Below are 43,588 nucleotides of genomic sequence, written 5' to 3'. Positions count from 1 at the left end.
CCGTCCGAAGACGCACGATTCGCTTTGATCTGCGCAATGCTGATCAGTAAGTTTTGCGCGGGCCGTTTTGCGCGACCGTTGCTATTTGTTGACGTTTTGCTGTTCAGTTTTCAAGGTTCAAGTTGTTGTGTTTTTATTTGCCGCGCTCATTGGCGACTCAACTAATATACCATGCTGTTATATAAGAGTCAACAGTTTATGCAAAAAAACTTTAACTTTATGAAATACACTGCTTTGAAACGAAATCCTTGTCCCAATTTTTCTAATCTAAAAGAGCAACTTTTGCTTACCATGTTGTTGTATTCTAGCTGTAATAGGTTTTGTTTTGTTATACATCTGGTTTATTTCTTTAGGTAATGAAAAGCTCTTCCAACTAGTCACACCCTGTTATATGAAGAGAACGCCCTAGTAATGGGTTCACTTCCAGATATAACATAGCTTCACACCTCCGGAATCACCACCTTGCATCACTAGAAAAATAATCCTCTCTTTAAGTTAGGACAATGCTTGAAAATTCTATCCAAACAAAAAATCAGAGATGCTATTTTGAGTTGCTAAAACAAGATTTCTACCATCTATTTCGTCAAATAGAATTTTAGATATTGTTTCGAAACTGCTTAAACAATAATATTAAAATGCATAACTAACAGCGTTAACATTTTCAAAAAATATTGAAAGCGTTGTGGTTCACTCACTGCTCCGACTTTAGCAAGCTCCAGGAAGATTCTCTAAATCAGAATGAACTGGACGTTATCCGTTGAAAATCTAGCAAACTTTCATGCAGTCTGTTGCTTTGTAAAATTTCCTCGCCACTTCGGGCAGCTTCAATAGTAGTACGTCTTAAATCTTCGCACAAAAAAACCCGCTGAATTTGATCAGCGAGCTTTTTATTACTTCTTATCCTTCGTCTTCTTCTGGAGTTTCTTCTATAACATCAATCTTTTCATCAGCAACGACATCGTCTGCTTCATAGACATCTGCTTCAGCACTTTCTTCGATCAAGGTTTCATCAACATCTCCATTGATTTCTTCCAGATCTTCAGGTAACTCAATATCTTTTTTAACTTTAGCTACAGTAGCAACAATTTCATCTTCGCCCAATCGAATCAAACGGACGCCTTGCGTACTTCTACCTGTAGTCGAAATATCTTCAACATCCATACGGATCAAAACACCGTTAACAGTGATTAACATAATGTCTTCTGTGCCATTAACAGTTCGCACCGCAACAAGTGGTCCATTTTTATCTGTAATCTGGCACGTCTTGATGCCCATACCACCACGAGATTGGACGCGGTACTCAGATTCTTTTGTCTGTTTCCCGTATCCTTTCTCCGTGATAACCAATACATTGTCGTTAGGATCCAAAATCTCCATGCCGACCACTGCATCGCCTTCACGAAGACGAATGCCACGAACTCCACTAGCTGTTCGACCCATGCTGCGGATATCTGTTTCTGGGAATCGAATCAAAGCACCGTTTCGAGTACCGATGATTATTTCTTTCGTACCATCTGTCAATTTCACAGAAATTAACTCATCTTCTTCACGAAGACTAATAGCAATCAAGCCGTTTTGTCGAATATTAGCGTAATTCGTGACAGGTGTCCGTTTACTAACACCTTCACGTGTTGTAAAGAAGAAGAACGCATCTTCTTTGAATTCATCGACGCGTATAACAGCTGTTACTTTTTCTTCCTTGCTAATTTCAAGAAGGTTGACTAAAGGTAAGCCTTTGGCAGTTCTGCCGTATTCAGGAATCTGGTACCCTTTTTTACGATAAACTTTACCTTTGTTTGTAAAGAACAGAATCGTATCGTGTGTTGACGTGTACAGTAAATGTTCCACAAAATCATCTTCATTCGTGCCCATTCCTTGTACGCCGCGCCCACCACGTTTTTGGCTGCGGTATGTGTTAGCAGGCAAACGTTTGATATAGCCGTTATGAGTCAGTGTCAACACTGTTGCTTCCACTGGAATCAAATCTTCATCTTCAAACATTTCTGCTCCGCCAGTTGTGATTTCCGTTCTACGCTTATCGCTAAAGCGTTCTTTAATTTCAAGCATTTCTTCCTTAATAATTTCAAGAATACGATAATCATTCGCAAGAATATCTCTCAATTCTTCGATTAGTTTCACCAATGCTTGATACTCTTCTTCGATTTTATCTCTTTCCAACCCAGTTAAACGTTGCAAACGCATATCTAAAATCGCTTGAGATTGACGCTCAGTTAAATTGAAATCAGTCATTAAGCCGTTGCGTGCTTGTTCTGCTGTTTGTGAGCCACGAATCAATGCAATAATCGCATCAATATGATCTAACGCAATGCGCAAACCTTCTAGAATATGAGCGCGATCTTCTGCTTTTGTCAATTCGAATTGCGTACGACGACGAATGATTACTTTCTGGTGCTCAAGGTAATGGAAAAGAATTTCTTTTAAGCTAAGAACTTTTGGGTGACCGTCCACAAGTGCTAGCATATTAAGACCGAAGCTGGTTTGCATCGCTGTTTGTTTGTACAAATTATTCAAGAGAACACTGGCGCTAGCATCTCGACGTACTTCAATCACGATGCGCATACCGTTACGGTCAGATTCGTCTCGGAGATCCGTAATTCCATCGATTTTTTTATCACGGACAAGTTCCGCGATTTTTTCAATCAATCGCGCTTTGTTTACTTGGAAAGGAATTTCGTTAACAATAATAACTTCTTTGCCATTCGCTTTTGTTTCGATATCAACAACCGAACGAATTAACACAGAACCTTTGCCTGTTTCATAGGCGCGACGAATTCCGCTCCGACCAAGGATAATACCACCAGTCGGGAAATCAGGTCCTTCAATATGCTCCATTAATTCTTCGGTTGTAATTGCAGGATTATCAGCGAGTGCTAAAACAGCATCGATTGTTTCACCCAAATGGTGCGGTGGAATATTGGTAGCCATACCAACCGCAATCCCTGACGTACCGTTTACTAAAAGATTTGGAAAACGACTTGGTAACACAATTGGTTCTTTTTCTTGTCCATCATAGTTATCGCGGTAATCAACCGTGTTTTTATTTAAATCGCGTAATAATTCCATCGAAATTTTAGACATTTTGGATTCTGTATAACGCATTGCCGCAGCTGAGTCCCCATCGACAGACCCGAAGTTTCCGTGCCCGTCTACAAGCATATAGCGGTAACTAAAATCTTGCGCCATACGAACCATGGTTTCATAAACAGCTGAGTCACCGTGCGGATGGTATTTACCAATAACATCCCCAACGATACGCGCTGATTTTTTATACCCTTTATCTGCCGTAATTCCCAAATCATGCATTGCATAAAGAATACGGCGGTGGACAGGCTTTAATCCATCACGCACATCAGGTAAGGCACGCGACACAATAACGCTCATCGCATAATCTAAAAATGAAGTCCGCATTTCCGTACTTATATTTATTTCTTCAACACCACTGCTCGGCCGTTCAGCCATATCCGCAGCCTCCTCTCAACTCTATACCTGTTAAACGTCTAAGTTTCTAACGTATTTCGCATTTTCTTCGATAAAGTTACGGCGTGGTTCAACGTCGTCTCCCATCAAAATATGAAAAGTTTCGTCTGCTACCATGGCATCGTTTAATGTGACCTGCAGCAAAGTCCGCACATCCGGATCCATTGTTGTGTCCCACAGTTGTGTCGCATTCATCTCTCCTAATCCTTTATACCGCTGAATATTCGGTTTTGGCGTTGGAGACAATTTTTCAAGTGCTAATTTTAATTGTTCATCTGAGTAAACATAATCCACATGCTTGCCTTGTTTGATTTGGAACAACGGCGGCTGGGCAATGTAAATGTAACCAGCTTCAAGCAATGGACGCATGTAACGGAAAAGGAAAGTTAATAACAGCGTACGAATATGAGCGCCGTCAACATCCGCATCGGTCATAATAACAACTTTGTGATAACGTGCTTTTTCAAGATTAAACTCTTCACCGATACCGGTACCTAGTGCTGTAATAATATTGCGAATTTCCTCGTTCGTGAGAATTCGGTCAAGACGAGCTTTCTCAACGTTCAAGATCTTTCCGCGCAATGGCAAAATCGCTTGAAAATGACGATCTCGGCCTGATTTTGCAGATCCACCAGCTGAATCACCCTCAACGATATAAATTTCACTAATTTTAGGATCACGAGATGAACAATCGGCCAGTTTACCTGGCAGACTTGATACTTCAAGAACTGATTTACGACGCGTAAACTCACGAGCTTTTTTAGCCGCCATACGTGCATGGGAAGCCATAATCCCTTTTTCAACAATTTTCTTTGCAACGGTAGGATTCTCTAGCAAGAATCGATCAAACCCGCCAGAAAATAAATTATTAACGATAGTACTGACTTCCGTATTGCCAAGTTTAGTTTTTGTTTGGCCTTCAAACTGTGGATCTGGGTGTTTGATGGAAATGATTGCAGTCAATCCTTCGCGCACGTCATCTCCGGTTAAATTTAGATCTTGTTCTTTCAACATGCTCTTTTTACGAGCATAGTCATTAACTACACGTGTCAAAGCAGTTTTAAAGCCGGATTCGTGTGTTCCGCCTTCATGGGTATTGATATTGTTAGCAAAAGAGAAAATATTGGCTGCGTAGCCAGCATTGTATTGCATCGCTACTTCAACAGTAATGCCTTCTTTTTCAGCCTCAACAAAAATAGCCTCGTCGTGGAGTGGGTCTTTGGATTTGTTTAAATGTTCGACATACGACTTAATGCCGCCTTCAAAATGATAAACTTTCTCTTTTTCTTCGCCTTCGCGCTCATCTTTCATGACAATTCTTAAGCCACGATTCAAATAAGCTAGTTCACGTAAGCGATGATCTAGAAGATCGAATTCATATACAGTCGTTTCTGTAAAAATTTCTGGATCCGCTTTAAAACGGATTGTCGTGCCTGTGTGTTCTGAATCTCCAATTACTTTTAGTTCTTCTTTTACCGCACCACGTTCAAATTTAATATAGTGTCTTTTTTCATCGCGATTAACGAATACTTCTGTCGTTTCTGACAAAGCATTTACTACAGAAGCACCTACGCCGTGAAGACCACCAGATACTTTGTAACCTCCGCCGCCAAATTTACCTCCTGCGTGCAAAACAGTCATAATAACTTCTACTGCTGGACGTCCCATTTTTTTCTGCATACCAACAGGAATTCCACGCCCGTTATCTTCTACGCGAATCCAATTATCGGGTTCAATGGAAACTTTAATTTCGGTACAATGACCCGCTAGTGCCTCATCAATACTATTATCTACGATCTCCCAAACTAAATGGTGTAGACCTCTTGAACCTGTAGAACCGATATACATACCTGGTCTTTTACGAACAGCTTCTAATCCTTCTAATACCTGAATTTGACTCGCTTCATATGATTCTTGCAAACCTTTTTCTTCCATAGCCATTCCATTCACCTGCTCTTTCTTACGCATTTCATAATCCCGAATTCCATTTATCAACATAACCTGTGGACGATAAGGACAATATTTCATAATAATTTAGACATTCACAGGTGTAAGTACCTAAAAACCTATAATTTTCAGCTGTAAAAATACCAATAGCATTATTCTTTAACTTTTCCATTAGAAACTTCGAAAAGACGTGCACTTTGGATGGTTTCGTGTTGGATTCCTTCAACACTTGTCGTCGTAACAAAAGTTTGAACAGACCCTTTAATTGTATTCAGTAAGTGAGATTGTCTGTAATCATCCAATTCAGAGAGCACATCATCAAGTAATAACACAGGCGCTTCTCCAACTTCCTGTTTAATCAGTTCGATTTCAGCGAGTTTTAACGATAAAGCGGTAGTGCGCTGTTGCCCCTGCGAACCGTAAGTTTGAACATCGTAGCCATTAACAAAAAATTGAAGTTCGTCACGGTGAGGACCGACAAGCGTCACTCCCCGTTCAATTTCTCGTTTTCGCACTTCTATCAGTTTCTGCTCTAAAAAAGACGCCATTTCTTCCGGCGTCCATTCAGGCTTTAAACCGCTGATCGGTTGATAGCGGATTTGAAGTTGTTCCAATCCACGGGAAATACCGTGATGGATTGGTTCAGCCCATTTTTGCAAAAGCTCCATGAACTGATATCGCTTACGAATGATTTTGACAGCCGCTTCTATGAATTGTTCTGTATAGACATCGAACATTACGTCATTAATCGTTTGTTTTCCGTAATGCTGTTTCAATATATGATTTCTTTGTTTGAGGAGTTTTTGGTAAGTTACTAAATCATGCAAATAAACTGGAGAAATTTGTCCGATTTCCATGTCAATGAAACGCCTGCGTACTTGTGGACTTCCTTTTACAAGGTGTAAGTCTTCTGGAGCAAACATAACAACATTTAATTGGCCAATATAATCACTCAGTCTACGTTGTTCTAAATGATTGACTTTTGCTTTCTTACCTTTTTTTGACAAGGTGATTTCGAGGGGCAGTTTACCATATTTACGGTAAACATCAGCTTTAATTTTACCATATTCGGCTTCCCAGCGTATCAATTCCTTGTCATTTGATGTGCGATGCGATTTAGCCATGGATAAAACGTAAAGTGATTCCATGATATTCGTTTTGCCTTGTGCATTTTCTCCTATAAAGACGTTAATCTCTGGAGAAAAATTTAGTTCTAGTGATTCGTAGTTTCGATAATTGACAAGCTCGAGGCGGTCAATCCGCATCGAAGCTCATGCCTTCAGCAGTCACGATACGAAATTCTCCAAACCCTGGAATATTGATAAGGTCATTCGGACGTAATTTACGTCCTCTACGGCTTTCAGCTTCACCGTTTACAAAAACTTCGTGTTCCCCTAAAAACCATTTAGCCATTCCACCTGAACTTATTGTATCCGTCATTTTTAATAATTGTCCCAATGTTATATATTCAGTCTCAATCCCGATTTCTCTCAAAATGCACTCATCCTTCGATTCATAGTCTATCCCTCTATTTTACCCTATTTTAGCTAAAAAGTAAAAAGGATAGCCTATATGGCTATCCTGAGGGTGTGATTTAATTTTAATATGTTCGGACAGGAAGAATTAGCTGCAAAATCGAATCATCTAAAGCTGATTTTAAAATGAAAGGACGCATTGCCCCAGTAAACTGAATAATAACATCTTGTCCATCAATTGCTTTTAGCGCATCCATCATAAATTTCGCGCTGAAAGAGATTTTTAATTCTTCTCCTTCGATGCTTTGTGCTTGTAGCTGTTCTTCTACTTTACCTACTTCTGGTGAATTAGAAGAAACTTCTACTTCATTTCCTGCTTTCGCAGAGAAACGCACGACATTATTGCGTTCTTCTCTTGCTAACAAAGACGCACGATCGATTGCTTGTAAAAGGGAACGTCCGTTAACAGTTACAGTCGTTTTGTATTCTGCTGGGATTAAGCGAGTTGTGTCAGGATAATTTCCTTCTAATAGACGAGAGAAGAAAAGAATGTGTTTTGATTTAAATAAAACTTGTTGATTTGTCATGACGATTTCTACTGCTTCAGAAGTGTCATCAAGAATTTTATTTAATTCAGTCAAACTTTTTCCGGGGATAACAACGCTATACTCCCCTTCTGGTAGTGTTTCTAACTTTGTTTTTCGACGTGCCAGACGATGGCTGTCGGTTGCCACACAAATAAGTTCGCCATCTTTTACTTCCCAATGAACACCTGTGAGTACAGGTCGTGTTTCTGAACTAGATACAGCAAAGACTGTTTCACGGTTGATTGTTTTTAGTAAATCGGCTGGAATTGTAAACAAACGATCGTCTTGAATGTCTGGTAATTGTGGATAATCCATTGCGTCCAAGCCGATTAAATGAAATTCAGATTTTCCTGAACGAATATGCGTTTGGAAATTTCCTGTGATTTCAATTTCAACTTCGTTAGTTGGCAATTTACGAATGATTTCTCCGAAAACCTTCGCTTGAAGAACAATGCTTCCTCCTTCAGTTACCTGAATGATTTGCTCTCCATCTTCTTCTGCTGGAATAAATGTTTGGATCGTGATATCAGAGTCACTACCAGTTAATCTCATTCCTTCTGAAGATACATCCATTTTAATTCCTGTTAAGATCGGAATCGTTGTTTTTGAACTTACTGCTTTCATTACATCGTTTAATCCTTCAACTAGTCGTTCACGTTTTATCTCGAATTTCATTCTCGAACCTCGCTTATATATATATTTTATTTAAAGGCTTTTAAAGTAATAGTAGTAGTAGGGGCTGTGAATATGTGGATAAGCCTTAAAAAGTCAACAAAAGCAGTTTATCCACATGTAGATAAACTGTGCATAAACTGCTTGCTAATTTATCGGGTTATCCACAAGGTATTTACTTGCCCAATGCGCTTTTGATGTCCTTAATATCTTGTTGAAGTTGCTGATTGTCTTTTAACATTTTTGAAATTTTATCGTGAGCGTGAATAACGGTTGTATGATCACGTCCACCAAATTCTTCTCCAATTTTAGGCAAAGAGAAATCAGTCATCTCACGTGACAAATACATCGCAACTTGACGCGGATATGCGATATCTTTTGTGCGACGTTTTGTTTTAAAATCTTCTAATTTAACGTTGAATTGATCACCAACAGCATGTTGAATGTCTAAAATTGTAATAACTTTTGGCTTTGAGTTTGGCATGATATCTTTTAAAGCTTCAGCAGCGAGCTCAGCGCTCATATCGCGATTAATCAAAGAAGAGTAAGCCACAACGCGGATTAATGCTCCTTCAAGCTCACGAATATTCGAATCTATAGAATTCGCAATATACGTCATGACGTCATTTGGAATATCCAGTCCATCCGCTTTTGCTTTTTTGCGCAAAATAGCGATACGGGTTTCCAAATCAGGTGGTGTAATGTCTGTAATCAATCCCCATTCAAAACGAGAACGCAATCGATCTTCTAGTGTAGGAATCTCTTTTGGCGGTCGGTCACTTGAGATAATTATTTGCTTGGACTCTTCGTGCAGCGTGTTAAACGTATGGAAAAACTCTTCCTGTGTTTGTTCTTTCCCCGCTAAAAACTGAATATCGTCAATTAAAAGAATGTCGACACCTCTGTATTTATCGCGGAACTCGCCCGTTTTATTGTCACGTATTGAGTTAATAAATTCGTTTGTAAATTTTTCCGAAGACAAATAAACCACTTTCGCATTCGGATTGTGTTCGAGGACGTAATGTCCAATAGCATGCATTAAATGTGTCTTACCAAGTCCAACTCCCCCATAGATAAACAGCGGGTTATAAGCTTTTGCGGGTGCTTCGGCCACGGCCAAAGAGGCGGCATGCGCAAAGCGGTTGCCTGAACCAATTACAAACGTATCGAAAGTATATTTAGGATTCAGCATGCCAGGCAAAAACTCTTGCTGCTGGTCATGACCCGGTTTAACGCGAGGCGCAGGGAGTTGAAAATCATCCATATCCTGATCTTTGGGCACAACAAACTTAATCATCATATCATCGCCAGTGGAATCTGATAAAATTCCGGTGATCAAGTGTACATAATGGTTTTCCAACCAATCACGTGCAAAAGAATTGGGCGCTGAAATGGTGACTGTATCATCCTGGTAGGATAAAAGTTTTGTTGATTTTAACCACGTTTCAAAACTTGGTTTGGAGATTTTAGTTTCAACTTGGGCTAAGACACTCGACCAAAGTTCGTCTAAGTGTTCCAATAGCTCTTCTCCTTTATATTTAAACTATATTTTAAAGTATATCATACACAAAATCACAGCTTGTGGATAACATTCATAAACAAGGTGGGGAATAACTGTCCACACCTTACCCACAATTTGTGGATAACTTATTTAGAGTAAAAACTATTAACAAGTGAAAACAAGTTAATGTTACCAAAAAAGAAGAGACAATACAAGAAGTTCTTTAAGTTATCCACATAACTTTTTTTCTGCACATACAAACTATCCACAAGAGGTTCGTATGTTAAAAAACTGTAGATAAGGCTTGTGGATAATTATTTTCATCGTAAAAATAGTAAACAGGAGGCTAAGAGATACGGTTAGAAATTGTGTATAACTTAATCAATAAAGAAGAAGAGGTTTTTGAGTTGTTTTTTAATGAGACATTGACATTTATAGCCTTGCGCCTTTATAATAGTCGAGACTGTCTTTAGATAAATAGTTAACTCTCAATATAGGAGGTGTCATATATGACATTACGCACATACCAACCAAATACACGTAAGCATAGCAAAGTACACGGCTTTAGAGCACGTATGAGCACGAAGAACGGACGTCGCATTATCGCAGCTCGTCGCCGTAAAGGAAGAAAAGTATTATCAGCTTAAGTCCACTGACCGCATCAGTGGTCTTTTTTTTCTTTTCTGCTTGATTTTGGCGAAAAGGTATTAAAATAAGCAGGTGAAAGAATGAACAAGGATCAACGGATCAAGAAGAATAAAGAATTTCAGCAAATCTTTAAAAAAGGAAAATCCTTTGCGAATCGGCAGTTTATTGTTTATGTGCTAAAGAGTGAGCAGCCAGAGTTTCGCATAGGACTATCTGTCAGTAAAAAAGTAGGAAATGCGGTAGTACGTAACCGGGTGAAACGTTATATCCGGCAAACTTTCTTGGAATTGAAAGACGAACTATTGCCGAATGCAGACTACATTATCATCGCCCGACCACAGGCGGCCACATTGGATTTTCATGAAAGCAAGAAAAGTCTCGAACATGTATTGAAGATTGCTCGTACATTGCCGAAGAAGTAGAAGACTAGTCAGAATAGATGTTATTATAGAAGTAATTGAAATTAGTTTGGGGGAAGAAGGGTGAATAAGAAATTAGTTCTGCTTATTTCATTGATCGCGGTAGCCTTGCTGCTTTCGGGTTGTACAGAGTTCGATCAGCCGATTAGTGATCAAAGTGAAGGATTTTGGAATGAATTTATTGTCTGGCCACTGGTATCAACTATTAAATTCTTTAAAGGTTTACTAGGAACTTACGGCTTCGGGATTATTGCTGTTACGATCATCATTCGATTGGTCATGCTGCCATTAATGATCAAACAGACAAAGAGTTCGAAACGTATGCAAGAAGTACAGCCTGAACTTGTTAAATTAAAAGAAAAATACAAGTCAAAAGATGCTGTCACACAACAGAAATATCAAAAAGAAATGATGGCTTTGTTCCAAGAAAGAGGCGTCAATCCAATGGCGGGTTGTTTGCCTGTTTTGATTCAAATGCCGGTACTGATCGGTTTTTATCACGCAATTAGTCGTATGAATAATACGCCTGAAATCGATTTAGGATCATTCCTTATTTTTCCATTAGCAGAACCGAGTATTATTTTAGCGGTAATTGCTGGATTGATGCAATTTGTCGTATTGCGTACTGGACCAGCAATGGATAATCCTCAAATGAAAATTATGATGTATTTCATGCCGGTAATGATTATCGGATTTGGTATCGTGTTGCCATCTGCATTGACATTGTACTGGGTAATTGGGAATGTTATTTCCCTTATTCAAAACTTGGTTATTTATCGTCCATGGGAGAAAAAAGAGACACAACAGCCTGTTAAAACGAAAGCAGGAGGGGCTAAAAAGTGAAACAGATTACGCAAACGGGTTTAACTGTTGAAAACGCGATATCTGAAGCATTAGAAAAACTCCAAGTTCCACGTGAAGAAGTTACAATCCAGATCATTCAGCAAGAAAAGAAAGGATTTTTCAGTTTTGGTGCTAAAAAAGCAGAAGTTGAAGTTACCGTAATTGAAAAAACAGCTGCTCCTGAAAATAGTGACACACTCGAACAAACGACTGAAATTTTTGAAATACCTGGAGAATTGCTTGAAAAAGAAGAAGTTCCTGCGCTCTCTAACGAACAAGCCATTGAAGAAACAAAAAACTATATTCAATCGATTGCTAAAGGCATGAAAATTGAAGATTTATCGATTACACATGAACAGCTTGGCAAAAAAGTCAGCTTTTATCTTGAAAGTGAAAAAGTAGCGATGCTGATCGGCAAACGAGGACAAACCTTAAATTCCCTTCAGCAACTAGCTCAATTGGTTGCGAATAAATATTCAAATCAATTTATGATGATTCAACTAGATGCTGAGAATTATCGTGAACGTCGCCAAGAGACGCTAGAACAATTAGCAGATCGAATGGCAGACAAGGCAATTCGGACCGGTGGGCGTGTTCAGTTTGAACCAATGCCATCCTCTGAACGAAAAGTCATCCATCAGACATTATCAAGACGTTTAGACATCGATACGCATTCGGAAGGCAAAGATCCAAACCGCTACCTAGTCATCGAACCTCATAAATAACAAAAAGCCCGCCAATTTGGTGGGCTTTTTTATGCCAAATTGACGAAATTTATCAAAATGGAGCTCTGTGTCTTTTGATTTGGAGTGGTTTATGCTAATGTAATATGTTAGAAAGCCACGTTCATTTACTGGTTGTCCACATGTGGGCAACTTTTTTTAAGCGAAAATAAAGCTGTGAATATATATTTTGATCATTAAGCTGCCTAGCTGTTCTGTTTTTATCCACAGAGCGAGCGATGCTGTTTTTCAACTGTCAAGCTATATCGGTCTGCAAAACGGCCGCTGTCGCTTTTCTTAAGAGGAGGAAACACCATGGAATTCGATACAATCGCTGCCATATCGACACCGAGTGGAGAGGGAGCAATCGCAATTGTCCGCTTGAGTGGTCCTGAAGCTGTTGCAATTGCGGACAAGCTGTTTCGGGCTCCAAGCAAAAGAGCGCTAGCTTCCCAAGTAACGCATACAATCCATTACGGACACCTTGAAGATCCAACAACAGGAGAAGTAGCGGAAGAAGTCATGGTATCGCTCATGAAAGCACCAAAAACCTTTACCCGTGAAGATGTTGTAGAAATTAACTGCCACGGCGGAATTGTGTCGGTCAATCGTGTGCTTGAATTGGTACTACGTGCAGGAGCAAGACTTGCCGAACCAGGTGAGTTTACGAAACGAGCATTTTTAAATGGCCGAATCGATTTATCTCAAGCAGAAGCAGTGATGGACTTGATTCGTGCAAAAACGGATCGTGCCATGGATGTTGCACTTAACCAAATGGAAGGCAAGTTATCAAAACTAATTGGCACATTGCGCCAAGCTTTACTTGAATCGATTGCTCAAATGGAAGTCAATATCGATTATCCAGAATATGACGACGTAGAAGAAATGACACGTCCAATTATGCTAGAAAAATCGAAGTGGGTCCGTTCGGAAATTGATAAACTATTGCAGACCTCATCACAAGGAAAAATCTTGAGAGAAGGACTTTCAACTGTTATTTTGGGGCGCCCCAATGTTGGGAAATCTTCGCTATTAAATAGCCTTGTTCAAGAGAATAAAGCCATTGTCACCGAAATAGCGGGAACAACCCGTGATATAATAGAGGAATACGTAAATGTCCGTGGTGTTCCATTGCGTTTAGTTGATACAGCTGGGATTCGCGAAACGGAAGATATTGTCGAACGGATTGGTGTTGAGCGCTCAAGAAAAGTACTAAAGGAAGCAGATTTGATTCTTTACGTGCTGAATTACGCAGAAACGCTGACTCCAGAAGATGAGTTGTTGTTTGAAACAGTTAAAGACATGGACTATATCGTTGTTATTAACAAAACCGATTTGCCGCAGAAAATAGATTTAGGTCAAGTACAGAAGCTTGCAGGCGATAAATTGCTTGTAACGACTTCGTTAATCGAAGAAGAAGGCATCGACCAACTTGAAGAAGCGATAGCTGCTCTATTTTTCCAGGGAGAAATAGAGGCCGGGGACATGACTTATGTGTCCAATGTGCGCCACATTGCATTGCTACATCAGGCGCACAAAACCATTTCAGACGCTATAGAGGCCGCTGAAATGGAAGTTCCCGTAGACATGATTCAAATTGACGTTACTCGAACATGGGAAATTCTTGGGGAAATTATTGGAGACACCGCAGATGATGGCCTCCTTAACCAATTATTTTCTCAGTTCTGTCTAGGGAAATAAAACTCGAAGGGAATGAACGAACATGCCACAATATGAAGCAGGTACGTTCGATGTCATCGTTGTAGGAGCAGGACATGCAGGAGCGGAAGCTGCTCTTGCCTCTGCACGAATGGGCGCTAAAACGCTTGTTTTAACGATGAATTTGGATATGATCGCATTTATGCCTTGTAACCCATCAATTGGTGGGCCAGCGAAAGGTATTGTTGTACGTGAAATTGATGCACTTGGCGGAGCCATGGGACGCGTGATCGATAAAACACACATTCAAATGAGAATGTTGAATACCGCTAAAGGACCAGCTGTACGCGCACTACGCGCACAAGCTGATAAAGTGCTCTACCAGCAGGAAATGAAGCGTCTGATGGAAGAAGCCCCAAATTTAACCTTGCATCAAGGGATAGCTGAGGAACTAATTGTTGAAGACGGTAAAATTCAAGGGTTGATCACACAAGTAGGAGGCATTTATCGCGCCAAATCAGTCGTTATCACGACTGGAACATTTCTGCGTGGTGAAATTATCATTGGCGATTTGCGTTACTCAAGTGGGCCAAATAATCAGCAACCTTCCATTAAATTGGCAGAAAATCTAGAAAAACTTGGATTTGAAACAGTCCGCTTTAAAACGGGAACACCTCCGCGCGTTAACAGTAACAGCATTGATTACAGCAAAACTGAAATTCAACCTGGAGACGATGTACCTCGCGCTTTCAGTTATGAAACGACAGAATATATCACGGATCAACTGCCATGCTGGTTAACTTATACAAATGAGCAAACGCATCAAGTAATTGATGATAATTTACACCTATCACCGATGTATTCTGGAATGATCAAAGGAACGGGTCCGCGTTATTGTCCTTCAATTGAAGACAAAGTCGTTCGTTTTAATGACAAACCACGTCACCAGATCTTTTTAGAACCTGAAGGTCGTAATACGCGCGAGGTTTACGTACAAGGTCTTTCAACAAGTTTGCCTGAACATGTCCAACGGAAGCTGTTAGAATCGATTCCAGGGCTTGAGAAGGCTGAAATGATGCGTGCAGGTTATGCTATCGAGTATGATGCCATCGTTCCGACGCAATTATGGCCAACATTAGAGTCAAAACAAATTGAAAATCTTTACACTGCAGGTCAAATTAACGGAACGTCTGGCTACGAAGAAGCAGCTGGTCAAGGACTAATGGCGGGAATCAATGCAGCAGCGAAAGTGCTCGGCAAAGAAGAAGTTATTTTGAGTCGTTCTGACGCGTATATCGGTGTCTTAATTGATGATTTGGTAACAAAGGGGACAAACGAACCTTATCGTTTGTTAACATCTCGTGCAGAATATCGCTTATTGCTTCGTCATGACAATGCAGATATGCGTTTAACGGAACTGGCTTATGCAATCGGCATGGTTAAAGAAGAGCGCTATGTGAAATTCCTTGCGAAAAAAGAGCGTATTGAAGAAGAAATTAAGCGCTTGAGAGGCATTATGATAAAGCCAAACGAAACGACTCAGCAAGTGATTCGTGACGCAGGCGGCAGTGAATTGAAAGACGGTATTCGGGGAGCGGATTTATTGAAGCGTCCGGAAATGACTTATGACATGATTTCACAACTGACAGCTTCGACGATAGAATTGGAAGCTGAAGTAAAAGAACAAGTCGAAATCCATATTAAATATGAAGGCTATATCGAGAAGTCGTTGCAACAAGTTGATAAACTTAAAAAAATGGAGAACAAAAAAATTCCTGATAATATTGATTATCATGCGATTTCCGGAATTGCGACTGAAGCTCGAGGTAAACTTGCAGAAGTTCGTCCGCTATCTATCGCACAAGCTACGCGCATCTCAGGTGTTAATCCGGCTGACATATCCATCTTATTGGTGTATATTGAACAAGGAAAGATTGCGAAAATCTCAGTATCACAGTAAAGCCATAAGCTAGACAACAGAATGGGCTGGCTCACACCAGCTCATTTCTTTTTTACATAAAAAACTTGCAAGAAGGGGGAAGTCAGTTTGAACGAACAACAGTTTAAAGATGCTCTCAGTGAAAAAGGAATCTTCTTGACTGAACAACAACTAGAGCAATTTCGTATTTATCATAAGGAATTGGTCGAATGGAACGAAAAAATGAATCTTACAGCCATAACCGAACAACCCGCTGTCTATTTAAAGCATTTTTACGATTCGATTACAGCAGCATTTTATTTAGATTTCACAAAATCAATGAAAATTTGTGACGTGGGTGCCGGAGCCGGATTTCCCAGTATCCCATTAAAAATTTGTTTTCCACATATCGAAATTACAATCGTTGATTCTTTAAATAAACGAATTCAGTTTTTAGAGCATTTAAGTAAAGAGCTTGAATTGACCAAAGTACAATTTATTCATTCAAGAGCAGAAGATTTCGGACAGTCTATCCACCGTGAAAAATACGATGTCGTAACGGCTCGTGCTGTAGCTCGTTTGTCAGTGTTAGCCGAGTTATGTGTGCCTTTAGTTAAAAAGGGCGGAGTTTTTGCAGCAATGAAAGCTGCTTCAGCGGCAGATGAATTGGAAGATGCGGAAAAAGCATTGCAGAAACTTGGCGTAAAACTAGAAGCTGTTCACTCTTTCTTGTTGCCTATAGAGGAAAGCGAACGGTACATTCAAGTCTTTAAAAAGTTCAAAGACACACCAAAGAAATATCCGCGAAAAGCTGGAATTCCAAACAAATCACCTATCTCTTAATGTTCCACGTGAAACATTTAAAAATAACAGTGATCAAGATTTAACAGCTAAGTGAGCTTGTAAAAGGTGGTGCTTGAAGGTGAAAAGTCCTTTTTCACGTTTCTTCGGAGGCGGCGATAAAGTAAATGAGACAGCAAAAAAAGAAGCGGTAGAACACAAGTCTTCAGAAGAAGTACTCAAATTACCGCTCGACAAAATACATGCAAATAAATTTCAGCCAAGAACAATTTTTGATCAAGAAAAAATTGAAGAACTTGCACGGACAATTCATGTTCATGGAGTGATTCAACCAATCGTAGTTAGGAAGTCTGAAGTTGAAGGAGAGTATGAAATCATTGCAGGAGAACGTCGTTTTCGTGCAATGAAATCACTCGAATGGACAGAAGTGCCAGCCATCATCCGGAATTTGAGTGACAAAGAAACTGCGTCTATAGCTTTGATTGAAAATCTTCAGCGTGAAGAGCTTACCTCGATAGAAGAGGCACATGCTTATCGTAATTTACTTGATATACAAGAAATTACGCAGGAAGCTTTGGCGCAGCGTCTAGGTAAAGGGCAGTCGACAGTTGCCAACAAGCTACGGTTACTAAAGTTGCCTGAAGAAATTCAAGCGGCATTGTTAAAGCGATTACTAACAGAACGACATGCCAGAGCATTGTTACAGGTAAAAGACGCAGAGCAGCAAAAAAAGCTATTTGATGAAACGATTGAAGAAAGTTTAAATGTAAAGCAATTAGAGATAAAAGTAAGTAAGTTGCTTTCAAATGAGCCAAAAAAACCAAAGGCCCGAAGAAAAGCAATTAGCAGAGATATGCGAATTGCAATGAACACGATTAAAGAATCACTGAGTATGGTTACTAAAAGCGGCATTGATTTAACAACAGAAGAAGAAGAATACGAAGAATATTATCAAATCACAGTAAAAATTCCGAAAAAAAAATCATGAGAAGCTCTTTCCTGTATGGAAAGAGTTTTTTTAATGGCTCCATCGTCGTATTGTTGAAAAATTTTGATACAATAGAAAAATGGAAGCTAGTATAAGTCAAAGTTATGATTTTTGTCTATAATTATTCCTTGAAAATGCTGTGCTTTATAAGTAATAAAATAGCTAAAACAAAGATTCCGCAGTAAAATAAAGAAAGTAATAGAGAAAGTTGGTGCAAGTGTGGGTAGAACTATTGCGATCGCCAATCAAAAGGGCGGCGTAGGAAAAACAACGTCTTCAGTAAATTTAAGTGCCTGCCTTGCATATTTGGGCAAAAAAGTTCTTTTAATAGATGTAGATCCTCAAGGAAATGCGACCAGTGGGGTAGGAGTCAACAAAGGCGACGTGGATAAATGCATTTACGAAGTGTTAATTGACGATATAGATGTGAAAAGCACAATAATGGAAACAAAAGTGGAGAATCTACATGTAGTTCCGGCGACAATTTCTCTTGCTGGAGCTGAAATTGAATTAGTTTCTACCATTTCAAGAGAAGCTCGCTTGAAAAATGCACTGGAAGAAGTCAAAGATATGTACGATTACATAATCATTGATTGTCCACCTTCATTGGGATTACTAACTTTAAACTCTTTAACAGCATCGGATGCAATTATTATTCCGGTACAGTGTGAATACTATGCATTAGAAGGGTTGAGCCAATTATTGAGCACAATTCGCTTAGTGCAAAAACATTTAAATCACGATTTAATGATTGATGGTGTCTTATTGACCATGTACGATGCACGAACAAACCTAGGGATGCAAGTAATTGATGAAGTGAAAAAATACTTCCAAGATAAAGTTTATAAAACAATTATTCCTAGAAACGTAAGATTGAGTGAAGCACCGAGCCATGGAGAGCCAATTATTATCTATGATCCAAAATCCAGAGGCGCAGAAGTGTATTTAGAATTGGCGAAGGAAGTGATTGATAATGGCTAAAGGTTTAGGGAAAGGCATCAATGCGTTGTTTCCAGGAGAGGCAAGCAATGATGCAGACAAAGTAAATCAACTTCATACGAGTGAAATTCAAGCAAATCCGTATCAACCACGAAAAATTTTCGATCAAGCAGCTTTGGAAGAGTTGGCAGAATCTATTAAAGAACATGGAATTTTGCAGCCGATTGTTGTAAGAAGAGTGGGAGAAAAATATGAACTGGTTGTTGGTGAACGTCGTTTCCGGGCAGCAAAATTGATTAAGTTGAAAAAAGTTCCGGCGATTGTTAAAGAGTTGACGGACCAACAAATGATGGAACTTGCTATATTGGAAAACCTTCAACGAGAAGATTTAACGCCAATTGAAGAAGCAGAAGCTTACCAGAAACTAATGGAAGCATTAAACTTAACGCAAGAACAACTTGCTTTTCGCTTAGGTAAAAGTCGTCCGCATATTGCCAATCATATTCGGCTTTTAGCGTTGCCTGATACGGTACGTAAACTTATCTCTGACAAGGAATTGTCAATGGGGCATGGGCGTACACTTCTTGGCTTGAGAAACAAAAAAATCATTTTAGAAACAGCCACAAAAGTGGTTAAAGAAAACTTGAACGTTCGTCAGCTAGAGAATTTGGTGCAGCGTTTAAATGAAGATGTTCCACGTGAAACAATTGAAAAAAAGAGAGATATTTTTATAGAAGAAAAACAATCTGAACTAAGAGATCGTTTTGGCACAAAAGTCCAGATTAAAAAAATTAAGAATAAAGGAAAAATAGAAATTGAATTTTTCTCTGAAGATGACCTGGAGCGAATTTTGGAATTGTTAAGCTGACAAGTGCCTATTCCTTAGAAAGGGAATAGGTTCTGTTTTTGATAAGTGAGAAACCAAATCGAACGTTGAAAAGAGGGAGAAGATTGTCTTGCAGTAGACGAGGAAACTTGTAGAGGAGGAGAAATGTAGTGGTTCTCTTAGGGACGTTAATAAACGCTGTTTTAATTGTAGTGGGAACCATTCTTGGAAGAGCTCTTCGCAATATTTCTGACAACATGAAAGAGACGGTCATGTATGTTATTGGCTTAGCAGTAATTGTGCTTGGTCTACAAATGGGATTGGGAAGTCAAAACTTTATAATTGTTATTATTAGTTTAGTGTTGGGCGCAGTTATTGGAGAATGGGCAAACTTAGAAGGTAAATTGAACGATTTTGGTCATTGGATTGAACGCATGCTTGGAGCTAAAGAAAGTAATGGCAGCCTTGCTCAAGGATTTGTAACAGCTACTTTAATATTTGTAATTGGAGCAATGGGAATCATCGGAGCAATGGAAAGTGGCTTGAGTAATGAGCATGGCGTATTAATTTCAAAAGGAATAATTGATGGATTTACTTCCATCGTTTTAGCTTCTACACTTGGCTTTGGTGTTATGCTTGCAGCGATTCCAGTATTTGTTTATCAAGGATTAATCGCCTTGTTTGCAACTCAAATTAGCTTAGCAATTCCTGATGTAGCACTCGATATGTTCATATTGGAAATGAGTGCAACAGGTGGAGTAATGATCGTTGCAATTGGTCTGAATATGATGGGTGTAACAAAAATTAGAGTAGCGAATTTATTGCCAGGTATAGTTGTTGTTGGAGTGGTCGTTACAATTATTTATAAATTTAATTTGATGTAAGTGTGGGAAGGTGAAAGAGTGAGCGTTGAGAAAATGATACAACGAATTTTTAATGTTCTCGCGGACGAAGCAATGTGGATAGGTCTAATCATTGTTTTATTAAAAGTCGTGTTGATTACTGTAGCTGCGGTTGTACTGGTGAAAGTATTACGTGTATTGATTCGAAAAACTTTTTCTGTACGTATTAAAGGTCCGCTACTTTATAACGAGCGAAGACAGCAAACTTTATCAAAATTATTATCAAACGTCGTGGCGTATGTCGTGTATTTCATAGCGGCAGTTTCCATTTTGTCAACTTTCACGATTGATATTACCGGTTTGATTGCAGGTGCTGGTGTGTTAGGTTTAGCAGTCGGATTTGGTGCTCAGAACTTAGTACGAGATGTGATTACCGGTTTCTTTATTATTTTTGAAGATCAATTTTCTGTAGGTGATTATGTTCGAATCGGTGCTGCCGAAGGAACCGTGGAAGAAATCGGGTTACGTACGACCAAAGTAAAAGCATGGACAGGTGAACTGTTTATCTTCCCGAATGGCAACATAACGGACGTTGTAAACTTCTCAATTCACAATTCTATCGCAGTGGTTGATGTCAACATTTCTTATGAATCGGATATTACGCGCGTTGAAAAGCTCATAATGGAATTTTTGAATGGTTTGCAAGATCGTTATGAACAGATTATTAAGCCAGCGGAGCTATTAGGTGTTCAAAATTTAACGACAACTGAAATTGTTATGCGAATTACAGCAGAAACTTTACCAATGCAGCATTTTGCTGTCGCGAGAGGAATGCGTCGCGATTTGAAGGACTTTTTGGACCAACGTGGAGTTGAAATTCCTTATCCGCGTATGGTAATGATGCAGCGATCTCCAGAAGAAGTGACCACAGCAAGAAATGCTAAAACGTAAAAGGGAGGCAGACTCATGGAAATGAAGGAGTTTGGGCTGAACGATATAGTTGAAATGAAAAAAGGCCATCCTTGTGGAGCCAATGCCTGGAAAATTATTCGCATGGGAGCGGATGTTCGCATTAAGTGTGAGGGGTGTCAACATAGCGTCATGTTGCCGCGTATGGAGTTTAATAAAAAGATGAAAAAGATTCTAATTAAGTCCGAAACAGAATGAAAAATGGACAATTCCAGGTTTCGTTCTTATAATGAAATGGTTGTGTAAAAAATAATTCGTTTTATATAGAGGAAAGGTTGTGCATCCTATGGCATTAACTGCAGGGATTGTAGGATTACCAAACGTGGGGAAATCCACATTATTTAATGCAATAACTAAAGCGGGTGCCGAAGCGGCAAACTACCCGTTCTGTACAATAGATCCAAACGTTGGGATTGTTGAAGTTCCAGATGAGCGTCTTAACAAATTGACGGAATTAGTAGATCCGAAAAAAACTGTACCCACGGCTTTTGAATTTACTGATATTGCAGGAATTGTAGAAGGTGCTAGTAAAGGTGAGGGATTAGGAAATAAATTCTTGTCTCATATCCGTGAAGTAGATGCAATTTGCCAAGTGGTACGTTGTTTTGCTGATGATAACATCACGCACGTAACCGGAAAAGTAGACCCGATTTCTGATATTGAAGTGATTAACTTGGAATTGATCTTGGCAGATATGGAAAGCATCGAAAAACGCATTGCCCGCGCAGCGAAGTTAGTAAAACAAAAAGACAAAGACGCTGTTGCAGAAGAGCCAGTCCTGATGAAATTACGTGAAGCTTTTGAAAATGGCCAATTGGCACGTTCAATCGAATTTACGGATGATGAGCTGTTAATTGCAAAAGGTTTGAATTTATTGACAATCAAACCGATGCTTTATGTGGCAAACGTTTCAGAAGATGAAATTGCAGATGCTGACAGTAACGAATACGTTCAACAAGTTCGTGATTTTGCTGCAAAAGACAATGCAGACGTCATCGTTATTTGTGCGAAAATCGAAGAAGAAATGGCTGAACTTGAAGACGAGGAAAAAGAAATGTTCCTTGAAGAGTTGGGCATTAAAGAGTCTGGGTTGGACCAATTGGTCAAAGCTTCATACAGCTTGCTCGGATTAGCAACTTATTTTACCGCGGGCGTTCAAGAAGTGCGTGCATGGACATTCAAAAAAGGCATGAAAGCTCCACAATGTGCCGGCGTTATTCACTCTGACTTCGAACGCGGATTTATCCGTGCCGAAACAGTTGCCTATGATGACTTGGTCGAAATCGGATCAATGGCAGCAGCAAAAGAAGCAGGGAAAGTACGTCAAGAAGGCAAAGAATACATCGTCAAAGACGGCGACGTCATGCTATTTAGATTTAACGTCTAAAAGCGGAAACGACCGTTATGCTCCGACAGGCGTAAGACGATCTGGCGAAGCGGCGTTCTTTGCCGCACAGCCAGAGTGGCTGCCCCGAGGAGCAGGTCGTTGCAGCTGGATAAGACTAAAAGCGAGGATGGCCGTTAAGATTCGACAGGCATAAGGCGAATCAGCAAAGTGGCGCTTTTTGCCACGTAGCTGGGTTGACTTATGACCCGAGAATCTGGCTACCGGAGCTGGATAAGACTAAAAGCGAGGATGGCCGTTAAGATTCGACAGGCATAAGGCGAATCAGCAAAGTGGCGCTTTTTGCCACGTAGCTGGATTGACTTATGACCCGAGAATCTGGCCACCACAGCTAGATAAGTCCAAAAGCTGAAATGATCATTATCTACCGAAGCATGTAGTTTCAAAGCACGACAAAACTAAAAAAGCAACCGGGTGCCTTGCCGCATCCGGTTTTTGTATGGAGGAATAGGAAATGTTGTTATTTGCATACGGAACGCTTAAGCGCGGCGGGAAGTATCATTGTTATTTGGAAGAAGCTGAATTGGTGGAGGAACAAGCGGTAACAAAAGGAACTTTGTACGACACGGGAATGGGTTATCCGGCAATGGTGTTATCGGGTGCTGGTCAAATTGAAGGGGAGATTTACGACATCCCGGACGTTTTATGGCCAGCTTTAGACTATCTTGAGGATTATTCTGGAAATCCTGAAACAGATTTATACGATAAGGTAACGATTGAAGTAGAGGCGGGCAACAAATCTTTCGAAACAATTGTTTATATAGCAAAAGACGAAAAGTTAGTAAAAAAACAAATTTTGACTGGGAAATGGGAAGTTACTCATCTGGTTAGATAAGAAAAGAAAAGCACCGATTAATCGGTGCTGTCGTTTTTTGGATACTGATTGTAAATATGGAGGCGCGGCAGTGAAGGGTCATCAACGACCCATGCCGCGCTTTTTTCTTTGCGCAATTCACGATACATGATAAAGTCGCCAAAAGCTCCTGCAGTAAGCATAGCGCCTAATAAAACGAGAACCTGGCTATCAAACAAAAATCCTATCACCGTAGGAAGAAAAGCAGTCGTCCAAAAAGGAAACAGTAATGCTTTCTTCATGGCATGGTTTTGAACGGGTTTAGTCGTAGTAGCGTAAGCAATACCCAGTTTCAAATTGACACCATAATTCAACGAAGAAATTGGAACTTTTCCAAACAGTACAAAACCAATCAAATGAAAAAGCTCATGCACGACAATTAAAACCACATAGCCGAGTAGAAATAACAAAATGGCAGTCAATGAAAAACGAAACGATAAAGATTCATTGAAGAAATGATAAGCAGCTGCAAATGCAAACAACAAGATTACATTGAACCCAAGTGCTTTTGGCGCGATCTCGTCCATTTTCAATTCGATAATATGGCTAGGGGACATCGTTTCACATCCTTTAACAGTCTATGCAGAAAAGTATAGCTGATTTGAAAGTGAAAAACATGCTTGCGGGAGCTTGGTTATTATGATACAATACTGTGATGTGAGTAATATTTATGAATTGCTTGCTCCTTGCCCGCTGGATACAGCAGGGCCCAAGTCCATGAGGAGGTGACAACACGATGAGAGAATATGAATTAATGTATATCATTCAGCCTGCAATTGAAGAGGAAGCGAAAAAAGCTCTAGTTGAGCGTTTTAACGACATCCTTACTTCTAACGGCGCTGAAATCATCGAGTCGAAAGAGTGGGGTAAACGTCGTTTAGCTTATGAAATCAACGATTTGCGTGAAGGTTTCTACCAGATCGTTAAAATCAATTCTGGTTCTGAAGCTATCAACGAATACACACGTCTTGCGAACATTAACGAAGACATTATTCGTCATATCGCTGTACGCAAAGACGCGTAAACAGGATACTGGCACTGAAATTTTTTTGACTTGAAGGAGGTTGAATTCTGATGATTAACCGAGTTGTTTTAGTCGGAAGACTGACAAAAGATCCAGACCTTCGTTACACACCAAGCGGCGCGGCAGTTGCTCGTTTTACACTTGCTGTAAATCGGACTTTCTCCAACGCTCAAGGTGAACGCGAAACGGATTTCATTAATTGTACTGTTTGGCGCAAACAAGCTGAAAATACAGCGAACTTCCTGAAAAAAGGAAGCTTGGCTGGTGTTGAAGGCCGCATCCAGACTGGTAGCTACGAGGGACAAGACGGGAAACGCGTCTATACAACAGAAGTAGTAGCGGACAGTGTTCAATTCCTTGAACCGAAAAGCGCTAATACGGATCGTTCACAAGGGCAGCAGCCTTCCTATCAACAGAACCAATCACCGAGCCCAAGTCAGCAAAACCATACTCGTGTAGATGAAGATCCATTCTCAAGCGGTAGCGGTCCGATCGAAGTATCGGATGACGATTTACCGTTCTAAGATGGACTGGAACTGACGATTAACTATTAAGTAAAGGAGGTAATTCGATATGGCACCACGTCGCGGAGGAAAAAAACGGAAAAAGGTTTGTTACTTTACTTCCAACAACATCACGCACATTGACTATAAAGATACTGATCTTTTGAAGAAATTCATTTCTGAAAGAGGGAAAATCTTGCCACGTCGTGTTACAGGCACTAGCGCTAAATGGCAACGTAAGTTGACAATCGCTATTAAACGCTCACGTATCATGGCACTTCTACCGTTTGTTGCGGAAGAAAGATAATTATGATTCTGAAAAGACCGGGAAACCGGTCTTTTTTTTGTGTGCTGAAATAGACAGCATTAGTCGTAGAAGAGTGTTTTAGTGTCTTCATCGGATTCAAAGTAGCTATGGCTTTCTATGGTACTGCTCGTTTTGTTCAGGTTCTTGAATCATGGTACAATTACAAGGATGAAATCTACCCGAAAGAAGGGGAAAAACAGTCATATGCAAAATCAACAAACACGACAACTTACAAATGGGGCAATGATGGCAGCAGTGTTTACAGTCTTGCTAGCAATCTCGGTATATGTGCCCGTTTTGAGTATAGTCAGTACGTTAATTCTCGCATTGCCCGTCGCTTGGTACAGCGCGAAGTATCCGTGGAAAGCTTCTGCTCTTTTTGCGTCGGTCTGTCTGGTGCTATCGTTTATCATTGGTGGTCTTTTATCAGTACCACTAGCGTTAATTCATGTGCCACTCGGCTTAGCAATTGGTCTTTCAATTTATTATAAGAAAAGTAAATTATTCATGTTCATGGGTGCCAGTATCGTTCTTTTAGCATCATTGATGATTCAATATGTGGCTTCGATTGTACTATTTGGTATCAATGTATTAGAAGAATTTATGGTGATGTTCGATGAATCTTATGAGCAGACAGGTTCAATGATGAAAAGTTTAGGAGCTTCCGAAGCTTCGATAAAAGAATACAACGAACTGGTTGTTCAATTGCAGCAGTCGTTCGAAACTTTAGTGCCTGTGTTATTGGTATTGGGTGTTTTCATGTCGGTATGGGTGTTGCTATTAATTGTGTTGCCTATATTAAAACGTGTTGGCATTACAGCTCCTAAGTTTCCACCTTTTCGAAATATGCGATTACCAAAATCTGTTTTATGGTATTATTTAATCGTGTTGCTGGTGTCATTATTATCGGACTTTGAACCCGGAACAATGGCATATATGGTTTTCATTAATGCATCCGTGCTGCTCCAATTCCTATTATTCCTGCAAGGTGTCTCTTTTTATCATTTTTACATCCATCAGGAAAATTGGCCGAAATGGGTAACCGTACTGGTGACATTGTTGGCATTTCCATTGCAGTCATTCACGAGTATTGTCGGAATCGTAGACCTTGGATTTGATATCCGTGGGTGGGTCAAGCGAGCGCACGAGTTTAAAGGAAAATAAGGAGCTGAAGAATAATGTCGGCTTTTTTCAGAAAAAGAAAACTTCGATATCCACTTATCGCCTTGCTAGTTCTTGGTATGGCCGCATCCATTCTAATTTCACTTTGGTCGGAATGGGCAGCTGGCATCTTTATACTGCTTTTTGTGCTAGTTTTTACCATAACTTGGGTAACAGAAAAAAGAGTCTATGAGGCTACTGAAAAACACATTGAAGCATTGTCTTACCGAATGAAGAAAGTCGGCGAGGAAGCATTGCTCGAGATGCCAATCGGAATTTTGCTAGTCAATGAACATTATCATATTGAGTGGGCAAATCCCTATATGACTACGACCCTTAAGTACGATTCATTAATTGGAGAGTCACTTTATACACTTTCTGATGATTTTCATCCATTAGTAAAATCTGAAGAAACGACAGAAATGACGATCGCGTTAGGAGATCGGAAATACCGTGTCTATTATAAAGCGGACGATCGCTTGTTTTATCTTTTCGATATTACGGAGCAGGTAGAGATTGAGACGCTTTATTACGCGGATCGTACCGTTATCGGTATTTTATTCATTGATAATTACGATGAACTTGCACAAGGAATGGACGACCAGACGCGGAGTAATTTAAGTAGTTTAGTAACGTCGCTCGTCAATCAATGGGGCGCAAAGCATGGCATTTTCGTGAAACGCATTTCCTCTGAGCGTTTTATGGCTGTTTTCAATGAATCGATTTTAAAAGAGCTGGAGTTGTCGAAATTCGCTATTTTGGATGATATCCGTGAAGTCACATCTAAAGATAATTTAGCGCTGACGTTGAGTATCGGTGTAGGTGCTGGTTCTGCGTCGCTAGTTGAGCTTGGTGGACTGGCTCAGTCAGGACTTGACCTAGTTCTCGGACGTGGTGGAGACCAAGTCGCTATTAAACATCCGAGTGGAAAAGTGAAATTTTATGGTGGCAAGACCAATCCGGTTGAAAAACGAACACGTGTCAGGGCGCGCGTTATTTCGCACGCGCTGCGTGATTTGATTCAAGAAAGTGATCAAGTGTTCATCATGGGCCATAAAATGCCGGATATGGATTCGATTGGTGCTGCAGTGGGTGTAGCAAAAATGGCGGCCATGAATAAAGTCAAAGGACGAATTATTCTTGATTTTGATGAATACGATCGTAGCGTCATGAGGTTGATGGAAGCCATTGAAGGAGACCCTGAACTGTTTGCGCAGTTTATCACGCCTGAAGAAGCGTTAGCAAATATGACCGAGCATTCACTACTTGTCGTCGTAGATACGCATAAACCATCGATGGTCATCGATGAACGTGTGCTGCAACGGATGGAACGCGTTGTTTTAATTGACCATCACCGAAGAGGTGAAGAATTTATTACCAATACAATGCTTGTTTATATGGAGCCCTATGCATCATCAACAGCTGAATTGGTGACTGAACTCATCGAATATCAGCCAAAGCATGAAAAGTTATCAATGCTTGAAGCGACAGCGATGTTGGCTGGTATTATAGTAGACACGAAGAGCTTCACATTGAGAACAGGAGCTCGAACATTCGAAGCTGCGTCTTACTTGCGTTCGAACGGAGCTGATACGGTGCTCGTCCAACGCATTCTAAAAGAAGATTTAGAAACGTACGTGGAACGTGCGAAAATCGTTCAGACAGTAGAATTTGCCGGTGAAGGCATTGCTATTGCAAGAGGTGAGTCTGATCGCGTTTACAGTCCTGTTCTGATTGCTCAAACAGCAGATATCCTGCTGACGATGAAAGATGTTAATGCATCCTTTGTGGTCGCTGAGCGTACAGAAGGTGGCATTGGCATCAGTGCACGGTCACTAGGTGAAGTCAACGTTCAAATTATTATGGAAAATCTCGGCGGGGGTGGTCATTTAACCAATGCGGCCACTCAAATGCCGAATACCACAATCGAACAAGCCGTTGAACAATTAAAAGTGGTAATTTTAGAAGATACTGAAGGAGGAACAAACGAATGAAAGTGATATTTTTGAAAGACGTAAAAGGTAAAGGTAAAAAAGGTGAAATTAAAAATGTAGCGGATGGTTATGCGCATAACTTCTTATTGAAAAACAATTGGGCGATTGAAGCAAACCAAGCAACCATTAGCAAATTGGATGGACAAAAGAAAAAAGAGCAAAAAGAAGCTGACCTAGAGCGTCAAGAAGCAGAACAGTTGAAGGAAAAACTAGAAAGCTTAACAATCGAATTGACTGCTAAATCTGGAGAAGGCGGACGTATTTTCGGATCAATTACGACGAAACAAGTAGCGACAGCTCTTGAGAAGAAAAATGGTATCAAATTAGACAAACGTAAAATGGAATTAGACGATGCCATTCGCGCGCTTGGCTATACGAATATTCCTGTAAAATTGCATCAGGATGTGACCGCTACACTTCGAGTTCACGTTACCGAAGAAGCGTAAGGTGAGACACCGATGAACGAAACGATAGATCGTGTCCCCCCGCACAACCACGAAGCTGAGCAATCGGTGATTGGTGCCATCTTTTTAGAGCCACCTTCTCTGATCACGGTTGCTGAAATCGTCATGGCAGAAGATTTTTACCGGATTGCCCATCAAAAGATTTTCCAGACGATGCTGAATTTAGCGGATCACGGAAAAGCAATTGATGTTGTGACTGTGACAGAAGAGCTTTCTGTCAAAAAAGAATTAGAGGACGTTGGCGGTTTATCTTATTTAACGGAAATCGCTAACGCCGTACCAACGGCAGCAAACGTTGCGCATTACGCTCATATTGTGGAAGAGAAAGCGATATTGCGCCGCCTCATTCGAGTAGCGACAACGATTGTAGAGGATGGGTTTACACGTGAAGACGAAGTAGAAGCCTTGCTTGCTGAAGCTGAAAAAAAAATGATGGAAGTGTCGAATCGTAAGAATGCCGGCGATTTTATTCACATCAAAGACGTTTTAGTTAAGACCTATGATAATATCGAGTTGCTGCATACCCGCAAAGGAGACGTTACAGGGATCCCTACAGGCTTCCGTGACCTTGATAAGGTAACAGCAGGATTTCAGCGAAACGACTTGATTATCGTGGCTGCACGGCCTTCTGTTGGTAAGACTGCTTTCGCTTTGAACGTGGCACAAAATGTTGCAACGAAAACAGACGAAAACGTCGCGATTTTCAGTTTGGAGATGGGTGCTGAACAGCTCGTCATGCGTATGCTATGTGCGGAAGGTAATATCGATGCACAGGTATTACGGACAGGAGCACTTCAAAACGAAGATTGGCGCAAGTTGACAATGGCTATGGGGAGTTTATCAAATGCTGGAATTTTCATCGATGATACGCCCGGAATTCGAGTGAACGATATTCGTGCCAAATGTCGTCGACTCAAACAGGAATATGGACTTGGCATGATTATGATTGATTATCTTCAGCTAATTCAAGGACCTGGACGTTCAGGAGAAAACCGTCAGCAAGAAGTATCGGATATTTCCCGTTCGTTGAAAGGCTTAGCTCGTGAGTTAGAGGTACCGGTTATTGCGTTGTCTCAGTTATCTCGTGGAGTCGAGCAAAGGCAAGACAAGCGGCCGATGATGTCGGATTTACGTGAATCAGGAAGTATTGAGCAGGATGCTGATATTGTATCCTTCTTGTACCGTGAAGATTATTATGACAAAGAAACCGAAGATCAGAACATGATCGAAATCATCATCGCCAAACAACGTAATGGTCCAACGGGTACGGTAAAACTGGCATTTGTGAAAGAATATAATAAATTCGTTACCATCGATTGGAGTCAACATGAATCAGGTGGAGACTTTTAAACACGAACATTAAATGTGGTAACACATTTATATGTTCGTGTTTTCTTCTGTTGCGTATTGACGATTTCCTGTTTAATTGGTACAATAAAAACTGTTTGAGATAGGGCATATGCCTAACGGAGGTGCGGATTATGACATCAGTCGTAGTAGTAGGAACGCAATGGGGAGACGAAGGAAAAGGGAAAATCACAGATTTTCTATCTGAACATGCAGAAGTAATTGCACGTTACCAAGGCGGAAACAACGCTGGACATACCATTATTTTTGGTGGAGAAACGTACAAACTGCATTTGATTCCTTCAGGGATTTTCTATAAAGATAAGACATCTGTAATCGGTAACGGTATGGTCGTAGATCCGAAAGCACTTGTGAAAGAGTTAAAAGGTCTTCATGACCGTGGCGTAACAACGGAGAACTTGCGTATTTCTAACCGCGCACACGTTTTATTGCCATACCACATCAAGCAAGATGAAGTGGAAGAAGCACGCCGCGGAGCAAATAAAATCGGAACAACGGGCAAAGGCATCGGCCCTGCTTATATGGACAAAGCAGCACGTGTCGGAATTCGCATGGCGGATTTATTGGATCACGTTGTGTTCGAGGAAAAACTGCGCATGAACTTAAAAGAGAAAAACCGTCTGTTTGAGAAATTCTATGAAACAGAAGGTTTTACTGTAGAAGAAATTATGGAAGAATATTATGCATATGGTCAAGAAATCGCTAAATACGTAACAGATACATCAAAAGTGTTGAACGATGCAATCGACGATGGTCGCCGTGTATTGTTTGAAGGCGCTCAAGGTGTGATGCTCGACATCGACCAAGGAACTTATCCGTATGTGACATCTTCGAACCCTGTAGCGGGCGGAGTGACAATCGGTGCAGGCGTTGGTCCCACAACAATTCAGCATGTTATTGGAGTTTGTAAAGCTTATACTTCACGTGTCGGAGACGGCCCGTTCCCAACGGAATTGTTTGACGAAGTGGGTCAACAAATCCGCGAAGTTGGTAAAGAATACGGAACTACAACTGGACGTCCACGCCGCATTGGTTGGTTTGATAGTGTAGTTGTCCGCCATGCAAGACGTGTTAGTGGTTTGACAGATCTAACAGTTAACTCAATCGATGTATTAACAGGTCTTGAAACCGTGAAAATTTGTACAGCTTATCGTCATAACGGAGAGCTAATTACAGAATATCCAGCAAACTTGCGTATGCTTGCTGAATGTGAGCCTGTTTATGAAGAACTTCCAGGTTGGTCGGAAGACGTAACGAGCTGCAAATCGTTAGACGAGCTTCCTGATAATGCACGTCATTATTTGGAGCGCATTGCACAATTGACAGGCGTTCAAATTTCGATTTTCTCTGTCGGTCCTGACCGTAACCAAACAAACATTGTGACAAGTGTTTGGAGATAATGTTATTAAATTGCTGCAGATAAATGCTTTTCGTGTTTTCTTCTAACGAGCTTTTCAATTTTTACCCTTGACTCAACTTATATCGTTTTTACCAAGCAGTCGCCTATGAGCGGCTGCTTTTTGATGTTTTGAGAGAGACAATTAATTTTTGGGCAGTTGAATGGGCACGGTGTTTAGCTACAGATAGATGCGGATTAGTCTGAACAATGATAAAGTATAGGGTAGTAAAGAATGTGCAACGGTAAGAAAAAGGGTGTCAAGTTGAAAGAAAAAGGGGAGAAAAATGATGAGTAAAACAATTCTAGTTGTAGACGATGAGAAACCAATTGCAGATATTTTGCAATTCAACTTAAAAAAAGAAGGTTTTAACGTCGTATGTGCATATGACGGGGACGAAGCGATCAAAATTGCAGAAGAAATTCAGCCGGATTTAATGTTGCTGGATATCATGTTACCAAACCGTGACGGCATGGAAGTATGCCGTGAGATTCGTAAGAAATTTGATTTTCCCATCATTATGTTAACGGCAAAAGACTCAGAAATCGATAAAGTTTTGGGCTTAGAACTAGGTGCCGATGATTATGTTACAAAGCCATTTTCAACACGTGAATTGATTGCCCGTGTCAAAGCGAATTTACGTCGTCAAAACATTGCACCAGCTGAAGAAGAAGGACCCAATTCAAATGATATTCAAGTTGGTTCTTTGACGATTCAGCCAGATGCGTATCTAGTCTTAAAGCGTGACGAGACGATCGAACTGACTCACCGTGAATTTGAGTTGCTTCACTATCTTGGCAAGCATATTGGACAAGTTATGACACGTGAGCATTTGTTGCAAACTGTGTGGGGCTACGATTATTTTGGAGATGTCCGGACAGTAGACGTTACAGTGCGTCGTTTACGCGAAAAAATCGAGGACAATCCAAGCCATCCTGCATGGATCGTGACAAGACGTGGCGTAGGGTATTATTTACGAAATCCTGAACAGGAGTAGTTAAATGTCAAAATTTAATTTTTTGAAATCGATACATGTGAAATTTGTTTTGATTTATATTCTGCTGATTTTACTAGCGATGCAGATCATAGGACTGTACTTCGCTCAACAGCTTGAAGAAACGCTAAAAGGTAATTTTGAAAATTCAATTGAAGATCGTATGGAAATTATCGAATTTAGTGTGCGGGAAGAAATGATTAAAGAACGTACAGAAGAAAGCTTGACGCTCGAGCAAACTTTGCGGACGGTATTATATGGTTTTAAATCGGATGATATTAGTGAAATCCGTGTTGTTAACACGCGGTACAGTATTCTGGCGTCTTCGGTAATCGAAAACCAAGCGCTGATCGGTCAACGTTCAACAAATGATTTAGTGCGGCAATCCATTATCGGAGAAATCGGACTTGAGCAGACATATGTTGATCCTGACAGTGAAGAGCGTATTTGGGTCCGTACCTTGCCAATTGTTGCCGCCGGTGGAGAGTTCCTCGGAACTTTATACGTCGTGGCAGAAATTGAAAATGTATATGACCAAATGGACGATATTAACTCGATACTCGCTGTTGGTACGGCCATATCGCTAGTAATTACGGCAATTTTAGGTATTCTAGTTGCCCAAACGATTTCGCGACCAATTGCCGACATGCGTAGACAGGCGCAGGCTATGGCAAAAGGGAATTTTTCACGCAAAGTTAGGGTTTATAGCGATGACGAAATTGGCCAGCTTGCTCGTGCTTTTAACCATTTAACAAATAGGCTGCAGGAATCCCAACAGTCTACTGAAAGTGAACGACGTAAATTGGCTTCGGTTCTTTCGAATATGACAGACGGTGTATTATCAACTGATCGACGAGGTCGAATTATTTTAATTAATGATCCGGCATTGCAATTGCTTAATGTTTCACGTGAAACGGTGATAAATCGCCCTGTAACAAGCATACTAGGTCTCGATGAAGAATATACTTTTGAAGATTTGATAGATATGAAAGAAGCTATAACGCTCGATTTTAGTTCTTATGATCAAAGCACTTTGCTTCGGACAACATTCTCTGTTATCCAAAAGGAAACAGGTTTTGTTAATGGATTAATTGCTGTATTGCATGACAATACGGAGCAAGAAAAAATTGATATGGAACGCCGCGAATTTGTCGCCAACGTATCACATGAATTGCGGACGCCATTAACGACGATGCGCAGTTATTTAGAAGCCTTAGCGGACGGTGCGTGGCAAGATCCAGACTTGGCACCAAACTTTTTAAATGTCACTCAAACAGAAACAGAACGAATGATTCGACTTGTTAATGATTTGTTGAAATTATCGAAAATGGATTCTAGTGAGACGGAATTGAGCAAGGAAATGGTTGAATTTAATGTCTTTTTCAATCGTATTATTGATCGTTTTGAAATGTCGAAATCACACAAAGTGGATTTTGAACGTCATTTACCAAAAGAGCAGTATTTTGTCGAAATTGATCCCGATAAATTAACGCAAGTAATCGATAATATTATTTCCAACGCCTTGAAATACTCTCCAAAAGGTGGCAAAGTCCGTTTTGATATGACTGTAGAAGAAGGATCTTTGTTGATTCAAATTAGTGATCAAGGCATGGGGATTCCGAAAGAAAATGTCGATCGGATTTTTGATCGTTTTTACCGTGTCGACCGCGCGAGATCTCGCGAAATGGGCGGAACCGGCTTAGGGTTGGCCATTTCTAAAGAAATGATTAATGCGCACGGTGGTGTCATCTGGGCAGAGAGCAAGTTCGGAAAAGGGACCAATATATTCTTTACGCTGCCATTCGAGATGGATGATGGAGGTGAGTGGGATTGAAATATGTAGAGCTAATTAAGTCAGTTGCCTTATTTTTGCTGATTCTACTTAGTCTGGCATTGACCTTTACGATCTGGACTTTCACTCCAACGCACAAAACCATTGAACCATCGACGACAGTAGAAACACCGATAGCAGAAACTAAGAATATTGAAGAAATTGTTCGTCCGGTAAAACTGCTGTTTCATGATGAGGAGTTAGTGACTGGAACAGTCGACCAAACCAATATCGAAGTGCTGGTCGATTCATTGCAACAATGGGAAATAAAGAATATAAGACTCGTACAAGAAGAAGCACCTCCTGCAACGTTAACGTCTTATATGCATAGTTCTAAGCGAACAGTTCTTTACTATCCAGGATTGGTTCCACTCCCTGTATTTGATTCGATTAACAATATCGTGGATGCAACAATTCCAGAATCTTCGTTTGACAGGCTTATCATCGAATGGGAAACACTGGCGAACGGTCAACCGACCTTGTACTTTATCAATACGTTGTCTGGAAGAATCTACAAAGCAGATATTCGTCCAGAAGACCTGGATCAATTTCAAACAGAAATTGGAGATCAAGCTGCCAACTACGAAACTTACGTAACAGATGAAACAATTGGCACTTTGCCGATTTATGTACAAAAAGGCCAAGTTGAGAAAGAAAGTGTGGATTATGTACTAGAGGAAACGCCGAATGCAAAATTTGCTGAAGCTTTGCTCGACAGTCCTTCACTTGGATTATCTGCGGACTTAATGACACAAGAGTATACAGACGATTCTGGAGCATTGATGAGAGAAAATTTAACGACTAAAAGTATTAGCTATATCCAGCCAAAAGCTGAAACATCTGATCCAGCTATTCCCTCTGACTTGTTATTCGATTCTCTCAGCTACGTTAATGCGCATGGTGGTTGGACGGATAAGTATTTATTCGCAGGAATGAATTCAGTAAATCAGCAAATTAAGTATCAATTATACGTAGGCGATTTACCGGTCTTTAGCACTTCCACAACGACTGATTTGGATATTAAGTGGGGGATAGATGAAGGCGAAGAACAAGTTTATAGTTATGTTCGCCCGACCTATCAGTTAGAAACTGAAGCAGAAAAAGAGCCCAGAGTGTTAATGTCGGGAGAAGAAGTGCTGAAAGCTTTAAGCCAAGGGGATAAAAAAGAACTAGCCACTATAACCGATATTACACTTGCCTATACATTAACAAGAAGAGAAGGAGATTCTGTCGTCACTGTAGCTGTTTTTGAGCCCGCATGGTATTTTAAAGCGAATGGTAGTTGGACAGAGCTGACGAATGAATTGACGGGAGGACGCGAACTTGGATTGGAATAAAACCAAAACCATTTTTATTATTGTCTTTTCTATTTTGAATGTCTTTTTGTATTCGCTGTATTTAAATCGCTATACAGAGGCAAAAAATGTAGAAGTCCTTTCGGAATCATCAGTGGATGAAAAATTAGCTGCAGATAAAATTACGTATTCAAATCTTCCTGAAAACTTGGAAGGCATGCCTTATATTCGCGGTGAGACGAAAATCTTCACTTCTAAAGATGCACCCAAAGACAACGTTCAAGTTAATATTCAAGATGGAAAACAGCTGCAGGTGTCCTTTGAAAAAGCGGTTTCTCCAACTGGAGAAGCAGAGAGCGTAGAAGCCTTGAATGCATTCATGGAACAAACTGTTTACGAAGGCACTTCTTATGAATTGTGGGAAATTGATAAAGAACAAAACAGAGCCGTTTTTTTCCAAACCTTTGGTGGTGAAATTCTTTATTTTAGTGAGAGTGGAAAAGTAACGGTTTATTGGAACGACCAAGGGGATATCGTCCGCTACGATCAAACGATGTTCACAGATGTTATCGAAAATCAGGAATCCAAAGAATTAGTAACAGCTGTAACAGCTATTCATACGCTGTATCAAAAAAACAAGTTGAAGCCTGGATTGAAAATCGTTAAAACAGAACTTGGCTATTCCGTACATGTACAAGTATCAAAAAATCGGCAAATGTTTGTGCCGACTTGGCATGTTGAAGCAGAACTCAAAGATGGTAGTCGAGAGGATTATTTCGTAAATGCTGTAAAAGATGGCGTGATCGAATTGAACAAACAAGAAGAAATAGAGTAGGGAGATTTTTGCTATGCAATTCAGTGTATTAGCCAGCGGTTCAACCGGCAATGCTACTTACATCGAAAACGGCGAACATTCTTTTTTAGTCGATGCGGGACTCAGCGGTCGTAAGATGGAAGAGTTGTTTGCTGCAATCGGTAAAAAAATGAGCGATTTAGATGGAATATTGGTGACACATGAACACAGTGATCATATTAAAGGACTCGGCATTGTGGCACGTAAACACAAAGTGCCGATTTATGCCAATGCGAAAACGTGGACTGCGATGGACGGGTTAATCGGAGCGGTTCCAGTAGAGCAGCGCTTCCATTTTGATATGGATACGATAAAAACTTTTGGTTCGATGGACATTGAATCGTTCGCGGTGTCGCACGATGCGGCAGATCCCATGTTTTATGTCTTTCATGCAAACGGTCGGAAGCTGTCGCTGATTACAGACACAGGTTATGTCAGCGACCGGATGAAAGGTGTGATTCAAGCGTCGGATTCGTATGTGTTTGAAAGCAATCACGATGTTGGAATGTTGCAGATGGGGCGTTATCCATGGTCGATTAAGCGTCGAATTTTAAGCGATGTCGGTCATGTGTCCAATGAAGATGCAGCGGTCGCGATGAGCGAAGTACTTGCTGAAAAACCGACGCGTATTTATCTTTCGCATTTGAGTAAGGATAATAATATGAAGGATTTGGCGCGTATGAGTGTTGAACAAACTTTGCAGTCGAAAGGGATTATTACGGGCGAATACGTGAATTTGTTTGATACCGATGCCAATATACCGACTAAGTTGATTGTTGTATAAGAGAAGAGCTGTTCAAAGGTCATGAAAGTGACTTTCGAATGGCTTTTTTTGTTGTACATTGAAATTTGTAAGCAAGCTTTCCGTTCCAGCGCTTGCTTTCCGCGGGTGCAGCCTCTGCCGCTTCCCTCGCTTTGCTCAGTCCAGTGGCTCCGGCTAGCACTATTCCCGCAGGAGTCGAGCGCTTACACTCCAAGCAGCTAGAGGATGTTCTATAAACGATGAGTAGGGAGGAACCAAGTTTTCCGACTTGCTTTGGTCACGTGAAATTTTTAAACTAAAATGATAAAGGTCTTATAAATGGTTCAAACGGGGTAAATAGATAGAGAAGATAAAGGAAGGATGAGTGCGGTGGGTTATTACAATCAAACACCGAACGGTAGGCAGAGACCTAGTCGTTTAGGTGCGTTTGCTGCAGGTTTAGGCGGAGTGGTAGTAGGTGCATTGTTGGTATGGTTATTGTTTTATTCGATGCCGGAATTGAGACCGGATAGTAGTAGTGAGACACAGATTGTTCAGCAGGAAGCGGAAGGGCGTTCAGAAGCGGTTTCGGTTGATATTACGACTGATGTGACAGAAGCGGTTGAGATAGCAGCGGATGCGGTAGTGGGCGTTACCAATTTGCAATCGGCTGGAGATTTTTGGTCTCAAGCACCTCAACAAGAGCAAGCTGTTGGAACAGGCTCTGGTGTCATTTATAAAAATGATAACGGCAAAGCATATGTTGTGACGAACCATCATGTAATCGATGGTGCGACGGGAGTAGAAGTCACTTTGTCAGACGGTTCAAAAGTCGAGGCGACAGTAGTGGGTAGCGATATTTGGACGGACCTTGCTGTTCTGGAAATGGATGGAGCGAAGGTACAGGCGGTTGCTCAATTTGGAGATTCGGATGCGTTGAAACAAGGCGAGGCGGTTATCGCGATTGGTAATCCATTAGGACTCGATTTTTCAGGATCGGTGACAACAGGTGTCGTTTCAGGAAAAGATCGTGCGGTTCCAGTGGATTTGAACGGTGATGGTCAAGAAGACTGGCAGGCAGAAGTACTTCAAACAGACGCTGCAATCAATCCGGGGAATAGCGGCGGTGCGTTGGTTAATTTGGCTGGACAGTTGATCGGCATCAATTCAATGAAAATCGCAACATCATCAGTAGAAGGAATCGGCTTTTCCATTCCAATCAATTCAGCGATACCGGTTATTAATTCGCTCGAAGAGAAAGGCGAGATGATTCGGCCATCAATGGGTGTTACGTTGCTTGATTTAGCTCAAGTGCCTCAAGTCTATCGTCAAGAGACATTAAAGCTTCCTGTAGACGTCACAGAGGGCGTTGTGGTGAATTCTGTAGTAGAAGGCTCTGCAGCAGAAGCTGCCGGCATGGAACAGTTTGATGTCATTGTGGAGATGGACGGAGTTGCCATAGTAGATATCATTGAGCTGCGTCAGCATTTGTATAATGAAAAGAAAATCGGAGATTTATTGAAAGTTAGCGCTTATCGCAACGGAGAACTGATGGAATTTGAATTAGAGCTTGTGGATAATTCAGCATTGTAAAATAGAAAACCTGCATAGGAGCTTCTATGCAGGTTTTAAACTGTAGACAAACTCGATTGATTCGAGGGGTCTGCATTTTTTTTGTGGAAATCCATCGCTCCGGAGTAGGCGCCTTCGCTAGTGAAAAATTCTTTTTAAGATAGGAAAATCGTCTTTTGGGCATCCTGAATTTGTTTATTTTAAGGAATAGCCACCGTCTACGACTATTTCCGCACCGTTTATATAAGATGCTTTGTCTGAAGCTAAGAACAAAACAACTTCTGCAATCTCACTGGGTTTCCCGTAACTTCCTCTAGGGTGTCCTTTAGATTGCTTTTCATAATTCTCTTTTCCACCATATGCATTAATGGATAAGTCAGTTTCTGTAGGGCCAGGAGATATGCAATTGACGCGGATTCCCAGATTAGCAAAGCGAAGTGCCGTGCTTTGAGTCATCGCGACAACGGCTGCTTTTGTTCCACTATAAGCGGGTAGCATCGGATTAACCTTGTCGTTTCCAAGAATCGCGGCATTGTTAATAATGACTCCATTACGCTTCTTACTCATCACAAGTAAAGAATATTTCATGTAGAGGAAGATAGCCGTTTGATTGACAGCGATTAAGTAATTCCAGTCATCTAGCTTTACTCGAGACAAAGGCCCCATTCCTGTAGACAGAATGCCCGCATTGTTGAATAGAATATCAACAGGGTGTTCGTCAGCTTCAAGTGTTTTAAAAAAGTTTTCGATTTCATCCACGTTTTCGTTATGGACTTGATAAAAATGAGCTTTGCCGTTGCAGTCACTCTCTACTTGAGAGCCTTTGTCACGATCTCTTCCAGTAAAATGAACAGTAGCCCCTTCTTTACAAAAGAAATAGACGACTTCCTTACCAATTCCATCCGTTCCACCGTTAACAATTACTACTTTGTTTTCGAACATCATAAGATCTCCTCCAAATGTAATAGTAAAGTGATAGATATGTGAAATCAGTATATAACATTCGTATAGGCAAAGGAAATCTGAGTATAAGCTATTTAAGGAAGACATGAACTTCATCTTGATTGGGAAGGATTTAATCTATGAATGTTTTTTTTATTGTCTTGAACAAATACTATTCAAATATCAAGATTTTAGAATGTAAGAAGCGGAAGAGAAGTTAGAATAATATGTGGATAACTTTTTGCGTGTTAAATTATTATTAACAATCCACAGGCCAACAAAAGCTTCGCTATCCGTAACTCTTTGCTTCTGTTAAAATAGATTGTGGATAAAAGGAACAAAATGTGCATAACTGTGTGGAATATTCGGAATTTAAAAGGAGTGAAAAAAATGGAGATTAAATGCTGTAAAACCCATGTAGAGCATGCCTTAGACAAGTTTGTAGCTGAAGTAAAAAGCTACCCCATACTTACAGAATTATCAGAAATAGAAAAGTTATCCACAGTATGTGATTACTGTGAAGAGGCTGCAACGTATCTTGTGGCGAACGAATGATCTGGCACAAGATGTAGAAAAACCTGTGGATATGTGCATAACATATGTGCGTAACTTGTTTGTAAATTTAATGTAAAGGGGGATAAGATGTGAATATCTCAATTATCAGTGTAGGAAAGTTGAAAGAAAAATATTTGAAATCAGGCATTGAAGAGTATATAAAAAGACTGGGAAGCTATTCAAAAATAAATGAAATCGAAGTAGCAGACGAAAAAGCACCAGAGCAGTTGAGTGATGCAGACATGGAAATCGTCAAAAAGAAAGAAGCCGACCGAATTATGGCGAAAATTTCCGCTGACGCGTACGTCATTGCCTTAGCGATCGACGGCAAAATGAAAACCTCAGAGCAGCTCGCAAAAGACATCGAGTCGTTGATGACTTACGGCCGTAGTAAAATCGTCTTTGTGATTGGCGGATCGCTTGGGTTACATGACGAAGTGTTAAAGCGGGCTGATGAAAAGTTGTCGTTTTCGAAGATGACGTTTCCTCATCAATTGATGAAGTTGATTTTGGTGGAGCAGGTTTATCGGGCGTTTCGGATTATGAAGGGTGAACCTTATCATAAGTAAGTGAGGTTTTGAATTTGCTAGTGAACTAACTATCTACTCGGGATTTCAACGGCATAAATATCAATAGTTTAAGTTATGATACCATCATGGTAATTTCTATTTTCAGGAGTGATTTAATGATAGCTGGATTATTTGTAAATGGATTTAAATCGTATTCACAAACTTCTTATATTCATTTATGTAAAAGTTCTACGTACAAGTTTACAACTATAGTCGGAAAAAATGGAACTGGGAAGAGTGCTATTTTAGAAGCTTTAAATTTTTATTTTAAGCAAGGTTTTTGGAATGCAAACAAACAGAGTAAAAATAAAGATGATATGTTTATTTCGCCAGTTTTCCTTATTGAAAAAGTTGCATTTAATAAATGGATTGATCATTCACCAGAATTTAAAAGTCAGTCATCAAAAATAAAAAAGAATTTAGAGAGTATAAGTAGATTTTTGTGGGAAGAAGCAAACGATACGTTTAAGGGTGCAATCAGGAGACCATATATTGTTGATTTTTTTAATCAAGTCAATAATTTGAAAAGAGATTATCAAAAAGATTATTATCTTTTGGTCATTGGAAGAGATGTTGATTCGAAAAATACAAGCAAGCCCATGTCAGGATATGAAAAAGAACTAGACAGTATATCGCTGGAACTAATTAATAGTGTAATTGAAAATTATTATACTTATATATATATTCCAGTAGAACAACATGCTAGTTCAACATTGAAAATTGACAATGTTCAAATGCAAAAAATTATGAATCAGAATGTCATTTTAAAAATTGAAGGCTTGTTAAAAGAAAAAATGTTAGTTGATGGCAAGAGCCAATCATTAATTGATCATATTAATAACCAACTTTCATTATTCGTAGAAGAAATAAATAGTACAGTTAAAATTGTAGACGATACTTATGAATTCAAAGGTCAAAGAAATAGAAAACAAAATTTAACAGCAGCTGATATAGTGGATAATATTTTAGAAGGTTATTTTTCAAAAAGAACTCTCAAAAGTTCTCATAAAGAATTGGAAGATTTAAGCTCTGGAGAACAACGTAGAGCTATGATTGATGTAATCTATGCATTTCTAAAAAATAAAGGTAAAGAGAACGAGTCTACAGGGAGAAATGTAATTTTGGCTATTGATGAACCGGAGATTTCTCAAGATATCTCCCACTGTTTTGAACAATTCGAAAGGTTAGAGAGACTTTCAACTGAATACGGAAATCAAGTTTTAGTAACTACTCATTGGTATGGAATTCTTCCAGTAATTGAAAATGGAACAATGTTACATTTATCTGAATCTACAAGTTATGAAAATAAATTTTCTATTTTTGATTTTTATAACTATTTGGATAATCGAGAGCAATTTCCTGATGAAATTCAACTTAAAAGTATGTATGATTTAGCAATCAGCCTCTCAACTTATATCAGAAAAGATACCTCAAAATATTTGCTGCTGTGTGAGGGTGGTACTGACAAGCGATATCTTGAAACGTTATTAGATACCAAAAAAGTACGAGTAATTCCGGTTGGCGGAATAGATAACGTTAAAAATATTTTTAGTTTACTAGTCATGCCATTAAAAATTGATAAAAAATCTAATAGTATAAAAAAAGTATTGTGCTTAACAGATACCGATCCTAATTTAACTAACAATACAGATATTAGTAAAGATCCATCTGGCAATATCCAATTGAAGCGACTTCAAATTAATGTTGAGAAATCGAAAGTGGATTTAGTGAATTTAGATAATTTTAATCCGCAAGCAGCTTATAAAGTAACTAGAATTGAAGATGTCCTATCAACCAAAATTTATAAAAAAGTTCTTGAAAATCTATTGAATGAGATATTAGAAGGAAGCGATTTTGAAGGCTTTTCTCATGCAAACTATAGCTTTTTAGAAGACTCTTTATTTACAAACTTGATTGGAGATACACAATTTTTGCACTGTAAACGAGTGGAGGCAACTAAAAGAAAACCAGATTTCATCAAATTTGTTGAATCAAAAAAAACTCGTCTATCATACGATTATGTATCAGAATTTAATCGAGCATATGAAAATGAACAGATTGAGGATATCCCTTTACTATTTCAAAGTATTCAAGAATTCTTTAAAGATGAAGTATTAAAACCAATACCCGATATAGTTTCATCAAAGCAAACAGTTTCATGAGAAGAAAAGATTTCAAATAGATATTACACACTTCTTCAGATACACAGAGCAAATCTTTCAATAAAGATTGACTTTGGTATACAATATATTTTTGGAGTATATTTTCTAAAGTTGTCTGTTTTTAACAAAAAAGAGACAGCCAATCATTGGCTGTCTCTTTCCAGCTTGTTGAGAAACTAAGGTTTTATCAATTATCTTCTTAGTGGATTGGTCAACAAACAAAAGAACGTGAAGTTTTTAGACCCTTCTGCTAAGCAGAAGGGTCATTTTTTTGATGTTTTGCACTGCGGCTGTCAGATAAGCCTGTTCTTGGACAGACTTGCGCCCTCGTCGCCTTGCGTAA

General features: G+C 39.9%; 40 protein-coding genes. 32 read left to right on the top strand and 8 right to left on the bottom strand.

All coding sequences use genetic code 11. The annotated features are described in order from the left end of the window. Positions 1 to 897 precede the first annotated feature (897 nt). The 6 genes from gyrA to dnaA form a co-directional block, all read right to left on the bottom strand. The gene (gene gyrA, locus QMF37_RS16845; protein WP_058383847.1) at positions 898 to 3,480 is read right to left on the bottom strand and encodes a DNA gyrase subunit A; all 2,583 of its coding nucleotides are present in this window, start codon (positions 3,478 to 3,480) and stop codon (positions 898 to 900) included. Positions 3,481 to 3,510: 30 nt separating this feature from the next. Then, complete coding sequence (gene gyrB / locus QMF37_RS16840; RefSeq protein ID WP_071152957.1) at positions 3,511 to 5,439, bottom strand: DNA topoisomerase (ATP-hydrolyzing) subunit B; 1,929 nt, start codon at positions 5,437 to 5,439, stop codon at positions 3,511 to 3,513. A 158-nt stretch (positions 5,440 to 5,597) separates the two neighbouring features. Continuing rightward, entirely contained in the window at positions 5,598 to 6,710 is a 1,113-nt protein-coding gene (gene recF / locus QMF37_RS16835) for a DNA replication/repair protein RecF (RefSeq protein ID WP_071152956.1), read from the bottom strand. Beyond that, the gene (gene yaaA / locus QMF37_RS16830) at positions 6,700 to 6,939 is read right to left on the bottom strand and encodes a S4 domain-containing protein YaaA (RefSeq protein WP_071152955.1); all 240 of its coding nucleotides are present in this window, start codon (positions 6,937 to 6,939) and stop codon (positions 6,700 to 6,702) included. The genes recF and yaaA overlap by 11 nt, the downstream gene beginning before the upstream one ends. A gap of 106 nt (positions 6,940 to 7,045) precedes the next feature. Then, positions 7,046 to 8,182 carry a DNA polymerase III subunit beta gene (dnaN, locus tag QMF37_RS16825; protein WP_058383851.1) on the bottom strand — a complete coding sequence of 379 codons (1,137 nt, stop codon included), beginning with the start codon at positions 8,180 to 8,182 and terminating at the stop codon, positions 7,046 to 7,048. Between the two features lie 172 nt (positions 8,183 to 8,354). Further along, positions 8,355 to 9,698, bottom strand: a complete 1,344-nt coding sequence (gene dnaA, locus QMF37_RS16820; RefSeq protein WP_071152954.1) for a chromosomal replication initiator protein DnaA — start codon at positions 9,696 to 9,698, stop codon at positions 8,355 to 8,357. Positions 9,699 to 10,189: 491 nt separating this feature from the next. On the opposite strand from dnaA, the gene rpmH reads away from it, so the two are divergent. The 15 genes from rpmH to QMF37_RS16745 all read left to right on the top strand — a co-directional run bounded on the left by rpmH (position 10,190) and on the right by QMF37_RS16745 (position 23,494). Next, positions 10,190 to 10,327, top strand: coding sequence for a 50S ribosomal protein L34 (gene rpmH / locus QMF37_RS16815; RefSeq protein WP_038705267.1), 138 nt, complete (start codon positions 10,190 to 10,192; stop codon positions 10,325 to 10,327). A gap of 81 nt (positions 10,328 to 10,408) precedes the next feature. After that, positions 10,409 to 10,750 carry a ribonuclease P protein component gene (gene rnpA, locus QMF37_RS16810; RefSeq protein WP_058383853.1) on the top strand — a complete coding sequence of 114 codons (342 nt, stop codon included), beginning with the start codon at positions 10,409 to 10,411 and terminating at the stop codon, positions 10,748 to 10,750. A 60-nt stretch (positions 10,751 to 10,810) separates the two neighbouring features. Next, positions 10,811 to 11,590: a membrane protein insertase YidC gene (yidC, locus tag QMF37_RS16805; RefSeq protein ID WP_058383854.1), complete on the top strand. Its 780-nt coding sequence runs from the start codon at positions 10,811 to 10,813 to the stop codon at positions 11,588 to 11,590. Next, positions 11,587 to 12,315 (top strand): RNA-binding cell elongation regulator Jag/EloR, encoded by a 729-nt coding sequence (jag, locus tag QMF37_RS16800; RefSeq protein ID WP_283478939.1) that lies wholly within the window; start codon positions 11,587 to 11,589, stop codon positions 12,313 to 12,315. The genes yidC and jag overlap by 4 nt, the downstream gene beginning before the upstream one ends. 312 nt (positions 12,316 to 12,627) lie before the next feature. Continuing rightward, positions 12,628 to 14,013 (top strand): tRNA uridine-5-carboxymethylaminomethyl(34) synthesis GTPase MnmE, encoded by a 1,386-nt coding sequence (mnmE, locus tag QMF37_RS16795; protein ID WP_058383856.1) that lies wholly within the window; start codon positions 12,628 to 12,630, stop codon positions 14,011 to 14,013. Between the two features lie 22 nt (positions 14,014 to 14,035). Then, on the top strand, positions 14,036 to 15,931 hold the full coding sequence (mnmG, locus tag QMF37_RS16790) for a tRNA uridine-5-carboxymethylaminomethyl(34) synthesis enzyme MnmG (protein ID WP_071152952.1): 1,896 nt from the start codon (positions 14,036 to 14,038) through the stop codon (positions 15,929 to 15,931). A gap of 87 nt (positions 15,932 to 16,018) precedes the next feature. Continuing rightward, positions 16,019 to 16,732 (top strand): 16S rRNA (guanine(527)-N(7))-methyltransferase RsmG, encoded by a 714-nt coding sequence (rsmG, locus tag QMF37_RS16785; RefSeq protein ID WP_071152951.1) that lies wholly within the window; start codon positions 16,019 to 16,021, stop codon positions 16,730 to 16,732. 79 nt (positions 16,733 to 16,811) lie between these two features. Then, positions 16,812 to 17,678 (top strand): nucleoid occlusion protein, encoded by an 867-nt coding sequence (gene noc, locus QMF37_RS16780; protein WP_071152950.1) that lies wholly within the window; start codon positions 16,812 to 16,814, stop codon positions 17,676 to 17,678. Between the two features lie 219 nt (positions 17,679 to 17,897). Continuing rightward, positions 17,898 to 18,659 (top strand): ParA family protein, encoded by a 762-nt coding sequence (locus tag QMF37_RS16775; RefSeq protein WP_058383860.1) that lies wholly within the window; start codon positions 17,898 to 17,900, stop codon positions 18,657 to 18,659. Next, entirely contained in the window at positions 18,652 to 19,485 is an 834-nt protein-coding gene (locus QMF37_RS16770) for a ParB/RepB/Spo0J family partition protein (RefSeq protein WP_283478937.1), read from the top strand. Before QMF37_RS16775 ends, QMF37_RS16770 begins: the two co-directional genes overlap by 8 nt. 128 nt (positions 19,486 to 19,613) lie before the next feature. Continuing rightward, entirely contained in the window at positions 19,614 to 20,327 is a 714-nt protein-coding gene (locus tag QMF37_RS16765; protein ID WP_058383862.1) for a DUF554 domain-containing protein, read from the top strand. Positions 20,328 to 20,345: 18 nt separating this feature from the next. Next, entirely contained in the window at positions 20,346 to 21,236 is an 891-nt protein-coding gene (locus QMF37_RS16760; RefSeq protein WP_078080805.1) for a mechanosensitive ion channel family protein, read from the top strand. A 15-nt stretch (positions 21,237 to 21,251) separates the two neighbouring features. Then, complete coding sequence (locus tag QMF37_RS16755; protein ID WP_058383863.1) at positions 21,252 to 21,452, top strand: DUF951 domain-containing protein; 201 nt, start codon at positions 21,252 to 21,254, stop codon at positions 21,450 to 21,452. Between the two features lie 88 nt (positions 21,453 to 21,540). Next, positions 21,541 to 22,641 carry a redox-regulated ATPase YchF gene (gene ychF / locus QMF37_RS16750; protein ID WP_058386809.1) on the top strand — a complete coding sequence of 367 codons (1,101 nt, stop codon included), beginning with the start codon at positions 21,541 to 21,543 and terminating at the stop codon, positions 22,639 to 22,641. Positions 22,642 to 23,113: 472 nt separating this feature from the next. Next, positions 23,114 to 23,494, top strand: a complete 381-nt coding sequence (locus tag QMF37_RS16745) for a gamma-glutamylcyclotransferase family protein (RefSeq protein WP_058383864.1) — start codon at positions 23,114 to 23,116, stop codon at positions 23,492 to 23,494. Positions 23,495 to 23,511: 17 nt separating this feature from the next. Here QMF37_RS16745 and QMF37_RS16740 read toward each other — a convergent pair whose 3' ends face one another. Beyond that, positions 23,512 to 24,069 (bottom strand): DUF3267 domain-containing protein, encoded by a 558-nt coding sequence (locus QMF37_RS16740; protein WP_071152948.1) that lies wholly within the window; start codon positions 24,067 to 24,069, stop codon positions 23,512 to 23,514. A 179-nt stretch (positions 24,070 to 24,248) separates the two neighbouring features. Here QMF37_RS16740 and rpsF point away from each other — a divergent pair, with 179 nt between their 5' ends. The 14 genes from rpsF to QMF37_RS16670 all read left to right on the top strand — a co-directional run bounded on the left by rpsF (position 24,249) and on the right by QMF37_RS16670 (position 39,038). Further along, positions 24,249 to 24,536: a 30S ribosomal protein S6 gene (gene rpsF, locus QMF37_RS16735; RefSeq protein ID WP_058383866.1), complete on the top strand. Its 288-nt coding sequence runs from the start codon at positions 24,249 to 24,251 to the stop codon at positions 24,534 to 24,536. Between the two features lie 50 nt (positions 24,537 to 24,586). Then, positions 24,587 to 25,060 carry a single-stranded DNA-binding protein gene (gene ssb / locus QMF37_RS16730; protein ID WP_008497641.1) on the top strand — a complete coding sequence of 158 codons (474 nt, stop codon included), beginning with the start codon at positions 24,587 to 24,589 and terminating at the stop codon, positions 25,058 to 25,060. Between the two features lie 49 nt (positions 25,061 to 25,109). After that, entirely contained in the window at positions 25,110 to 25,346 is a 237-nt protein-coding gene (rpsR, locus tag QMF37_RS16725) for a 30S ribosomal protein S18 (protein WP_006830564.1), read from the top strand. Positions 25,347 to 25,550: 204 nt separating this feature from the next. Beyond that, positions 25,551 to 26,510, top strand: coding sequence for a YybS family protein (locus tag QMF37_RS16720; RefSeq protein ID WP_071152947.1), 960 nt, complete (start codon positions 25,551 to 25,553; stop codon positions 26,508 to 26,510). Between the two features lie 14 nt (positions 26,511 to 26,524). Beyond that, positions 26,525 to 28,501 carry a DHH family phosphoesterase gene (locus QMF37_RS16715; protein WP_071152946.1) on the top strand — a complete coding sequence of 659 codons (1,977 nt, stop codon included), beginning with the start codon at positions 26,525 to 26,527 and terminating at the stop codon, positions 28,499 to 28,501. Next, complete coding sequence (gene rplI, locus QMF37_RS16710; protein ID WP_058383869.1) at positions 28,498 to 28,947, top strand: 50S ribosomal protein L9; 450 nt, start codon at positions 28,498 to 28,500, stop codon at positions 28,945 to 28,947. The genes QMF37_RS16715 and rplI overlap by 4 nt, the downstream gene beginning before the upstream one ends. A gap of 12 nt (positions 28,948 to 28,959) precedes the next feature. Next, entirely contained in the window at positions 28,960 to 30,315 is a 1,356-nt protein-coding gene (gene dnaB, locus QMF37_RS16705; RefSeq protein WP_049693565.1) for a replicative DNA helicase, read from the top strand. Positions 30,316 to 30,446: 131 nt separating this feature from the next. Beyond that, the gene (locus QMF37_RS16700; protein ID WP_058383870.1) at positions 30,447 to 31,733 is read left to right on the top strand and encodes an adenylosuccinate synthase; all 1,287 of its coding nucleotides are present in this window, start codon (positions 30,447 to 30,449) and stop codon (positions 31,731 to 31,733) included. Positions 31,734 to 32,019: 286 nt separating this feature from the next. Continuing rightward, a complete protein-coding gene (gene yycF / locus QMF37_RS16695) occupies positions 32,020 to 32,727 on the top strand; it encodes a response regulator YycF (protein WP_058383871.1) in 708 nt (235 codons plus the stop codon). A gap of 4 nt (positions 32,728 to 32,731) precedes the next feature. Continuing rightward, a complete protein-coding gene (gene walK, locus QMF37_RS16690) occupies positions 32,732 to 34,558 on the top strand; it encodes a cell wall metabolism sensor histidine kinase WalK (protein WP_058383872.1) in 1,827 nt (608 codons plus the stop codon). Next, the gene (locus tag QMF37_RS16685) at positions 34,549 to 35,892 is read left to right on the top strand and encodes a YycH family regulatory protein (protein ID WP_237150096.1); all 1,344 of its coding nucleotides are present in this window, start codon (positions 34,549 to 34,551) and stop codon (positions 35,890 to 35,892) included. The genes walK and QMF37_RS16685 overlap by 10 nt, the downstream gene beginning before the upstream one ends. Then, a complete protein-coding gene (locus tag QMF37_RS16680; protein WP_058383874.1) occupies positions 35,879 to 36,685 on the top strand; it encodes a two-component system regulatory protein YycI in 807 nt (268 codons plus the stop codon). Before QMF37_RS16685 ends, QMF37_RS16680 begins: the two co-directional genes overlap by 14 nt. 13 nt (positions 36,686 to 36,698) lie before the next feature. Next, positions 36,699 to 37,487, top strand: coding sequence for an MBL fold metallo-hydrolase (locus tag QMF37_RS16675; RefSeq protein WP_058383875.1), 789 nt, complete (start codon positions 36,699 to 36,701; stop codon positions 37,485 to 37,487). 348 nt (positions 37,488 to 37,835) lie between these two features. Continuing rightward, positions 37,836 to 39,038 (top strand): S1C family serine protease, encoded by a 1,203-nt coding sequence (locus tag QMF37_RS16670; RefSeq protein WP_071152971.1) that lies wholly within the window; start codon positions 37,836 to 37,838, stop codon positions 39,036 to 39,038. Between the two features lie 174 nt (positions 39,039 to 39,212). On the opposite strand, the gene QMF37_RS16665 is transcribed toward QMF37_RS16670, so the two are convergent. Continuing rightward, entirely contained in the window at positions 39,213 to 39,962 is a 750-nt protein-coding gene (locus QMF37_RS16665; RefSeq protein WP_071152945.1) for an SDR family NAD(P)-dependent oxidoreductase, read from the bottom strand. Positions 39,963 to 40,349: 387 nt separating this feature from the next. Here QMF37_RS16665 and QMF37_RS16660 point away from each other — a divergent pair, with 387 nt between their 5' ends. The 3 genes from QMF37_RS16660 (at position 40,350) to QMF37_RS16650 (ending at position 43,245) form a co-directional block, all read left to right on the top strand. Then, entirely contained in the window at positions 40,350 to 40,514 is a 165-nt protein-coding gene (locus QMF37_RS16660) for a CxxH/CxxC protein (RefSeq protein WP_071152944.1), read from the top strand. A gap of 89 nt (positions 40,515 to 40,603) precedes the next feature. Continuing rightward, positions 40,604 to 41,083: a 23S rRNA (pseudouridine(1915)-N(3))-methyltransferase RlmH gene (rlmH, locus tag QMF37_RS16655; RefSeq protein ID WP_071152943.1), complete on the top strand. Its 480-nt coding sequence runs from the start codon at positions 40,604 to 40,606 to the stop codon at positions 41,081 to 41,083. 116 nt (positions 41,084 to 41,199) lie between these two features. Then, a complete protein-coding gene (locus QMF37_RS16650) occupies positions 41,200 to 43,245 on the top strand; it encodes an AAA family ATPase (RefSeq protein ID WP_071152942.1) in 2,046 nt (681 codons plus the stop codon). Positions 43,246 to 43,588: the final 343 nt, after the last annotated feature.

Origin of the sequence: Planococcus sp. S3-L1 (assembly GCF_030063085.1) — a bacterium.
GTDB lineage: Bacteria > Bacillota > Bacilli > Bacillales_A > Planococcaceae > Planococcus > Planococcus kocurii.
This window is presented reverse-complemented; position numbering and strand designations above follow the sequence as displayed.

Excerpts from the sequence above, each read along its gene's own strand:
- rpsF (WP_058383866.1), top strand. The coding sequence starts at position 24,249 with ATGAGAGAATATGAATTAATGTATATCATTCAGCCTGCAATTGAAGAG.
- yycF (WP_058383871.1), top strand. The coding sequence starts at position 32,020 with ATGAGTAAAACAATTCTAGTTGTAGACGATGAGAAACCAATTGCAGAT.
- QMF37_RS16770 (WP_283478937.1), top strand. The coding sequence starts at position 18,652 with ATGGCTAAAGGTTTAGGGAAAGGCATCAATGCGTTGTTTCCAGGAGAG.
- QMF37_RS16675 (WP_058383875.1), top strand. The coding sequence starts at position 36,699 with ATGCAATTCAGTGTATTAGCCAGCGGTTCAACCGGCAATGCTACTTAC.
- gyrA (WP_058383847.1), bottom strand. The coding sequence starts at position 3,480 with ATGGCTGAACGGCCGAGCAGTGGTGTTGAAGAAATAAATATAAGTACG.
- QMF37_RS16720 (WP_071152947.1), top strand. The coding sequence starts at position 25,551 with ATGCAAAATCAACAAACACGACAACTTACAAATGGGGCAATGATGGCA.
- ychF (WP_058386809.1), top strand. The coding sequence starts at position 21,541 with ATGGCATTAACTGCAGGGATTGTAGGATTACCAAACGTGGGGAAATCC.
- rplI (WP_058383869.1), top strand. The coding sequence starts at position 28,498 with ATGAAAGTGATATTTTTGAAAGACGTAAAAGGTAAAGGTAAAAAAGGT.
- QMF37_RS16660 (WP_071152944.1), top strand. The coding sequence starts at position 40,350 with ATGGAGATTAAATGCTGTAAAACCCATGTAGAGCATGCCTTAGACAAG.
- QMF37_RS16650 (WP_071152942.1), top strand. The coding sequence starts at position 41,200 with ATGATAGCTGGATTATTTGTAAATGGATTTAAATCGTATTCACAAACT.
- recF (WP_071152956.1), bottom strand. The coding sequence starts at position 6,710 with ATGCGGATTGACCGCCTCGAGCTTGTCAATTATCGAAACTACGAATCA.
- QMF37_RS16745 (WP_058383864.1), top strand. The coding sequence starts at position 23,114 with ATGTTGTTATTTGCATACGGAACGCTTAAGCGCGGCGGGAAGTATCAT.
- dnaB (WP_049693565.1), top strand. The coding sequence starts at position 28,960 with ATGAACGAAACGATAGATCGTGTCCCCCCGCACAACCACGAAGCTGAG.
- rpmH (WP_038705267.1), top strand. The coding sequence starts at position 10,190 with ATGACATTACGCACATACCAACCAAATACACGTAAGCATAGCAAAGTA.
- QMF37_RS16740 (WP_071152948.1), bottom strand. The coding sequence starts at position 24,069 with ATGTCCCCTAGCCATATTATCGAATTGAAAATGGACGAGATCGCGCCA.
- QMF37_RS16715 (WP_071152946.1), top strand. The coding sequence starts at position 26,525 with ATGTCGGCTTTTTTCAGAAAAAGAAAACTTCGATATCCACTTATCGCC.
- QMF37_RS16665 (WP_071152945.1), bottom strand. The coding sequence starts at position 39,962 with ATGATGTTCGAAAACAAAGTAGTAATTGTTAACGGTGGAACGGATGGA.
- rnpA (WP_058383853.1), top strand. The coding sequence starts at position 10,409 with ATGAACAAGGATCAACGGATCAAGAAGAATAAAGAATTTCAGCAAATC.
- QMF37_RS16700 (WP_058383870.1), top strand. The coding sequence starts at position 30,447 with ATGACATCAGTCGTAGTAGTAGGAACGCAATGGGGAGACGAAGGAAAA.
- dnaN (WP_058383851.1), bottom strand. The coding sequence starts at position 8,182 with ATGAAATTCGAGATAAAACGTGAACGACTAGTTGAAGGATTAAACGAT.
- ssb (WP_008497641.1), top strand. The coding sequence starts at position 24,587 with ATGATTAACCGAGTTGTTTTAGTCGGAAGACTGACAAAAGATCCAGAC.
- mnmG (WP_071152952.1), top strand. The coding sequence starts at position 14,036 with ATGCCACAATATGAAGCAGGTACGTTCGATGTCATCGTTGTAGGAGCA.
- walK (WP_058383872.1), top strand. The coding sequence starts at position 32,732 with ATGTCAAAATTTAATTTTTTGAAATCGATACATGTGAAATTTGTTTTG.
- QMF37_RS16755 (WP_058383863.1), top strand. The coding sequence starts at position 21,252 with ATGGAAATGAAGGAGTTTGGGCTGAACGATATAGTTGAAATGAAAAAA.
- mnmE (WP_058383856.1), top strand. The coding sequence starts at position 12,628 with ATGGAATTCGATACAATCGCTGCCATATCGACACCGAGTGGAGAGGGA.
- gyrB (WP_071152957.1), bottom strand. The coding sequence starts at position 5,439 with ATGGCTATGGAAGAAAAAGGTTTGCAAGAATCATATGAAGCGAGTCAA.
- rpsR (WP_006830564.1), top strand. The coding sequence starts at position 25,110 with ATGGCACCACGTCGCGGAGGAAAAAAACGGAAAAAGGTTTGTTACTTT.